The 56,649-nt window shown below is 71.1% G+C and carries 49 protein-coding genes, 1 pseudogene and 1 riboswitch (2 of these 51 cut by a window edge); of the genes and pseudogenes, 26 read left to right on the top strand and 24 right to left on the bottom strand.

All coding sequences use genetic code 11. The features are described 5' to 3' along the window. From ACIGFK_RS07830 to ACIGFK_RS07845, 4 genes and pseudogenes are all read left to right on the top strand, one after another. Window positions 1-641: the 3' portion of a M24 family metallopeptidase gene (locus tag ACIGFK_RS07830; protein WP_376656188.1), read on the top strand. The gene continues 217 nt to the left of window position 1, outside the view; the window shows 641 of its 858 coding nt (coding positions 218-858); its start codon lies off the left edge, out of view; the stop codon is at window positions 639-641. Continuing rightward, window positions 638-2,446, top strand: a complete 1,809-nt coding sequence (locus tag ACIGFK_RS07835) for an SDR family oxidoreductase (RefSeq protein ID WP_376656187.1) — start codon at window positions 638-640, stop codon at window positions 2,444-2,446. The genes ACIGFK_RS07830 and ACIGFK_RS07835 overlap by 4 nt, the downstream gene beginning before the upstream one ends. 29 nt (window positions 2,447-2,475) lie before the next feature. Continuing rightward, window positions 2,476-2,625: pseudogene (locus tag ACIGFK_RS07840) on the top strand (metal-dependent hydrolase); the annotation flags it as partial. Between the two features lie 10 nt (window positions 2,626-2,635). Continuing rightward, entirely contained in the window at window positions 2,636-3,562 is a 927-nt protein-coding gene (locus tag ACIGFK_RS07845; protein WP_376656186.1) for a MerR family transcriptional regulator, read from the top strand. A 271-nt stretch (window positions 3,563-3,833) separates the two neighbouring features. Here ACIGFK_RS07845 and ACIGFK_RS07850 read toward each other — a convergent pair whose 3' ends face one another. Continuing rightward, complete coding sequence (locus ACIGFK_RS07850) at window positions 3,834-4,595, bottom strand: aquaporin (RefSeq protein ID WP_386467306.1); 762 nt, start codon at window positions 4,593-4,595, stop codon at window positions 3,834-3,836. 133 nt (window positions 4,596-4,728) lie between these two features. Between ACIGFK_RS07850 and ACIGFK_RS07855 the strand changes: the two genes are divergently transcribed. From ACIGFK_RS07855 to ACIGFK_RS07865, 3 genes are all read left to right on the top strand, one after another. Next, a complete protein-coding gene (locus tag ACIGFK_RS07855; protein WP_376656184.1) occupies window positions 4,729-5,268 on the top strand; it encodes an RNA 2'-phosphotransferase in 540 nt (179 codons plus the stop codon). A gap of 138 nt (window positions 5,269-5,406) precedes the next feature. Continuing rightward, on the top strand, window positions 5,407-7,290 hold the full coding sequence (locus ACIGFK_RS07860) for an HSP90 family protein (RefSeq protein ID WP_400050949.1): 1,884 nt from the start codon (window positions 5,407-5,409) through the stop codon (window positions 7,288-7,290). Beyond that, window positions 7,287-10,364 (top strand): tetratricopeptide repeat protein, encoded by a 3,078-nt coding sequence (locus ACIGFK_RS07865; RefSeq protein WP_400050951.1) that lies wholly within the window; start codon window positions 7,287-7,289, stop codon window positions 10,362-10,364. Before ACIGFK_RS07860 ends, ACIGFK_RS07865 begins: the two co-directional genes overlap by 4 nt. A gap of 55 nt (window positions 10,365-10,419) precedes the next feature. On the opposite strand, the gene ACIGFK_RS07870 is transcribed toward ACIGFK_RS07865, so the two are convergent. Beyond that, on the bottom strand, window positions 10,420-11,325 hold the full coding sequence (locus ACIGFK_RS07870) for an LLM class flavin-dependent oxidoreductase (protein WP_376656181.1): 906 nt from the start codon (window positions 11,323-11,325) through the stop codon (window positions 10,420-10,422). Between the two features lie 135 nt (window positions 11,326-11,460). On the opposite strand from ACIGFK_RS07870, the gene ACIGFK_RS07875 reads away from it, so the two are divergent. After that, entirely contained in the window at window positions 11,461-12,357 is an 897-nt protein-coding gene (locus tag ACIGFK_RS07875) for a Cof-type HAD-IIB family hydrolase (protein ID WP_376656180.1), read from the top strand. A 52-nt stretch (window positions 12,358-12,409) separates the two neighbouring features. Here ACIGFK_RS07875 and ACIGFK_RS07880 read toward each other — a convergent pair whose 3' ends face one another. The 4 genes from ACIGFK_RS07880 to ACIGFK_RS07895 all read right to left on the bottom strand — a co-directional run bounded on the left by ACIGFK_RS07880 (window position 12,410) and on the right by ACIGFK_RS07895 (window position 20,344). Beyond that, on the bottom strand, window positions 12,410-14,089 hold the full coding sequence (locus ACIGFK_RS07880; protein ID WP_400051040.1) for a GAF domain-containing sensor histidine kinase: 1,680 nt from the start codon (window positions 14,087-14,089) through the stop codon (window positions 12,410-12,412). 108 nt (window positions 14,090-14,197) lie between these two features. Further along, on the bottom strand, window positions 14,198-17,773 hold the full coding sequence (gene cydD, locus ACIGFK_RS07885) for a thiol reductant ABC exporter subunit CydD (protein ID WP_400050953.1): 3,576 nt from the start codon (window positions 17,771-17,773) through the stop codon (window positions 14,198-14,200). A gap of 45 nt (window positions 17,774-17,818) precedes the next feature. Beyond that, the gene (gene cydB / locus ACIGFK_RS07890; RefSeq protein ID WP_386467301.1) at window positions 17,819-18,820 is read right to left on the bottom strand and encodes a cytochrome d ubiquinol oxidase subunit II; all 1,002 of its coding nucleotides are present in this window, start codon (window positions 18,818-18,820) and stop codon (window positions 17,819-17,821) included. Between the two features lie 18 nt (window positions 18,821-18,838). Continuing rightward, window positions 18,839-20,344, bottom strand: a complete 1,506-nt coding sequence (locus ACIGFK_RS07895; RefSeq protein ID WP_400050955.1) for a cytochrome ubiquinol oxidase subunit I — start codon at window positions 20,342-20,344, stop codon at window positions 18,839-18,841. Window positions 20,345-20,531: 187 nt separating this feature from the next. On the opposite strand from ACIGFK_RS07895, the gene ACIGFK_RS07900 reads away from it, so the two are divergent. Further along, window positions 20,532-20,900 (top strand): cyclophilin-like fold protein, encoded by a 369-nt coding sequence (locus tag ACIGFK_RS07900; RefSeq protein ID WP_267033806.1) that lies wholly within the window; start codon window positions 20,532-20,534, stop codon window positions 20,898-20,900. 12 nt (window positions 20,901-20,912) lie between these two features. On the opposite strand, the gene hisC is transcribed toward ACIGFK_RS07900, so the two are convergent. After that, the gene (gene hisC / locus ACIGFK_RS07905) at window positions 20,913-21,992 is read right to left on the bottom strand and encodes a histidinol-phosphate transaminase (protein ID WP_376656176.1); all 1,080 of its coding nucleotides are present in this window, start codon (window positions 21,990-21,992) and stop codon (window positions 20,913-20,915) included. A gap of 361 nt (window positions 21,993-22,353) precedes the next feature. Here hisC and ACIGFK_RS07910 point away from each other — a divergent pair, with 361 nt between their 5' ends. From ACIGFK_RS07910 to ACIGFK_RS07920, 3 genes are all read left to right on the top strand, one after another. Further along, entirely contained in the window at window positions 22,354-23,469 is a 1,116-nt protein-coding gene (locus ACIGFK_RS07910; RefSeq protein ID WP_376656175.1) for a LacI family DNA-binding transcriptional regulator, read from the top strand. Window positions 23,470-23,666: 197 nt separating this feature from the next. Further along, window positions 23,667-24,887, top strand: coding sequence for a metallophosphoesterase (locus ACIGFK_RS07915; RefSeq protein ID WP_376656195.1), 1,221 nt, complete (start codon window positions 23,667-23,669; stop codon window positions 24,885-24,887). Between the two features lie 146 nt (window positions 24,888-25,033). Continuing rightward, window positions 25,034-25,849 (top strand): hypothetical protein, encoded by an 816-nt coding sequence (locus tag ACIGFK_RS07920; protein WP_400050958.1) that lies wholly within the window; start codon window positions 25,034-25,036, stop codon window positions 25,847-25,849. Window positions 25,850-25,925: 76 nt separating this feature from the next. Here the strand turns inward: ACIGFK_RS07920 and ACIGFK_RS07925 are convergent, their stop codons facing one another. Together ACIGFK_RS07925 and ACIGFK_RS07930 are read right to left on the bottom strand one after the other, a co-directional pair. Continuing rightward, the gene (locus ACIGFK_RS07925) at window positions 25,926-26,867 is read right to left on the bottom strand and encodes a hypothetical protein (RefSeq protein ID WP_400050960.1); all 942 of its coding nucleotides are present in this window, start codon (window positions 26,865-26,867) and stop codon (window positions 25,926-25,928) included. Between the two features lie 333 nt (window positions 26,868-27,200). After that, window positions 27,201-28,370: a hypothetical protein gene (locus tag ACIGFK_RS07930; RefSeq protein ID WP_400050961.1), complete on the bottom strand. Its 1,170-nt coding sequence runs from the start codon at window positions 28,368-28,370 to the stop codon at window positions 27,201-27,203. A 261-nt stretch (window positions 28,371-28,631) separates the two neighbouring features. On the opposite strand from ACIGFK_RS07930, the gene ACIGFK_RS07935 reads away from it, so the two are divergent. Then, complete coding sequence (locus ACIGFK_RS07935) at window positions 28,632-29,744, top strand: glycosyltransferase (protein WP_376656170.1); 1,113 nt, start codon at window positions 28,632-28,634, stop codon at window positions 29,742-29,744. 87 nt (window positions 29,745-29,831) lie between these two features. Here the strand turns inward: ACIGFK_RS07935 and thiC are convergent, their stop codons facing one another. Further along, window positions 29,832-31,622, bottom strand: a complete 1,791-nt coding sequence (gene thiC / locus ACIGFK_RS07940; protein ID WP_376656169.1) for a phosphomethylpyrimidine synthase ThiC — start codon at window positions 31,620-31,622, stop codon at window positions 29,832-29,834. After that, window positions 31,617-31,762, bottom strand: a riboswitch (TPP riboswitch). Its footprint overlaps the gene before it by 6 nt. A gap of 72 nt (window positions 31,763-31,834) precedes the next feature. Here thiC and ACIGFK_RS07945 point away from each other — a divergent pair. Further along, window positions 31,835-33,271 carry a YibE/F family protein gene (locus ACIGFK_RS07945; protein ID WP_400050963.1) on the top strand — a complete coding sequence of 479 codons (1,437 nt, stop codon included), beginning with the start codon at window positions 31,835-31,837 and terminating at the stop codon, window positions 33,269-33,271. A 304-nt stretch (window positions 33,272-33,575) separates the two neighbouring features. Here ACIGFK_RS07945 and ACIGFK_RS07950 read toward each other — a convergent pair whose 3' ends face one another. The 4 genes from ACIGFK_RS07950 to ACIGFK_RS07965 all read right to left on the bottom strand — a co-directional run bounded on the left by ACIGFK_RS07950 (window position 33,576) and on the right by ACIGFK_RS07965 (window position 35,864). After that, complete coding sequence (locus ACIGFK_RS07950) at window positions 33,576-34,025, bottom strand: SsgA family sporulation/cell division regulator (protein ID WP_376656167.1); 450 nt, start codon at window positions 34,023-34,025, stop codon at window positions 33,576-33,578. Between the two features lie 97 nt (window positions 34,026-34,122). Next, window positions 34,123-34,869 carry an IclR family transcriptional regulator gene (locus ACIGFK_RS07955; protein ID WP_376656166.1) on the bottom strand — a complete coding sequence of 249 codons (747 nt, stop codon included), beginning with the start codon at window positions 34,867-34,869 and terminating at the stop codon, window positions 34,123-34,125. A gap of 283 nt (window positions 34,870-35,152) precedes the next feature. Continuing rightward, a complete protein-coding gene (locus ACIGFK_RS07960) occupies window positions 35,153-35,380 on the bottom strand; it encodes a DUF5326 family protein (protein ID WP_376656165.1) in 228 nt (75 codons plus the stop codon). A 166-nt stretch (window positions 35,381-35,546) separates the two neighbouring features. Beyond that, window positions 35,547-35,864 (bottom strand): cupin domain-containing protein, encoded by a 318-nt coding sequence (locus tag ACIGFK_RS07965; protein WP_376656164.1) that lies wholly within the window; start codon window positions 35,862-35,864, stop codon window positions 35,547-35,549. An 89-nt stretch (window positions 35,865-35,953) separates the two neighbouring features. Between ACIGFK_RS07965 and ACIGFK_RS07970 the strand changes: the two genes are divergently transcribed. From ACIGFK_RS07970 to ACIGFK_RS07990, 5 genes are all read left to right on the top strand, one after another. Continuing rightward, window positions 35,954-36,334 (top strand): phage holin family protein, encoded by a 381-nt coding sequence (locus ACIGFK_RS07970; RefSeq protein WP_376656163.1) that lies wholly within the window; start codon window positions 35,954-35,956, stop codon window positions 36,332-36,334. An 11-nt stretch (window positions 36,335-36,345) separates the two neighbouring features. Beyond that, window positions 36,346-36,837: a low molecular weight protein-tyrosine-phosphatase gene (locus ACIGFK_RS07975; RefSeq protein ID WP_376656162.1), complete on the top strand. Its 492-nt coding sequence runs from the start codon at window positions 36,346-36,348 to the stop codon at window positions 36,835-36,837. Continuing rightward, window positions 36,834-38,009 (top strand): cystathionine gamma-lyase, encoded by a 1,176-nt coding sequence (locus ACIGFK_RS07980; protein ID WP_400050965.1) that lies wholly within the window; start codon window positions 36,834-36,836, stop codon window positions 38,007-38,009. The genes ACIGFK_RS07975 and ACIGFK_RS07980 overlap by 4 nt, the downstream gene beginning before the upstream one ends. Before the next feature lie 192 nt (window positions 38,010-38,201). Then, window positions 38,202-39,095 (top strand): LysR family transcriptional regulator, encoded by an 894-nt coding sequence (locus ACIGFK_RS07985; RefSeq protein WP_400050967.1) that lies wholly within the window; start codon window positions 38,202-38,204, stop codon window positions 39,093-39,095. A 59-nt stretch (window positions 39,096-39,154) separates the two neighbouring features. After that, window positions 39,155-39,634: an NUDIX domain-containing protein gene (locus ACIGFK_RS07990; protein ID WP_376656159.1), complete on the top strand. Its 480-nt coding sequence runs from the start codon at window positions 39,155-39,157 to the stop codon at window positions 39,632-39,634. Between the two features lie 72 nt (window positions 39,635-39,706). Here ACIGFK_RS07990 and ACIGFK_RS07995 read toward each other — a convergent pair whose 3' ends face one another. Further along, window positions 39,707-40,894 (bottom strand): globin domain-containing protein, encoded by a 1,188-nt coding sequence (locus ACIGFK_RS07995; protein WP_376656158.1) that lies wholly within the window; start codon window positions 40,892-40,894, stop codon window positions 39,707-39,709. Between the two features lie 142 nt (window positions 40,895-41,036). Next, a complete protein-coding gene (locus ACIGFK_RS08000; protein WP_376656157.1) occupies window positions 41,037-41,687 on the bottom strand; it encodes an HAD family hydrolase in 651 nt (216 codons plus the stop codon). A gap of 164 nt (window positions 41,688-41,851) precedes the next feature. Here ACIGFK_RS08000 and ACIGFK_RS08005 point away from each other — a divergent pair, with 164 nt between their 5' ends. From ACIGFK_RS08005 to ACIGFK_RS08015, 3 genes are read left to right on the top strand one after another with little or no spacing between them, the layout of a single operon-like run. Continuing rightward, on the top strand, window positions 41,852-42,745 hold the full coding sequence (locus ACIGFK_RS08005; protein WP_376656156.1) for a GNAT family N-acetyltransferase: 894 nt from the start codon (window positions 41,852-41,854) through the stop codon (window positions 42,743-42,745). A 14-nt stretch (window positions 42,746-42,759) separates the two neighbouring features. Continuing rightward, a complete protein-coding gene (locus ACIGFK_RS08010) occupies window positions 42,760-43,269 on the top strand; it encodes a GNAT family N-acetyltransferase (RefSeq protein WP_376656155.1) in 510 nt (169 codons plus the stop codon). Between the two features lie 56 nt (window positions 43,270-43,325). Next, window positions 43,326-44,501, top strand: coding sequence for a winged helix DNA-binding domain-containing protein (locus tag ACIGFK_RS08015; RefSeq protein ID WP_376656154.1), 1,176 nt, complete (start codon window positions 43,326-43,328; stop codon window positions 44,499-44,501). A gap of 39 nt (window positions 44,502-44,540) precedes the next feature. Here the strand turns inward: ACIGFK_RS08015 and ACIGFK_RS08020 are convergent, their stop codons facing one another. Further along, the gene (locus ACIGFK_RS08020; protein ID WP_400050970.1) at window positions 44,541-45,926 is read right to left on the bottom strand and encodes a serine hydrolase domain-containing protein; all 1,386 of its coding nucleotides are present in this window, start codon (window positions 45,924-45,926) and stop codon (window positions 44,541-44,543) included. A 9-nt stretch (window positions 45,927-45,935) separates the two neighbouring features. Continuing rightward, the gene (gene dnaB, locus ACIGFK_RS08025) at window positions 45,936-47,408 is read right to left on the bottom strand and encodes a replicative DNA helicase (RefSeq protein ID WP_376656194.1); all 1,473 of its coding nucleotides are present in this window, start codon (window positions 47,406-47,408) and stop codon (window positions 45,936-45,938) included. A gap of 452 nt (window positions 47,409-47,860) precedes the next feature. On the opposite strand from dnaB, the gene ACIGFK_RS08030 reads away from it, so the two are divergent. Then, the gene (locus ACIGFK_RS08030; protein WP_376656152.1) at window positions 47,861-49,198 is read left to right on the top strand and encodes an MATE family efflux transporter; all 1,338 of its coding nucleotides are present in this window, start codon (window positions 47,861-47,863) and stop codon (window positions 49,196-49,198) included. Window positions 49,199-49,266: 68 nt separating this feature from the next. Here the strand turns inward: ACIGFK_RS08030 and rplI are convergent, their stop codons facing one another. From rplI to rpsF, 4 genes are all read right to left on the bottom strand, one after another. Beyond that, a complete protein-coding gene (gene rplI / locus ACIGFK_RS08035) occupies window positions 49,267-49,713 on the bottom strand; it encodes a 50S ribosomal protein L9 (protein WP_376656151.1) in 447 nt (148 codons plus the stop codon). 18 nt (window positions 49,714-49,731) lie between these two features. Then, window positions 49,732-49,968 (bottom strand): 30S ribosomal protein S18, encoded by a 237-nt coding sequence (gene rpsR, locus ACIGFK_RS08040; RefSeq protein WP_005315025.1) that lies wholly within the window; start codon window positions 49,966-49,968, stop codon window positions 49,732-49,734. Between the two features lie 43 nt (window positions 49,969-50,011). Beyond that, complete coding sequence (locus tag ACIGFK_RS08045; protein ID WP_376656150.1) at window positions 50,012-50,605, bottom strand: single-stranded DNA-binding protein; 594 nt, start codon at window positions 50,603-50,605, stop codon at window positions 50,012-50,014. A gap of 72 nt (window positions 50,606-50,677) precedes the next feature. Beyond that, the gene (gene rpsF, locus ACIGFK_RS08050; protein WP_015034882.1) at window positions 50,678-50,968 is read right to left on the bottom strand and encodes a 30S ribosomal protein S6; all 291 of its coding nucleotides are present in this window, start codon (window positions 50,966-50,968) and stop codon (window positions 50,678-50,680) included. Window positions 50,969-51,217: 249 nt separating this feature from the next. On the opposite strand from rpsF, the gene ACIGFK_RS08055 reads away from it, so the two are divergent. From ACIGFK_RS08055 to ACIGFK_RS08065, 3 genes are all read left to right on the top strand, one after another. Continuing rightward, a complete protein-coding gene (locus ACIGFK_RS08055) occupies window positions 51,218-51,532 on the top strand; it encodes a hypothetical protein (RefSeq protein ID WP_386467281.1) in 315 nt (104 codons plus the stop codon). Between the two features lie 140 nt (window positions 51,533-51,672). Continuing rightward, window positions 51,673-52,791, top strand: coding sequence for a lipid II:glycine glycyltransferase FemX (locus ACIGFK_RS08060; RefSeq protein ID WP_376656148.1), 1,119 nt, complete (start codon window positions 51,673-51,675; stop codon window positions 52,789-52,791). 37 nt (window positions 52,792-52,828) lie between these two features. Then, complete coding sequence (locus tag ACIGFK_RS08065) at window positions 52,829-53,860, top strand: alanine racemase (RefSeq protein ID WP_376656147.1); 1,032 nt, start codon at window positions 52,829-52,831, stop codon at window positions 53,858-53,860. A gap of 36 nt (window positions 53,861-53,896) precedes the next feature. Here the strand turns inward: ACIGFK_RS08065 and ACIGFK_RS08070 are convergent, their stop codons facing one another. Continuing rightward, window positions 53,897-55,366, bottom strand: coding sequence for a glycosyltransferase family 87 protein (locus ACIGFK_RS08070; RefSeq protein ID WP_376656146.1), 1,470 nt, complete (start codon window positions 55,364-55,366; stop codon window positions 53,897-53,899). 115 nt (window positions 55,367-55,481) lie between these two features. After that, on the bottom strand, window positions 55,482-56,649 hold the 3' end of the coding sequence (locus ACIGFK_RS08075) for a transglycosylase domain-containing protein (protein ID WP_376662278.1). Its footprint extends 1,397 nt past the window's final position; 1,168 of the gene's 2,565 nt are visible here — the last part of the coding sequence; its start codon lies off the right edge, out of view; it ends in the stop codon at window positions 55,482-55,484.

Here is a 56,649-nt window from a genome sequence, read left to right on the forward strand (position 1 = left end):
GCACGGCGTTCGTGAACTTCAAGATCCCGCTCCAGTTCTTCCCCACCAACCGGAAGCTGGAGCCGGGGATGCCGTTCATCCTCGACATGGCTCCGGTCTACAAGGGGTACGCGGCCGACATCGGGTACTCGGGCAGCCTCGGACTCAATCCGGTGCAGGACCGGCTCATGTCCGACCTGCGCGAACACCGGGTGCTGATCCTGGAGCAGGTGCGCGAGCGGCGGTCGCTGCGCGAGATCTACGAGAACGTCGAACGGCTGATGACCCGGCAGGGGTACGCCAACCGGCACCGTGCGTACCCCTTCGGCGTCATCGCCCACAAGATCGACCGGGTCAAGGAGCGGCGCTGGTCGCCGACCGCGTTCGGTTTCGGCGCGCAGTCCCTCAAGGGGCTGGCCAGTGACGCCCTGCACGGCCACCGTGAGGGCTGGTCCCCGCTGTGGAGCCCGTACCACTTCTCCGATCACGCGCCGCAGCCCGGCCTGTGGGCGGTGGAGCCCCACCTGGGCTTCCGGGGCACGGGGGCGAAGTTCGAGGAGATCCTGGTCGTCACCGACTCCCGGGATCCCGAGGAGAGCGCGTTCTGGCTGGACGACGATCTGCCGCACGTGCGGCGCTGGGCCGAGGAGAAGGCAGCATGAGCGGCATGAACGGGATGAACGGCACCGGCGGAGCGGACGCGGCGGGACTGGCCGGCGCACGCGAGCGCCGGGTGGGCACCGGCGGCATCGAGTTGTGCGTGGTCGAGCTCGGCGAGACGGGCCGGCCGACCGTGGTGCTCGTGCACGGCTACCCGGACAGCAAGGAGGTCTGGTCGGAGGTCGCCGAGCGGCTCGCGGAGCGCTTCCACGTGGTGCTGTACGACGTGCGCGGCCACGGGCGCTCCAGCGCGCCGCAGCCGCTGCGCGGCGGTTTCACCCTGGAGAAGCTGACCGACGACTTCCTGGCCGTGGCGGACGCCGTCAGCCCGGGCCGGCCGGTGCACCTGGTCGGCCACGACTGGGGCTCGGTACAGGGCTGGGAGTTCGCGACGGCCGCCCGCACCGAGGGGCGCATCGCCTCCTTCACGTCGGTGTCGGGGCCCTCCCTCGACCACTTCGGGCACTGGATCAAGAAGCGGATGTCGCGGCCCACCCCGCGCCGGGCGGCGCAGCTGCTCGGCCAGGGTGCCAAGTCCTGGTACGTGTACATGCTGCACACGCCCGTGCTGCCGGAGCTCGCCTGGCGCGGGCCGCTCGGCAAGAGGTGGCCGAAGTTGCTGGAGCGCGTCGAGAAGGTCCCGTCCGGGTCCTACCCGACGGCCTCGCTGCCCTCGGACGCGGCGCACGGCGCGTGGCTCTACCGGGACAACGTCCGGCCCCGCCTGCGCCGCCCCCGCGCGGACGCCTTCGCGCACGCCCCGGTGCAGCTGATCACCCCGACCGGTGACGCCTTCCTCTCGGAGCGGCTCTACGACGACCTGGAGCGGTGGGCCCCGGACCTGCTGCGCCGGACGCTGCCCGCCAAGCACTGGGTGCCGCGGACCCGCCCCGACCAGCTGGCCGCCTGGGTCACCGACTTCGTCACGGCCCGGGAGGAGCCGGCGACCCGCGCGCCTGAGCTGAAGGCCCCCGGCAAGTACGCCGACCGCTTCGCCGGCCAGCTGGTGCTCGTGACCGGCGCGGCCAGCGGCATCGGCCGGGCCACCGCCTTCGCCTTCGCCGAGGCCGGGGCCCGGGTGGTGGCCGTGGACCGGGACGGAGAGGGCGCTGCGCGCACGGCCGACATGGCCCGCCTCGTCGGCGCTCCGGAGGCCTGGGGCGAGTGCGTGGACGTCAGCGACGAGCAGGCGATGGAGAAGCTCGCCGCGAAGGTAGCCGCCGAGTACGGGATCGTGGACGTCCTGGTCAACAACGCCGGGATCGGCCTGTCCGGGGCCTTCCTCGACACCAGCGCCGAGGACTGGAAGAAGGTCCTCGACGTCAATCTGTGGGGCGTCATCCACGGCTGCCGGATATTCGGGAAGCAGATGGCCGAGCGCGGCCAGGGCGGGCACATCGTCAACACCGCCTCCGCCGCCGCCTACCTCCCGTCCAGGACCCTGCCCGCCTACAGCACCTCGAAGGCCGCGGTCCTGATGCTGTCGGAGTGCCTGCGCGCGGAGCTGGCCTCGAAGTCGATCGGTGTCTCGGCGATCTGCCCCGGCATCGTCAACACCAACATCACCGCCACCTCGCGCTTCGCCGGGGTGGACGCCGCCGAGGAGAAGCGCCGCCAGGAACGCTCCTCGCGGCTGTACGGGCTGCGCAACTTCCCGCCGGAGAAGGTCGCCGACGCGATCCTGCGGGCCGTGGTGCGCAACGAGGCCGTGGTGCCGGTGACTCCCGAATCCAAGGGCGCCCTGTGGATGTCCCGCTTCGCGCCGCGCACCCTGCGGCGGATCGCGAGGCTGGAGCCCCGGCTGTGAGAGACGGCCGGTGGCTGTTTCCCTGACGGAGAGAGCCCGGCATGGCCATACCCCGCTCCATCCGGCGGTCGTACCATCCCTCGCAGGAGGGCTCGCTGCGCAGGGCGGTCGAGTACCTTGCGGCTTCACCTGCCGCCCGGGCCCCGGCGGGCGCGGGCGGCCGAGCCGCGATGTCGTAGGGAGCCGGGATTGTCCGATCAGGCGGTAGCCGAGTACCGGATCGAGGATCTGGCGCACCACAGCGGGGCGACGGTGCGCACGATCCGTGCGTACCAGGACCGCGGTCTGCTGCCGAAGCCGGAGCGGCGGGGCCGCTCCAACGTCTACCGGGACACGCATCTGGCGCGGCTGCGCCAGATCGCGGACCTGCTGGACCGCGGCTACACCCTGGCCTCCATCAAGGAACTGCTGGAGGCCTGGGACGCCGGGCGCGGGCTGGGCGGCGTACTGGGGCTGGTCGCGGAGGTGCACGGGCCGTGGACCGACGAGGAGGCCGCCCGGATCACCCGGGAAGAGCTGAACGAACGGTTCGGCGGCATGCCCGACGACGACGCCGTGGGCGAGGCGTGCGAGCTGGGGGTGCTGGAGCGGATCCCGGGGCGCCCGGACCAGTTCCTGGTGCCCTCCCCGCAGGAGCTGGCCGTAGCCGCCGAGCTGTACGCGGCCGGGGTGCCGCTGTCGGCGATCACCGGGCACCTGCGGGAACTGCGCGGGCAGGTCGAGCACATCGCCTCGCGGTTCCTCGAGTTCACCACCGAGCACGTCTTCGCGCGCTACCTCGGGCAGGTCCCGCCGACCGATGCGGACGCGGCGGAGGCGGCGACGATGGTGCGGCGGCTGCGGCCACTGGCCCAGCAGACGGTGGACGCGGAGCTGGCGCGGGCGATGAGGCTGTTCGCCACGCGGCACCTGCAGCGGCATCTGGGGGCGGCCGGCACGGCCCAGCCGTCGGGTCCCTCGCCGGTGGTGCTGCCGGCCGGGACGGTCCGGGCGGTACAGGAGCTGGTCGGCGCGGAGCACGTCGCCGAGTTCGTCCGGGCTGCGACCGAGCGGGAGCTCCAGGCCCGGACGATGAACGATCTGGCGCGCAGGGGCGAGCGCCAGGACCTGCGGTAGGACGTACGGAAGGCCGCGCATCCGGAAGGCTGCCCGCGCGGCAGGCCGTGCGCCGGGAAGACGGTGCGCCCGGCACGCGGTGCGCCCGGCACGCGGTGCGCCCGGAAGCCCGTGCTCCCCGGACCGCTGTTCGGGCGTATGACTGTTCACGCGGAAGGCTGTGCGTCCGCCCGTTCAGTAGTCCACAGGGCGGATCACGCGTTTGCCGTCAAAACCTGCCCAATCGGCTGTGGACAAGTCCACCTGGCCTGTGGGCAACGGGGCCGGCGTCTCAACCGATGGTCTCGAACTCGTCCTTGGCCGGCGCGGTCCCGGCCGGCACGATCTCGGCCGGCACCGCCCTGGAGGCGCGAGCGCTCCCGTAGAGGACGCCCGCGAGACCGAGGCCCAGGACCCCGCCGATCAGCTGTGCGGCCACGAACCCGGGCAGCGACTCGGGGGCGATGCCCGTGAAGGAGTCGCTGAAGGAGCGCCCGATGGTGCCGGCCGGGTTGGCGAAGGACCCGGAGGAGGTGAACCAGATCGCGGCGGCGATGTACGCGGCGACCGCGGCCGGGACCAGCCTCGGGCGCCCGATGCGCCCCAGACCCTGGATGACCAGCACGAGCCCGGCGGTGGCGATCACCTCGCCGAGGAGCAGGTTCCCGCCGTCGCGGACCTGGGTGGCGAAGGCGCCCGGGGTCCGGCCGAACATGACTTCCGCGAGGACGGCGCCGCCTATGGCACCCGCGGTCTGGGCTGCGGTGTAGACGAGGGCGTCCCGTCCGCTGAGCCCCTCGCCGCCGGTGCGCCGGGCCCACCAGCTGGTCAGGGTGACCACCGGGTTGAGGTGCGCGCCCGACAGCGGACCGAAGAGGGTGATGATCAGCCCGAGCCCGATGGCCGACGCGAGGGAGTTGGCAACCAGGGCTACGCCCGGGTCGGCGCTGAGCTCGGCGGCCTTGATTCCGGAGCCGATCACAACCATGAGGAGGGCGGCGGTTCCGACGGTCTCGGCGGCTGCTCGGCGTGGCAGAGAGGTACGGGCTGTCATGATTTCTCCCCCTGGGCAGAAGTGGCAGCGGAAAAGGTATTCCGTATCTTGGAAAAACGATAGCGGTGTCCGGCGCTGTCCGACACCACGAAAATCCCTTTTCGGAAGGTCCTCCACCCGGCACGCTGGGCTTATGGATGAAAGACGCACCGTGAAGGTGTCCAAATACGTCTCGAAACACCTGCGGCATCAGCCGGAACGGATCGGACTGGTGCTCGACCCGCAGGGCTGGGTGGAGATCGACGATCTTCTGCGCGCCGCCTCCGCGCACGGCTTCCATTTCACCCGCGCCGATCTCGACCACGTCGTCGCCACCAACGACAAGCAGCGGTTCGCCGTCGAGGGCACCCGGATCCGCGCCAGCCAGGGGCACACCGTGCCCGTGGACCTCGGTCTTCCGGAAGCCGAGCCGCCCGCCTTCCTCTACCACGGCACCGTCGCCTCCGCCCTGGACGCGATCCGCGCCGAGGGCCTGCGCCCGATGGCCCGCCACCACGTGCACCTGTCCCCCGATCGGGAGACCGCCACCCGGGTCGGCGCCCGGCGCGGCCGGCCGGTCGTGCTCAGCGTGGACGCCGCGGCGATGCGCGAGGCCGGGCACGTCTTCCGGATCAGCGCGAACGGAGTGTGGCTGGTCGACGCCGTGCCACCACGGTTCCTGCGCTTCCGGTAACGGGCGCGCGGCCACGGGAATTCACGCTGAGATTGTCGGACCATCCCCCTAATGTGTGTCCCACTCCGGGATCCGTGAGGGGGGGCACCTCGCGATCACCGAACCAACCATGCACAGACGCACGCGAGGTGACGCACCATGACGTCCGATTCCGAATCCGAATCCCACAGCTTTCAGGTAGATCTGCGCGGCCTGGTCGACCTCCTCTCCCACCACCTCTACTCCAGCCCGCGCGTCTACGTACGCGAACTCCTGCAGAACGCCGTGGACGCGGTCACCGCCCGCCACGCCCTCGACCCCGGCGCGCAGGTCCGCATCCGGCTGTCGGCCTCCGGCGGCCGGGTGACCATCGAGGACAGCGGCATCGGCCTGACGGCCGCCGAGGCCCACTCGCTGCTCGCCACCATCGGCCGCAGCTCCAAGCGCGGCGGCGACCACGGACTGGAAGCCGCCCGCCGTGAATTCCTGGGCCAGTTCGGCATCGGACTGCTCGCGTGCTTCGTCGTGGCCCGCCAGATCCGCGTCGTCACCCGCTCCGCCCGCGACCCCGAGGCCGCTCCCGTCGAATGGCTCGCCACGGACGACGGCTCGTACACGGTCCGCGAACTGCCCCACGAGGCACGACCGGAGCCCGGCACCACCGTGGTTCTGGAAGCCCGCCCCGGCGCCGCGGAGTGGACCGTCCCGGCCAAGGTCGAACAACTGGCCCGCGACTACGGCTCCCTGCTCCCCTACGACATCACGTTCGACGACGGCGAGGGCGGCGAGCCGCGCCCGGTCACCGCCCTGCCCGCCGTCTGGGACCGGCCCTTCCCCACCCCCGCCGCCCGCCGCGTCGCACTCGCCGGACACTGCTCCCGGCTCTTCGGATTCACCCCGCTCGACAGCATCGACCTCGACCTGCCCCTCGCCGGGGTGCGCGGCGTGGCGTACGTGCTCCCCGAGCCGACCAGCCCCGCCCACCGGGCCGGACACCGCGTCCACCTCAAGGGCATGCTGCTCACCGACCGGGCCGACAACCTGCTCCCGGACTGGGCGTTCTTCGTGCGCGTCGTCCTCGACACGGACACCCTGCGCCCCACCGCCTCCCGCGAGAACCTGTACGACGACGAGACCCTCTCGGCCGTGCGCGAGGCCCTCGGCTCGCGCGTGCGCGGCTGGCTCGCCGAGCTCGCGGCGAGCGACCCGGAACGCCTGGCCGCCTTCCTCGGCGTCCACCACCTCGGTGTGAAGTCCATGGCCCGGCACGACGCCGAACTGCTCGGGCTGATGCTGCCCTGGCTTCCGTTCGAGACCAGCGACGGCTCGATGAGCCTCCAGGAGTTCGCGGCCGCCCACACGGACATCCACTTCACGCGCACCGTCGAGGAGTTCCGCCAGATCGCCCCGATCGCCGCGGCCCACGGCCTCGGCGTCATCAACGCCGGTTACACCTACGACGCCGACCTGCTGGCCCTGCTGCCCGCCGTCCGGCCCGAGTTGAAGGTCACCGAGCTCGACGCCGGGGCGGTCACCGAGCGGCTCGACCCGGTGCCGACCGCCGCCGAACTGGCACTCGCCCCCTTCCTCGCCACCGCACGCACCCGCCTGGAACCCCAGGGATGCGACGTGGTGCTGCGCGCCTTCCAGCCCGTCGCCGTCCCCGCGCTCTACCTCGACGACCGCCAGGCCCGCCAGGAGCGCGACCGGACCGCCGCTCTGGAGAGCGCCGACTCCCTGTGGAGCGGCATCCTCGGAGCGCTGCGCGGCTCCGCTCCCCGCGCCCGCCTCGTCCTCAACCACAACAACCCGCTGATCCGCCGGATCTCCGCCCTCCCCGACGAGGCGCTGACCGGCACCGCCGTCGAATCGCTGTACGGACAGGCCCTGCTGATGTCCCAGCGGCCCCTGCGGCCGGCCGACTCGACCCTGCTCAACCGGGCCTTCCTCGGGCTCCTGGAGTGGGCGACCCACCCGACGGGCCGCTCCGCCGATGCCGCCGACGCCCGCGACGCCCGCGACACCCAGGGGGACCAGAAGTGACCACCATGACGCGCGAGGAGATCGTGCGGGGTCTGGCCGAGAACCGCGAGGCGCCGAACGGCACCGCGCGCAACACGCATGCCGAGGCACTGGCCGGGGCGGCGGAGGCGAGCGGCGACCGGGCCCTGTTCCGCGACGCCCTGGACAACCTGATCAACGCCTACCTCTACAGCTCCGAGTCCTCGAAGATGCTGGTGCCCTTCGCCCGGCTGCTCCAGGAGTACGACAAGGACCCGGGCGCCTTCTCCGAATGGGACGCGCACTCGCTGTTCTGGCAGTTCAAGTGGGTCGCCACGGCCATCTCGGACTCCCCCGGGATCCCCCTCGAGTCGGCCACCGGGTGGCTGGAGGAGATGGAGCGCCGGTACCGGAGCGCCGGCTACAGCGAGCGGCCCGTCCGCGAGGCCGAACTGTGGCTCGCCCATGCGACCGGCCAGGACGAGCGGGCCGAGCAGGCCTTCGCCCGCTGGCAGGCCGCGGACCGCGACGACATGAGCGACTGCCGTGCCTGCGAGCTCAACGGCCAGGGGCAGTACGCCGTCCTGCACGGGGACGACGCCGAGGCCCTCGACATCTGGAAGCCGGTCCTCGAAGGCGATCTGACCTGCGCCGAGGAACCCCACCGGGTGCTCGCCACCTCGCTGCTGCCGCTGCTGCGGCTCGGCCGGACCGACGAGGCCCGCTCGCACCACCTGCGCGGCTACCGCCTGGCCCGGGGCAACGACAGCCTGCTGCCCTCGGTCGGCCGGCACATCGAGTTCTGCGCGCTCACCGGCAACGAGTCGCGCGGCCTGGAGATCCTGGCCGAGCACGGCCCCCACGTGGCCCCCCTCGCCAACGTCGACGACCAGCTGGCCTTCCACGGGGGCATCCTCGTCCTGCTGCGCCGTCTGCAGGAACTGGGCCACGGCCTGCTCCCCGCCGTCCCCTACGAAGGGATCCCCCGGACCGTCTCCGAGCTGTACGAGGTCCTGTACGCGGGCTGCCTCGACATCGCCCGGCAGTTCGACGCGCGCAACGGCACGACCCGGGTGTCGGACCGCTTCCTGGAGCGCGTCGCGCGGCAGCCGCTGGCCGGCGTGCTCCCGCTGGGCGTGCGGGGCACCACCCTGCCGCAGGCCGGTCCCGGCGCGGCCGCCGCCCCGGGTGCACCCTCCGTGCCCGCTCCGGCCGGAGCGACCGCGCAGATCACCCCGACCGCGTCGGCAGCCGGCTTCGACTTCGGCGGGTTGGTGGAGCGCGCCAGGAATGCCCGTGACCTGGGACATCCGGGTGCGGAGGCACTGTGGGCCGAGGTCGCCGCACGGGTGGATGCGCAGCCGGAGGCCGACCCGCTGGTGCGTGCCGACCTCGCGGACCAGCGGGCCCTGGCCGCCGCGCGGAGCGGTGCCGAGGGGGCGGCCGAGCTGCTGACGGCGGTAAGGGACGAGTACCTGGCCCTGGGCCGCACTGAGCGGGCGGCCCTGGCCGAGCTGCGGCTGGCCAGCCTGGCCGCCCAGTCCGGGGCGGCTCCCGCACGGATCCGGGAGCTGATGGCGACGGCCGTGCGGGCCGCCGAGGCCCTGGACCCGGCCGAACCGCTCCGTGCCCGCCGGATCGCGCTCGCGGAACTGTCCGCGATCCGCGTGGAGTCGTACCTGCGCTCGGTCGAGGCGTCCGCAGCGGGGGAGGACGGCCGGGAGCACGGGCACGGCGAGCTCGCCGCCGAGCTGACCGCCTTCGTCGCGGCCTACCGGGACACGCCGCTGGCGGACCTGGTCGCGGAGGCCGAGGAGATGCTCGGCCGGGTGGCCCTGTCCCAGGGTGATCCGGAGCGGGCCGTGGACCTGCTGGCCGATGCCGCCGCGCGGGCGGTCGCGGCGGGCGGGCCGTGGCAGGCGGTGGACCCGCTGGTGCTGCGGGCGGGGGTGCTGATGTCGCTGGACCGTCCCGAGGAAGCGGAGCGGGCGGCGCGTGCCGGTCTGGAGCACGCGACCGATGTGACCGACGCCGAGACGCAGGGCGTCGTACGGCTGACCCTCGCGGACATCCTGCTCCGGCGGGGCGCCGCGGCGGCCGAGACCGCCGAGCACGCTCTCGCGGCCTCCCACTGGTTCGACCAGGCCGGTCTCACCGGAGACGGCGGGGCACAGGCCCGGCTGCTGCTGGCCCGGGCGTACGCGCAGGACGGCCGGGCGGCCGAGGCCGCGGAGGTCCTGCAGTCGACGCTGCCCGATCTGCTGGAGCACGGCGACCGGCAGGCGGTGTTCGTACGGGAGTTCCTGGGCGATCTGCTGCGCCGGCTGAACGAGCTCCGGCCGGCGGCGGAGCAGTACCTCCTCGCCGCGGAAACGGCCAAGGACTGGGAGGACCCCCGCCCGCAGGCGAGCCTCGCGCAGTCCGCCGCCGACGCCCTCTCCGACGCGGGGCTGGCCGAGGAGGCGGTCGCCGCCTTCGAGCGCTCGCTCGTCCTGCACCGGCTGGCGGGCGGAGCCCCGGTCGCCGAGGTGCGGATCCTGCGCTCCCTGGCCTGGCTGGGGCTGCGCGAGGAGGTCACGGGGGAGTCCGTGGAGCGGGCCCGGGGCCGGATGGCGGAAGCCGCCTCGGTGCTGGAAGCCGCCCTGGCGGCGGATCCCGGCGCCCCCGAGCTGCGCTCCGAACTCGCCCAGACCTGGCACCAGCTGGCACAGGTGCTCGACCGGCACGTCAGCGCCAACGGGCAGTCCCACGACGGGGATGGGGACGACGACGAGGACGAGGACACTGACGTCGTCGAGGGCTTCGAGGGGTTCGAGGGCGACGACCGCTCCGGGCCGTCGCTCGGCGCCGCCGAGGCCGACGGACTGCGCGTGGAGGAGATCGAGCTGTGGGACCGGGCCGCCCGGGCCTATGCGGACCTCGGCCCGGACCATCTGCGCGACCGGTTCCAGTGCGTGACCAACGCCGCGTGGACCGAGCACGAGCGGGATGACGCGCAAGCGGGTGCCACCCGCGTCTCCGCCCTCATCGACGAGCTGCGTCTTGTGCCCGAGGGCGAGCTGCCGGACTGGCTGCTCCCCTCCGCGGAGCGCGTGCTCGATCAGCTGCGGAGCTGAGCTGCTCGCCGCCGCTTCCCCTGCCCGGGCACGGGAAGCGGCGGCGGACGGCCGGTCAGCGGTCCAGCTGGGCCAGGCCCTCGGTGGCGATCTTCTCGAAGACGCTCTCGTCCGCGGCGAAGTCGGAGTCCGGGATCGGCGCGTGGATCACCAGCTCCGTGAAGCCGAGATCGCGGTGTCGGCCGGCGAAGTCGACGAACGCGTCCACGGAGTCCAGCACCCGGTTGGCCTCGGGCGTGAAGCCGGTCAGCAGGATCTTCTCCATCGGCTCGGACTCCCGCCCGATCTCCGCCAGCGCCTTGTGGAGGCGTTCGAGCTGCCCGCGCAGGGCCTCCCTCGACTGCTCTGGCGTGCCCTCCTCGAAGAGCTTCGGGTCGCCCGTGGTCACCCAGGCCTGGCCGTGGCGGGCGGCGAGGCGCAGGCCGCGCGGTCCGGTCGCGGCGACGGCGAACGGCAGCCTCGGCCGCTGCACACAGCCGGGGATGTTGCGGGCCTCCTCGGCGGAGTAGAAGGTCCCCTCGTCGCTCACCGCGTCCTCGGTCAGCAACCGGTCCAGCAGCGGCACGAACTCGGCGAAGCGGTCGGCCCGCTCACGCGGGCTCCAGGCCTCCTGGCCCAGCGCGGTCGCGTCGAAGCCGTTGCCGCCCGCTCCGATGCCGAGGGTGATCCGGCCGCCGGAGATGTCGTCGAGGGAGATGAGCTCCTTGGCCAGGGTCACCGGGTGCCGGAAGTTCGGCGAGGTCACCAGCGTGCCCAGGCGCAGCCGCTCGGTGGCGGTGGCCGCCGCCGTCAGCGTGGGCAGCGCACCGAACCACGGCCCGTCGCGGAAGGACCGCCACGAGAGGTGGTCGTAGGTGTAGGCGGTGTGGAAGCCGAGCTGCTCGGCCCTGACCCACTGGTCGCGGCCTCCCTCGTGCCATCGCCGTACCGGAAGGATCACCGTGCTCAGACGCAGACTCATGCGTCGAGCCTACGGCGAGGGGATGTTTCACGTGAAACATCGGCTCGCCGCGACAGCCGGCTCCGGCAGCGGCCCCGCCGTGTACCGCCCGTGGGGACCGCCTGTTGCCCGGCCGTGGTCGGGCCGTTCGAGGCCATGGGCGAAGATGGGGCGGTGACCTCGGCTTCCCAGCGCCCGGACGGGACGATCCCCGTGCCCCGGCTCATCGCCACCGACCTCGACGGAACTCTGCTGCGCGACGACAAGTCCGTATCGGAGCGCACCGTCGCCGCGCTCGCAGCTGCCGAGGAGGCGGGCATCGAGGTCTTCTTCGTGACCGGCCGACCGGCCCGCTGGATGGACGTGGTCGCCGACCACGTCCACGGACACGGCCTCGCGATCTGCGCCAACGGGGCAGCGGTCGTCGACCTCCACGCAGGGCGCGAGTTCGTACTGGTCAGGGCCCTTCCCCGGGCCGCGGCCCTCTCCGTCGTCGAGGCCCTGCGCGCGGCGGCTCCCGGCACCTCCTTCGCCGTCGAGATGACGACCGGCATCAACTACGAGCCGGCCTACCCGCCCTTCTTCAAGGACCCGGGCGCGATCCTCGCCACCGCCGAAAAGCTGCTGCAGCAGGACACGGACGACAGCGCCGCCCCCGTGCTCAAGCTGCTCGCCCACCACAACGAGCTCGCCCCCGACGCATTCCTGGAGCTGGCCCGCTCCGCCGCGGGCGCCTACGCGTCGATCACCCGGTCCAGCCCGACCGCCCTCCTGGAGATCAGCGGGCACGGGGTCTCCAAGGCGAGCACCCTCGCGCTGTGCTGCGCAGAGCGGGGCATCTCCCCTGACGAGGTGGTCGCCTTCGGGGACATGCCGAACGACATCGAGATGCTCGGCTGGGCCGGTACCTCGTACGCGATGGGCAACGCCCACCCGGACGTGATCGCGGCCGCGTCCGGCCGTACGACCGCCAATGACGAGGACGGGGTCGCCGTCGTCATCGAACGCATCGTGGCCGAACGCATCGCCCAGCGGCAGCAGGGCCACGTCTAGAGCGGAGCCTCCGGAGCCAAGCCTCCGGAGCCAAGCCTCTGGAGCGGAGCCTCTAGAGCGGGGCCTCCCACACCAGGGTGGTGCCGCCGCCGTCCTCGCGTAGGCCCGGGCCGTACCAGCTCGCCCCGCCCAGCGACTCGGCCCGCCGGCGCAGGTTCCGCAGACCGCTGCGCCGACCGCCCTCGGGGATGCCCACCCCGTCGTCGGCGACCTCCAGCCGGACCCCGGGCCGCCCGTCTGCGAGGGTGACGGTGGAGTCCAGGACCACCTCGATCCGGGAGGCGTCCGCGTGCCGGAAGGCGTTGGACAGGGCCTCGCGCAGTGCGGCGATCAAGTTCTTGCCCACGAGCTCGCCGACGACCGCGTCGATCGGGCCGAGGAACCGGTGCGCGGGTTTGAAGCCCAGCGGCACGGCGGCCATGTTGATCTCGCGCAGCACCCGGGTGCGAAGCCCGGAGGGGGCCTCCGCCGGGCCCTGCTGGAGGGCGAAGATCGCGGTGCGGATCTCCTGGATCGTCACGTCCAGCTCGTCCACGGCCTTGCCCACGCCATCGCGCACCTCGGGGACGATGGAGCGGCGCTGGGCGCCCTCCAGCATCATCCCGGTGGCGAACAGCCGCTGGATGACCAGGTCGTGCAGGTCGCGGGCGATCCGGTCGCGGTCCTCGAAGACGGCGAGCCGCTCCCGGTCCCGCTGGGCCTCGGCCATCATCAGGGCGAGGGCCGCCTGGGAGGCGAACTGGGTGGCCAGGGTCCGCTCGGCTTCGCTGAAGGGCCGTCCGCCGCGGGCCCGGGGGGTGACCAGGGCGCCCAGCACGCGTCCGCCGCTGTGCAGCGGCAGCATCATGCAGGGGCCGTACTGGCTGGTCAGCTTGCTGATCATGCGGGGATCGGAGGCGGCGTCCGCCACGAAGACCGGCTCGCCCTGGAGCAGCTTGTCCACCACGGGGCTCTCGGCCGGGATCACCACGCCCAGCGAGGTGGCAGGGTTCTCCGCGGAGACGGCGACGATCTCCATCCCGCCCTCCTCGGCGGGGAGCATCACGATCCCGGCAGCGGAATCGGCCAGGTGGCGGGCCTGCTCGGCGACCACGGCGAGGGCGTCGTCGGCGTCCCCGCCGGACAGCAGGGCGGTGGTGACGGCCACCGAGCCGTCGATCCAGCGCTCCCGCTGGGTGGCGGCCTCGTACAGGCGGGCGTTGCCGATGGCGATGCCCGCCTCGGTGGCCAGCACCCGGACCATGTGGACGTCGTAGTCGTTGAACTCGACGCCGCCGTTCTTCTCGGCGAGGTAGAGGTTGCCGAAGATCTCTCCCTGCACCCGGATCGGGACCCCGAGGAAGGTCTTCATCTCGGGGTGGTGCGGCGGAAAGCCCGCCGCCCGCGGGTCCTCGGTCAGGTCGGCGAGCCGCACCGTTTCGGGGTGCGAGATCAGCGCCCCGAGCAGGCCCCGCTTCCCGTCCGGGCGGTGCCCGATCTTCCGGGCCTGCTCGGGGCTGATCCCGTACGTGACGAAGTCCGAGAGCCCCCGGCCTTCCGTGTCGACGACGCCGATCGCCGCGTAGCGGGCGCCGGCGAGCTCGGCGGCGGTCTCGCAGATGCGGTCGAGCGTGGAGTGCAGCTCGAGTCCCGTACCGACCGACCGCATGGCCTCCAGCAGCTGCGGCACCCGGGCCGTGAGCTCGGTGGACAGGCCGTGCAGACTCCTGGTGGCCTGGGTGGCGGCCTCCATCGGGTCCGGCGTTCGGGGGGTTCCCTGCGCTGCCCGGGTTCCGGGTGCCGGCTCGGGGGATTCCTGCGACTCCTGCACTGACATGCCCTTGAGACTAGTTAGTGCCGATTAGCGGGGAAAGTCGGCCAAAGTCCCGTCTGCTGCCCGTTCTCGCTCCAGCAGCCTGCGCAGGGGGCCCTCGGCGTCGGCCAGCTCGGCGTACGCGCCGCGCTGCACGACGTCCCCGCGGTCCAGTACGAGCACCTCGTCGACCGCCTCCAGACCGGCCAGCCGGTGAGTGATCAGCACGGTGGTACGGCCTTCCGTCGCGGCCAGCAGGTCCGCCGTCAGGGCGTCCGCGGTGGCCAGGTCCAGGTGTTCGGCCGGTTCGTCGAGGACGAGTACGGGGAAGTCCGCGAGCAGCGCCCGGGCCAGGGCGAGGCGCTGCCGCTGGCCGCCGGAGATCCGTTCGCCGTGTTCGCCGACCAGTGTGTCCAGCCCGTCCGGCAAGCCGTCCGCCCACTCCAGGAGCCGGGCAGCGGCCAGCGCCCCGCGCAGTTCCTCGTCGCTCGCGCCGGTCCGGGCGAGGCGCAGGTTCTCGCGGACGGAGCTGTCGAAGATGTGCGCGTCCTGGGCGCACAGGCCGACGAGCGTGCGGACGTCGTCGCCGTCGAGGGTGCGGACGTCGCTCCCACCGAGGGTGTACGTGCCTTCGCGCAGGTCCAGGAACCGGAGCAGGACCTGGGCCAGGGTGGTCTTGCCCGAGCCCGAGGGGCCGACGACGGCGATGCGCCGGCCGGCCTCCAGGGTCAGGTCGAGCCCGCTCAGCGCGTCCCGTTCCTGGCCCGGGTGGTGGGCGCCGAGCCCGGTGAGCCGCAGCGGGAACGGCGAGGCGGGGGCCTGGGCGGGCCGCTCCGGCTCGGCGACCGGGGCCGGAGCGTCGATGACCTCGTAGAGCCGCTCGGCGCTGCGGCGCACCCGCTGCCGGTACTGGACGGCGAGCGGCAGTCCGCTCACCGCCTCGAACGCGGCGAGCGGCGTCAGTACCGCGACGGCCATGGCCACGCCGGAGAGCCGCCCTGCGTGCACCGCGTTCGCGGCGAGCGCCGCGGAGGCCACCACGGTGAGCCCGCACACCAGGGCGGACAGTCCGCCACCGAGCCCGCTCGCGGCGGCGCCCCGGGCGGCGATCCGGGTCAGCAGGCCGTCGCTCTCGCGCGTGCGGCCCTTGCGGTCCTCCAGGGCGCCGGCCACGGTCAGCTCCGCGGTGCCGGTGAGCAGATCGGCCACCCGGGTGGCGAGTTCGCCGCGGGCGGGCGCGAGCCTGCGCTCCGCGCGGCGGGCGGTCGCCCCGCTGACCAGCGGAACGCCGATCCCCGCGGCGAGCAGCCCGGCGGCGAGCACCGCTCCCGCCTCGGGCAGCAGCCAGGCGGTGAAGGCGACCGAACCCGTGCCGACGATCAGGGCGGTGCCGACCGGCAGCAGCCAGCGCAGCCAGTAGTCCTGCAGCGCGTCGGCGTCGGCGACGAGGCGGGCCAGCAGGTCCCCGCGCCGGTGCTCGCGCAGTCCGGCGGGTGCGATGCGCTCCAGCCTCCGGTACACGGAGACGCGCAGGTCGGCGAGCATCCGCAGGACGGCGTCGTGCGAGACGAGCCGCTCTGCGTAGCGGAAGACGGCCCGGCCCATGCCGAAGGCCCGTGTGGCGGTGACGGCCACCATCAGATAGAGCACGGGCGGTTGTTCCGAGGCCCGCGAGATCAGCCAGCCGGACACGGCCATCAGGCCGACGCTGCACCCGACGGCCAGCGCGCCCAGCAGCAGCCCGAGCCGGAACCGCCCCTGCCAGGCCTTGGCGGCGGCCCGCACCCGGCCGAGCGGATTCGCGCCGGGCACCCGCGCCGGCACGGGCCCGGCGGGCAGGACGTCATCCGCGTCCGGCACCCCTGCCCGCTGCGGGTCCCGGGGGCGGAGCGCGAAGCCGTCCGCGGACGCCGCGGCCGGGACAGCGGAAGTGGCGGCGGAAGTGACAGTGGCAGCGACGGTGGAAGCGACGGGGGAGAGCCCCTCGGGGCGCACCTCCACGACCCGGTCGGCGAGCGCGAGCAGCGCCGGGCGGTGCACGACCAGCAGTACGGTCCGCCCCACGGCGAGCCGGCGCACGGCCTCCACGATCCCGGCCTCGGTTTCCCCGTCCAGGGCTGCGGTGGGCTCGTCCAGCAGGAGCACCGGACGGTCCGCGAGGAACGCCCGCGCCAGGGCGAGGCGCTGCCGCTGGCCGGCGGACAGGCCCGCACCGCCCTCGCCGAGCGGGGTCTGCGTCCCCTGCGGCAGTGCGGAGACGAACGGCCACGCCCCGGCTTCCTCCAGAGCGGCGGTCACCTCGGCGTCCGAGGCCCCGGGCCGGGCCAGCTTCACGTTCTCGGCGATGGTTCCGGCGAACAGGTGCGGCCGCTGCGGCACCCACGCGATCCGCGAGCGCCACTGCTCCGGCGCCAGCTCGGCCAGGTCCACCCCCGCCACCCGGACCCGCCCCGCCGTCGGGGCCGTGAACCCGAGCAGCACCTGGAGCAGCGTGGACTTCCCGGCCCCGCTCGGGCCGGTGAGGGCCACGCACTCCCCCGGTCCGACGCTCAGCGAGACGGGGCCGGGAGAGTCCTCGCCCCGGCCCGCGTGGCGGACGGCGACCCCGTCGATCTCGATCCGCAGCGGAGCCCCGGCCGGCAGCTCCGCCCGCCCGGCGGGGCCGGAGAGCGGGGTCTCCAGTACGTCGAAGATCTCCTCCGCGGCGGCCAGTCCCTCAGCGACCGCGTGGTACTGCGCCCCCACCTGCCGCAGCGGCAGGTAGGCCTCGGGCGCCAGGATCAGGATGACCAGCCCGGTGTAGAGGTCGAGGCCGCCGTGGACCAGCCGCATGCCGATGGTCACGGCCACCAGCGCCACCGAAAGGGTGGCCAGCAGCTCCAGTGCGAAGGAGGAGAGGAAGGCGATGCGCAGGGTGCGCATCGTGGCGCGCCGGTAGTCATCGGTGATCCTGCGGATCGACTCGGCCTGCGCCTTGGCCCGCCCGAAGACCTTCAGGGTCGGAAGGCCGGCCACCACGTCGAGGAAGTGCCCCGACAGCCGCGACAGCAGCCGCCACTGGCGGTCCATCCGCGACTGGGTCGCCATGCCGATGAGGATCATGAACAGGGGGATCAGCGGCAGCGTGACCACGATGATGGCGGCCGACACCCAGTCCTCGGTGACGATGCGGGCCAGCACCGCCGCCGGTACGACCACGGCGAGCCCCAGCTGGGGCAGGTAGCGGGAGAAGTAGTCGTCGAGGGCGTCCACCCCGCGGGTGGCCAGCGAGACCAACGAACCGGTCCGCTGCCCGGTCAGCCAGCCGGGCCCCAGGTCCGCGGCCCGCTCCAGGAGCCTGCCCCGCAGCTCCGACTTGACGGCCGCGCCGGCCCGGTGGGCGGCCAGTTCCGTCAGCCAGGCGATCAGTCCGCGCCCCAGCGCCACCGCCGCGAGCAGCAGCAGCGGCGTCCGGAGCGCGGCCCCGTCCAGCCCCTCCTCGAAGGCGCCGACCACGATCTCGGCGATGAGCATCGCCTGACCGACGACCAGCCCCGCGCCGGCAACGCCCAGGGCCACCACCGCCCCCAGGAAGAGGCGGGTGGATCGGGCGTACCGGAGCAGGCGCGGGTCGATCGGTTTCACGTGAAACATCCCTCGAGGCAGGGGGTCGAACGGGAGGGCCGGGCGTCAGTGCGCGTCGGCGATGTGCTGCGTACCGATGCGCTTGCGGAACACCCAGTACGTCCAGCCCTGGTAGAGCAGGACCAGCGGGGTGGCCACGGCCGCCAGCCAGGTCATGATCTTCAGCGTGTACGCGCTCGACGAGGCGTTGGTGACCGTGAGGTTCCACGCGTCGTCCAGCGAGGACGGCATGACGTTCGGGAAGAGCGTCAGGAAGAGCATCGCGACGGCCGCCGCGATGGTGACCCCGGACAGTGCGAACGACCAGCCCTCACGGCCCGCCCGGTTGAAGGCCAGGGCCCCGAGCAGCGCGATCACCGCGACGGCCATGGCGACCAGGCTCTTGGCGTCTCCGCGTGTGAGCTGGGTCCAGGTCAGGAAGGCCAGGGCCAGCACCGCGGTCGCCACACCGAGCCGGGCCGCGAGCCTGCGCGCGCGCTCCCGGATGTCACCCACCGTCTTGAGCGAGGCGAAGACCGCACCGTGGAAGGTGAACAGGGTGAGGGTGACCAGGCCGCCGAGGACCGAGTAGACGTTGAGCAGGTCGAGGAAGGTCCCGACGTACTCCTTGTTCTGGTCGATCTTCACGCCGCGCACGATGTTGGCGAAGGCCACGCCCCACAGGAACGCGGGGATCAGCGAGGTCCAGAAGATCGCGTGTTCCCAGTTGGTCTGCCAGCGCTCCTCGTCCCGCTTGTGCCGGTACTCGAAGGCGACGCCGCGGACGATGAGGCAGACGAGGATGATCAGCAGCGGCAGGTAGAACCCGGAGAAGAGGGTGGCGTACCAGTCGGGAAAGGCGGCGAAGGTCGCGCCGCCCGCGGTGAGCAGCCAGACCTCGTTGCCGTCCCAGACGGGCCCGATCGTGTTGATCAGGACCCGCTTCTCGGTGCGGTCGCGGGCGAGCAGCTTGGTGAGTACGCCGATCCCGAAGTCGAAGCCCTCCAGGAAGAAGTAGCCGATCCACAGAACGGCGATGAGTACGAACCAGACGTCGTGGAGTTGCATGGTGTGGTCTCCCCAGCCTCAGTACGAGAAGGCCATCGGCCGGTCGGCGTTCTTGTCGTCCCCGCCGATCTTGGTGGGCGGGTTGAGGTCGGCCTCGGTGAGCTCGGGCGGGCCGGCCTTGACGTACTTGACGAGGAGCTTGACCTCGATGACGGCGAGCACGGCGTAGAGCAGCGTGAAGCCGATCATGGAGGTGAGGATCTCGCCCTGCGACACGTTCGGCGAGACCGCGTCCCGGGTGCGCAGGACTCCGTAGACCACCCAAGGCTGGCGGCCCATCTCGGTGAAGATCCAGCCCCAGGAGTTGGCGATGAGCGGGAAGCCCATCGTCCAGAGCGCGACGACCCAGTACAGCTGTCCCCACTTCGGGCTCAGCGCCTTCTTGAAGAGGACCAGGTTCGGGACCTCGTCCTCCGAGGTCCGCAGCCCCGGCGGCAGCATGAACTTCTTGCGGGTCAGCCACAGGCCCAGCACGCCGACGCCGAGCGAGGCCATGCCGAAGCCGATCATCCAGCGGAAGCCCCAGTAGGCGACCGGGATGTTGGGCCGGTAGTCGCCGGGCCCGAACTTCTCCTGCTCGGACTTGTTGACGTCGTTGATGCCGGGGACGAAGGAGGTGAAGTCGTCGTTGGCGAGGAAGGACAGCAGGCCCGGGATCTCGATGGCCACCTTGTTGTGGCCCTTCTCGACGTCGCCGTAGGCGAATACGGAGAAGGGGGCCGGCGCCTCGCCGTCCCAGAGCGCCTCGGCGGCAGCCATCTTCATCGGCTGCTGCTTGAACATGACCTTGCCGAGCAGGTCGCCGCTGATTGCGGTGCCCATTCCGGCGATGATCAGGGTGACCAGGCCGAGCCGCAGCGAGGTCCGCATCACGGGGACGTGCTTCTTGCGCGCGAGGTGGAAGGCGGCGATGCCGACCATGAACGCGCCGCCGACCAGGAAGGCGGCCGTGATGGTGTGGAAGAACTGGGTGAGGGCGGTGTTCTGGGTGAGCACGAGCCAGAAGTCGGTGAGCTCGGCCCGGCCCCGCTCCTCGTTGATGCGGTACCCGACGGGGTGCTGCATCCAGGAGTTCGCCGCCAGGATGAAGTAGGCGGACAGGACGGTGCCCATGGACACCATCCAGATGCAGGCCAGGTGGATCTTCTTGGGCAGCTTGTCCCAGCCGAAGATCCAGAGGCCGATGAAGGTCGATTCGAAGAAGAAGGCGATCAGCGCCTCGAAGGCCAGTGGCGCTCCGAAGATGTCACCCACGAATCGCGAGTAGTCGGACCAGTTCATGCCGAACTGGAACTCCTGGACGATGCCGGTGACGACACCCATCGCGATATTGATCAAGAAAAGCTTTCCCCAGAACTTCGTGGCCCTGAGGTACTTCTCCTTCTCCGTGCGCACCCAGGCGGTCTGCAGGCCGGCCGTGAGGGCGGCGAGCGAGATCGTCAGCGGCACGAAGAGGAAGTGATAGACGGTGGTTATGCCGAACTGCCAGCGCGCCAATGTCTCTGGCGCCAAAGCTAGGTCCACGTCGTCTTCTCCTTGTCGTCGCCGTGGTCACAGCCGCAGTCTGCCTGGCGGGTTCCCCCATATCGGGAGAAGCAGGACACGCTTGTGAACGCGTTCACATTCACAAGCATTATTGCGCACGCCCTTCCATCCCTCCACAGCGGGGGTCCCCTAGCCAACCGATTCAACAAATTGTTGAATATGGCTCATGCAGATTCGAATCTCCTGGCCTGCGGGCCTGCTCACCGCAACCCTCGACGAGACCCCGACCAGCAAGGCGCTGGCCGCGGCCCTCCCGATCTCCGCCTCCGCGAACACCTGGGGCGAAGAGGTCTACTTCGACACCGGCGTCTCCGTGGCCCTGGAACACGACGCCCAGCAGGTCGTCGAGCCCGGCACCGTCGCGTTCTGGACCGAGGGCGACGCACTCGCGCTGCCCTACGGCCCCACGCCCATCTCGCGCGGAGGCGAGAGCCGCCTGGCGAGCCCGTGCAACGTGCTCGGCTCGTTCGACGGCGACCCCCGCCTGCTGGCCACCGTCCGCGACGGCGACCCCATCCGCGTGGAACTGGTCTGACGACCAGCCGCTCTACAGCTCCTTGAAGAACGCCTCCGCCGTGTGCAGGAAGAGGTCGTTCGCCTCGGGCTCGCCGATCGTGACCCGCAGGCCCTCGCCCGCGAAGGGCCGGACCACCACACCGGCCTTCTCGCAGGCCGCCGCGAAGTCGGCGGTCCGCTCCCCCAGCCGCATCCACACGAAGTTCGCCTGGGTGTCCGGCACCGTCCAGCCCTGCGCCAGCAGCGTCTCGTGGACCCTCGTCCGCTCGCCCACCAGCGCCCCGACGCGGCCCATCAGCTCGTCCTCGGCGCGCAGCGAAGCCACCGCGGCGTCCTGCGCGAGCTGACTGACGCCGAAGGGCACCGCGGTCTTGCGCAGCGCCGCGGCCACCGGCTCGTGGGCGATCGCGAAGCCGACGCGCAGGCCGGCGAGCCCGTACGCCTTGGAGAAGGTACGCAGCACCGCCACGTTCGGGCGGTCGCGGTACAGCTCGACGCCGTCCGGCACGTCCGTGTCGCGCACGAACTCCTTGTACGCCTCGTCCAGCACCACCAGGACGTCCGACGGCACCCGGTCCAGGAACCGCTCCAGCTCGGCACGGCGCACCGCGGTGCCGGTGGGGTTGTTCGGGTTGCAGACGAAGATCAGCCGGGTCCGCTCGGTGATCGCCTCTGCCATCGCGTCCAGGTCGTGCACGTCGCCGTCGGTCAGCGGCACCTGGACGGAGGTCGCACCGGAGATCTGCGTGATGATCGGGTACGCCTCGAAGGAACGCCAGGCGTACATGACCTCGTCGCCCGGCCCGGCCGTCGACTGGATCAGGGACTGGGCCACACCGACCGAGCCGGTGCCCGTGGCCACGTGCTCGACCGGCACGCCGAACCGCTCCGCGATCTCGTTCACCAGGCCGGTGCACGCCATGTCGGGGTAGCGGTTGAAGCTGCCGGCCGCCGCGACCGCGCTCTCCAGCACCCCGTGGAGCGGCGGGTACGGGTTCTCGTTCGAGGACAGCTTGTACGCGACGGCACCGCCCGCGGCAGCCGGCTTGCCGGGCTTGTATGTCGGAATGCCGTCCAGCTCGGCGCGCAGCTTCGGGCTCTTCTCGCTCACCGCAGGTCCTCCTCGACCATCCCGTACGACGTCGCCGTCGACTCAATACTGCTCACCTTATGAGGATTCCGCTCTTCCGAGAATGGGGGCGCCTGGAATGCGGGGGAGCGCGCGCATATATGCGCGCGCCGGTGGCCTGCGCCGTGGCGCGCATCCCTCGTGCAGGTGAGTTGAGACCGGCCCGAGACCGGACCGGTTTGGCATGCCCGGACCCGCCGACAAGCGGCACCCTCGCCCGCGGCGCCCAAATATCTTCATTTCCAAGGTCATTGGGGGTGGCGAACCATGCAGAATCGTTCCTGTCAACGGGTGCATATGCACCCAGGCCGCCCCCGCTCCGGAGCCCTACTATCGGCTCGCCATGACAGCAGCAGGGAAGCATCAGGTGAGCCGGACCGAGACCACCCGGCGGGCCGCCGGCCGACAGGGCCGGGCAGGCATCAGGGACGTGGCCGCCGCGGCGGGCGTCTCCATCACGACAGTCTCCGACGCGCTCAATGGCAAGGGACGTCTGCCCGACGCCACCCGCCGCCACGTCCGCGAAGTCGCCGACCGCCTCGGCTACCGCCCGTCGGCCGCCGCCCGCACCCTCCGTACCGGCAAGTCGGGCCTCATCGGCCTGACCGTGACGACGTACGGGGATGAACCTTTCACCTTCACCGAATTCGCCTACTTCGCCGAGATGGCGAGGGCCGCCACCTCGGCCGCCCTCGCCCGCGGCTACGCCCTCGTCATCCTCCCCGCCACCTCCCGGCACGACGTGTGGTCCAACGTCGCCCTCGACGGCACCGTCGTCATCGACCCCTCCGACCACGATCCCGTCGTCACCGAACTGGTCCGCCAGGGCCTGCCCGTGGTCTCCGACGGCCGCCCCGCGGGCTCCCTCCCCGTCACCGCCTGGGTCGACAACGACCACGAGGCCGCCGTCCTGGGCCTGCTCGACCACCTCGCCGCCGCCGGCGCCCGCCGGATCGGGCTGCTGACCGGCACGACCACCGACACCTACACCCGGCTCTCCACGACCGCCTACCTCAACTGGTGCGAGCGCGTCGGCCAGGACCCCGTCTACGAGTCCTACCCCGCCCACGACCCCTGCGCGGGCGCCGTCGCCGCCGACCGGCTCCTCGCCCGCCCCGACCGGCCCGACGCCGTCTACGGACTCTTCGACCCCAACGGCACCGACCTGCTCGCCGCCGCCCGGCGCTACGGCCTGCGCGTACCCGAGGACCTGCTGCTCGTCTGCTGCAGCGAGTCCACGGTCTACGCCAACACCGAACCGCCGATCACCACGCTCTCCCTCAAGCCCCGGCGCATCGGCACCGCGGTGGTGCAGCTCCTCATCGACGCCATCGAGGGAGTGGACACCGGACGGCCCCTGGAACAGGTCGTCCCGACCGAGTTGATCATCCGTACCTCGTCACAGCGCAGGCAGCCCCGAACGACCGTCAGCCCGCCCCGATCCCCGGCACAGGACTGACTGCCGAGGAGATCAACAACGCCCATTTCGGGATAAAGCATCAGGAACGACTGGTTCCGCGCAGGATTCACCACCCCTGGTGCGTCACACAGCGCGAGCTGCATTCCTATGATGGGCGCACGACATCACGGACCCTCCTCCCCGGAGGTCAGGAGGGTCCGCAGGTGCACGGCAGCGCGACGGTGGTGGAGGGGTCGATGACTCAGGGGGCCGGTCAGGGACCCGCGATGCGGACGGAGACGCTGCGGGACTTCCGGGTGCCGGTCGACGAACCCGTCACCGCGCCCGCCCCGTACGCCGTGCCCACGGGGATTCCCGGCGAGGCGCCCGTCTACGGCGAGTACCCCGCGTACTACGCCGACGGCGCCGCCGAGCCCCAGGCCGAACCCTTCGCGGAGCACTTCGCCGAGCCCGCCGCCGCCCCCCTCCCGGGACCCATCAGCATGGTCAAGGCCCCCGAGGAGCCCGCGGACGCGGACCCCGAGGGCTACACCCCCACCTACCGCGACCTGCCGGTCATCGGCCGCGGCGCACTCGGCGGCCCCGGCGACACCGTCCAGGTCCAGTACGTCCCCCAGGACGACCCCACCGGCCCCGGACCGCTCTACGTCGTCGGCGACGTCCACGGCTACCTCGACGAGCTCGTCAACGAGCTCCGGGCCCAGAGCCTGATCGACGCGAACGGCAGCTGGTCCGCCGGCAACGCCCGGCTCTGGTTCCTCGGCGACTTCACCGACCGCGGACCCGACGGCATCGGCGTCATCGACCTCGTCATGCGGCTGTCCGCGGAGGCCGCCGCCTCCGGCGGCTACTGCAAGGCCCTCATGGGCAACCACGAACTGCTGCTCATCGGCGCCAAGCGGTTCGGCGACACCCCGATCCAGTCCGGTGCCGGCACCGCGACCTTCCAGGCCGCCTGGCTCCTCAACGGCGGCCAGCGAACCGACATGGAACGCCTCCAGGACGTGCACCTGCAGTGGATGTCCCGCCTCGACGCGGCGGTCCTGGTCGAGGACCACCTGCTGCTGCACTCCGACACCACCGCGTACCTCGACTACGGCGACAACATCGAGGACGTCAACGACACCATCCACGAGCTCCTCAACCGCGGCGACGCCGACATCACCTGGGACCTCTTCCGCAAGTTCACCAAGCGGTTCGCCTTCCGCGACGAGGAGACCGGCCCGCAGGCCGTCCGCGAACTGCTCGGCACGTACGGCGGCAGCCGCGTCGTGCACGGCCACAGCCCCATCCCCTACCTGCTCGGCGAAGTGGGCACCGAAGACGGCGACGAGAACCGCGGCCCGGAGGCCGTGGACGGCCCGCACGTGTACGCGGACGGCCTCGCCATCGCCATGGACGGCGGGGTCACGATGGCGGGCAAACTGCTCGTCCGGCAACTCCCGCTGAACGACTGAGGGTTCCCCGCACGGGGTATTTCCGGAAAGCCCCTGTCAACCTGCGGCACGGGCGCTCTACCATCGCTCTATCCGTAGCAGGCTCTCCTCCGTTTGTGCCGGCGCCCGGGTCTACGCGGGTATCGGCCTCCACGGAGCATCGGGGGATGCACATGACCAGCGCTCCGCACCTGCTGACCGAAGACCGACCGGAGTTCGATCGGCTCCTCGACGAGGCGCTGCGCACCGCGCACGAACGGCCCGAGCTCGCCACGCTCGGCGAACGCCTGAACGCCGAACAGCTGCGCACCATGGCCCTCGGGGCCCGCGCACTGCTCATCGCCGCGGCCGCCGCCGAGTACGACCACTACGTGAAGATCCGCGAGGATTCGCGCGACGAACTGCTGTCCGCCCCCGGCACGACGGGCGAGGACGGCACCGGGCAGGACACCGGCGGTGGCGCGGGCATCAGCGCCGTGGTCGCGGTCCTCGCACCCGTCCTGGCGGGCACCGCCATGCTGATCTTCCTGCTCGTGGGCTACAGCCTGAAGATGATCGAGCCCGAACCCGCCTTCGCCGAAACGATGCTGACGGCCGGCTGGCTCTTCGGCGCGCTCACCGCGGCGGCTCTGCTCGTCGCCGTGATCGGGCTGCTGGTGACGGCCGTCCGCAACAGTTCCACCGAGGTGGCGGCGGACGTGGCCGAGGCGATACCCGACGAGGTCGCGCGGGCCCGGGAGGCCTGGCGCAACGCCCTCCTGGAGCGGGGGATCATGCCGTTCCTGCGGGACGCGCTGGCCGACCCGAGCTCGGGCCCGGGCCTCCCCGGGCCCCGCAGGCGCGGCGGCCGGATGCCCGAACTGGGCTACACGGCGCCTGATTTCACAAGTCCGGGGACCCCCAATGAGGGTCCCCGGCCCGGTTACACGTCGCCGGACTTCACGAGCCCGGACTTCGGCGGCCCGGAGCGCGAGCCGGAGTGATCCCTCCGGCGCCGCTCCGGGCCGCCCTGGTCGGAGCCGGGCCGGTGACGGGGTCACCGACCCGGCTCCCGCCGCCTCAGGGGCGGTTGATGCCCTTCGGGACGTCCAGCTGCGACGCCGAGTGCTGCGGCTTGACCGCGGCACGGCTCAGCGGGACCACTCCGCTCGGGCCGGGGATCCGCTGGACCCAGGGGCCGGCACCGTCGTCCTGCGGGTTCTCGTCGTCCGTGCAGTCGAGCTCGAAGTTGCGCGTGCCCGGCGTGTTGCTGACGTTGGTGACGAAGCAGAGCGTCTCCCAGAGCTCATTGGACTCCGTGAGCACCTGGATCGAGACGTTGTTCGCCTGGTGGGCGATGGAGATCCCGCACGCGTCCGCCGGGTAGTCCGTGTGCGGCGGGTCGATGGTGAGGTTGTGCCAGCTGAACTCGGTCGTGTTGGGGCCGTTGAACGAACCCTGGGTGTCGCGGATGCCGACGAAGGCCGTGCGGTCCGAGGTCAGGGCGGCCTTGACCTCCCAGGCGTTGTTGTCCGCGATGGCGTCGACGTCGATGCACCGCGACGGGCCGGTGGGGCCGGTCGGACCCGTCGGACCCGTCGGACCCGTGTCACCCGTCGCACCCGTCGCGCCGGTCGGACCCGTCGGGCCGGTCGGACCCGTGGGGCCCGTGTCGCCGGTCGCACCAGTCGCACCCGTCGGGCCGGTGGGACCCGTCGGGCCGGTGGGTCCGGTCGGACCCCGCTTGCCCTCGTGGCACTTGTCGTCGCCGCCCTGGGGCCCGCCCCGGAGGTCGGTGCTCTTCGGCTTGTGGTTGGGCTTGTGGTCGGGGCAGTAGTCCCCGCCCGCCGGGGTCGCCGCGCGGGCGCTCCCGGCCGTCTGGACGGACTGGCCGACGGCTACCGCCGGGCCTGCGATTCCCATCAAGACCAGGGCAAGCGATGCGACGGTTCCGCCGGTCACCAGGCTGCCGCGCTTCGGCAGGGGGCCGAGGGGTGACCTGGTCTTGTTCTCGGGACTCATATACGCCGCTCCTTCTCGAAACCGGATCGAACGATGTGGGATGGGGCCGGGGGCCACCACCTCGGCCATCGTGAGGATCCGTGTGTCAGGAGCCGGGGACGCCGCGCAGTCATATCAACGGATCGGAGCAGTGAAGCACCCCCAATGGCGGGCTCCCGCAGCGACGGACGCCGCGCGGCCCGGATGCGTGAGGGGTCCCGGCCGGGTTCATCCATCGCCGGACACCAGGTGCTCAGACGCCGGCGGCCCGGAGCAGGAGCCGGACTGAGTCCGACCGTGCTCCGGGCCGCGTGGGTACTGCGGGTGGGTACTACGTCAGGTCAGGCCCGGTCGTCACATGTGCGACTTACGCACGGGCTGGGCCTTCTTGTTGACCGGGTGTCCCGGAACGGCCTTGTCGGCCTTGTGGAGACCCTTGGCGGTCTGCGGCTTGAGGCTCCGCAGGTCAGGGTGAACCCGGTTCATGGTCGGGGTCGGGCCGGTGTCACCCGGTGCCGGGTGACCCGGGGTCAGGAGAGTCCACACCTCGTTGCAGTTGAGGATCCGGGTGTTGGCAGGGAACCCGTCATTGTTGGGTCCCAGCGTGGCGATTTCACAGGTGGTTTCGTACACCGCACCGTCTTCGGTCAGCACCTGGATCGAGACACCGTCGGCCGATGAGGTCTGCGAGGCGATGGAGATGGCGCATGCGCCGTCGGGGTACGTGTCTCCGGTGTCGGTGAGGTCATACCAGATGAAATCGGTCGGCGACGGCTGAAGGTTGCGGATACCCGCGTAGGCCACGCCGCCGGTCAGTACGGCCTTGACCTCCTCGCTGTTGCTGGGCTTGTAGGCGTCAACATCACTGCACACGGACGGGCCGGTCGCACCCGTGGCGCCGGTCGGACCCTGCGGACCCGTCGGACCCTGCGGACCCGTCGCACCCGTGGCGCCGGTCGGACCCTGCGGACCCGTCGGACCCACCGAGCCCGTACCGCCCGGACCCGTCGGACCCTGCGGACCCGTCGCACCCGTCGCACCCGTCGCACCCTGCGGACCCGTCGGACCCACCGAGCCCGTACCGCCCGGACCCGTCGGACCCTGCGGACCCGTCGCACCCGTCGCACCGGCCGGACCCGTCGCGCCCGTGTCGCCCTTCGGGCCGGTCGGGCCCGTGGGACCCGTCGGGCCCGTGGCACCGGACGGGCACTTGTCGTGGCCGCCCTTGCCGTCCTCCCCGCCCCAGACCTCGTCGTTGTCGCCGCCCAGGAACTTGTCCAGGAGCTGGGCGTGCAGCGGCTTGTCGTGCGGGGGACGACCCTCGTCCCGCTTGCAGTCGTCGCCTCCGCCGGCCGCGGGGGCGGCTGCGGTCACGGCCGGGGCGGCCGGCCGGGTCATGGCGACGACCGGGCTCGCCATGCTCACGAGCACGAGGGAGAGCGAGGCCAGGGCACCGCCCGCCATCCATGCCCGGCTGCGGGGAATGGGGCCAAGGGGCGACCGGGTCCGATGCTCACGACTCATGTGGAGGTCTCCTTCGGAACGGAATGCGACCGGAACGGGTGATGCCCCGACCGCGGGTTCGATCTTCCTTGGGAAGTTACGGGGGCAAACCCCGCCATCTTGAGCATTTCGGGCCACACATCAACAGATCGGCCTATCAGGCCCCCACGAACGGATGCGAAGCCGACCATCCCGTGATATTGCCACCGGCGTGCCGCCACCCGCTCGGCCGCCGGACTCCCTAACGTCGCCCGCGTCCCGGCCGACGAGAGGGTGTTTGCGGTGAAACCGACCATCTGTCTGAACATGATCGTCAAGAACGAGGCGCCGACGATCCGGAAGTGCCTGGAGTCGGTGCGCCCGCTGATCGACACCTGGGTGATCGTGGACACGGGGTCCACGGACGGCACCCAGGACGTCATCCGGGACTGCTTCGCCGACCTGCCCGGCACCCTGTACGAACGCCCGTGGAAGGGTTTCGACGGAAGCCGCACCGAGGCGATCGATCTCGCCCGCTCCAGCGCGGACTACCTGCTGTTCATCGACGGCGACGACGAGATGCAGATCGAGCCCGGGTTCCGCATGCCGGACCTGACGCTCGACGCGTACCAGGTCGCGCTGCGCGACGGTCCGATCATCCACTGGCGGCCTGCACTGGTCTCCAACCGGCTGCCCTGGCGGTACGTGGGCGTGCTCCACGAGTACATCGAATGCGGCACCGACTACACCCGCGACGTGATCGAGGGCTTCAACATCCTCTCCGTCGGCGGCGGGGCGCGTCTGCGGGAGGGCGGCCAGCGGGCGAAGTACCTGCGCGACGCCGAGGTCCTCACCGAAGGGCTGGCGAAGGAACCCGACAACACCCGGTACGCCTTCTACCTGGCCCAGAGCTGGCGCGACGCGGGAGAGCCGGAGAAGTCCCTCGCCGCCTACGACCACCGGGTCGCCATGGGCGGCTGGGTCGAGGAGACCTACTGCGCCCGGCTCTACGCCGCCCGGCTCGCGGCCAACCTCAAGAGGCCGCAGGCCGAGGTGACGGACCGTTTCCTGCGCGCGTACGAGAGCCGCCCCTCGCGCGCCGAGGCCATCGGCGAGCTCGCCCGCCTCTGCCGCCTCGAAGGCCGCTGGCCGCTCGCCTACACGTTCGCCCGGCAGGCGGTGCGGATCCCGCCGCCGGACGACATCCTGTTCGTGGAGTTCGCGTGGCACTCGTGGCGCGCCCTCGACGAACTCGCTGTGGCCTCGTACTGGGTGGGCGAGTACCAGGAATCGCTGGAGTGCTGCCAGCGCCTCCTCGAGGAAGGCAGCCTCCCCCTGGAGGAGCACGACCGGATCCTCGCGAACCTCGAATTCGCCCGGCGCAAGCTGGGCCTGGCCGCCCAGGTCCCCGCCTGACCGCCGCATACGTCCTGGACGGCGGGAAAGGGCCCGCGACTCCCCCCTCGGTGTCGCGGGCCCTTCCGTCGTGCCCCGAAGCGGAGGTCAGTCCGCCAGCGGCAGGTACACGCGGTTGCCCGAGGCCGCGAACTCGGCGGACTTCTCCGCCATGCCCGCCTCGATCTCCTCGGCCTTCAGGTCACCGCCGTGCTCGCGGCGGATGTCCTGCGAGATCTTCATGGAGCAGAACTTCGGGCCGCACATGGAGCAGAAGTGCGCGGTCTTGGCCGGCTCGGCGGGAAGGGTCTCGTCGTGGAACTCGCGGGCCGTGTCCGGGTCGAGGGCCAGGTTGAACTGGTCCTCCCAGCGGAACTCGAACCGCGCGTCCGACAGGGCGTCGTCCCAGTCCTGGGCGCCCGGGTGGCCCTTGGCCAGGTCGGCGGCGTGCGCCGCGATCTTGTACGTGATGACGCCGGTCTTCACGTCGTCGCGGTTGGGCAGGCCCAGGTGCTCCTTGGGCGTGACGTAGCAGAGCATCGCGGTGCCCCACCAGGCGATCATCGCGGCGCCGATGCCAGAGGTGATGTGGTCGTACGCGGGCGCGACGTCCGTGGTCAGCGGGCCGAGCGTGTAGAACGGCGCCTCCTCGCAGATCTCCTGCTGGAGGTCGATGTTCTCCTTGATCTTGTGCATCGGGACGTGGCCCGGGCCCTCGATCATGGTCTGCACGTTGTGGCGCTTGGCGATCGTGTTGAGCTCGCCGAGCGTCTTCAGCTCCGCGAACTGCGCCGCGTCGTTGGCGTCCGCGATCGAACCGGGGCGCAGGCCGTCACCGAGCGAGTAGGTGACGTCGTACGTCGCGAGGATCTCGCAGAGCTCCTCGAAGTTCGTGTAGAGGAAGTTCTCCTTGTGGTGCGCGAGGCACCACGCGGCCATGATCGAGCCGCCGCGGGAGACGATGCCGGTCTTGCGGCGGGCGGTCAGCGGGACGTACGGGAGCAGCACGCCGGCGTGCACCGTCATGTAGTCGACGCCCTGCTCGGCCTGCTCGATGACCGTGTCCTTGTAGATCTCCCAGGTCAGGTCCTCGGCACGGCCGTCGACCTTCTCGAGGGCCTGGTAGAGCGGCACGGTGCCGATCGGCACGGGGGAGTTGCGCAGGACCCACTCGCGGGTGGTGTGGATGTTGCGGCCCGTGGAGAGGTCCATGACCGTGTCCGCGCCCCAGCGGGTGGCCCAGGTCATCTTCTCCACCTCCTCCTCGATGGAGGAGGTGACGGCGGAGTTGCCGATGTTGGCGTTGACCTTCACCAGGAACCGCTTGCCGATGATCATCGGCTCGATCTCCGGGTGGTTCACGTTCGCCGGAAGCACCGCGCGGCCTGCGGCGATCTCCTCGCGGACGACCTCGGGGGAGACGTTCTCGCGGATCGCGACGTACTCCATCTCCGGGGTGATCTCGCCCCGGCGGGCGTACGCGAGCTGCGTGACGGCGGCGCCGCCGCGGCCCCGGCGGGGCTGGCGGGGGCGGCCCGGGAAGACCGCGTCGAGGTTCTTGAGCCCGCCGCGCGGCGAGGTGTGCTTGATGCCGTCGTCCTCGGGGCGCACGGGGCGGCCCGCGTACTCCTCGGTGTCGCCGCGACCGATGATCCAGTTCTCGCGCAGCGGGGGCAGGCCCCGGCGGACGTCGGTCTCGATCTGGGGGTCGGTGTACGGACCGGACGTGTCGTAGAGCGTCACGTCCTTGCCGTTGGTGAGGTGGACCTGGCGGACCGGCACCCGGATGTCGGGGCGGGAGCCCGCCAGGTATCCCTTGTGCCAGCCGGGCTGGCGCTCGGTCTGGCCGTCGTCGTCCTGGCTGACGGCAGGCGTGCGTGCGTCGTCCTGAATGGTCATGAGACCTGATCTCCCTACGCCGGCATTACCCGGTAACAGGTTCGGCGGTCGACGCAGCCTCCTCCCGTACACATCTGTGATGTGCGTACGGTGATCAGCGCCCTCTCAGCCCGGTGCTCCGAGCTCCCGCGTTGTGCAAAGTAGCCCCCACGCTAGCGCCATCCATGGCGTGCTGAACAGTGGGCCCCCTCATCTCTTGCGATGATCTGCCGGTGACGTCTTCGCCGCATCCCCCCACGAAGCCCAGCGAGCCCCACGACCACACCGGCCACGAGCGCCGGGGTCCGGGGCGCGCCTCCGGGCGTCCACCCGGCCCCGACCACGACGGACACGGGCACGCACAGGGCCACGGACACGGACATGGACACGGCCATGGCCACGGTCCGGCGGCCCCCGGCTCGAAGCACCTGCGCAAGGTCATCGCGGCCGTACTGATCCCCTTCGCCGCCGCCGTCTTCGTCGGCATGGCCGTGCTCTGGCCGGGCGGAGCACCCGCCCACGAGCGCACGGGGGTCGGTTTCGACCGGCAGACCCAACAGGGCGCGGTCGTGTCACTGGAGCATGTCGACTGCAAATCCGTGAACGCCTCGCAGGTACCTCCGACGGGCGACACCTCCACCCCCGAGGGGCGCGAGGCGCAGGCCGCCCAGACCGGCGAGTGCAAGAAGGCCACTGTCGAGGTCCGCACGGGCGGGGACAAGGGACGGACCTTCGTCGAGGTCGTCCAGCCGGGTGCGCCGCGGCAGTTGGAGAAGGGGCAGGAGGTGGTCGTGGCCTACGCGCCCGACGCCCCGCACGACCTCCAGTACTCGGTGATCGACGTGAACCGCAAGTTCCCGCTGGCCCTGCTCGCCGGCATCTTCGCCCTCGCGGTCGTGCTCGTCGGGCGGATGCGCGGGGTGTTCGCCCTGATCGCGCTGGCCGTCAGCTTCGGCGTGCTGACCCTGTTCATCCTCCCGGCCATCCTCCAGGGTTCGAATCCGCTGCTCGTCGCGGTCATCGGCGCGAGCGCCATCATGCTGATCGCCCTGTACATGTGCCACGGGCTGACGGCGCGCACCTCGGTCGCCGTCCTCGGCACGCTGGTCTCGCTGCTGCTGATCGGGCTGCTGGGCTCGGTGTTCATCGACTGGGCGTTCCTCAGCGGCAACACCGATGACAACACCGGGCTGATCCACGGGCTCTACCCGCAGATCGACATGAGCGGTTTGCTGCTCGCGGGCGTGATCATCGGATCCCTGGGCGTGCTCGACGACGTGACGGTCACCCAGACCTCGGCAGTCTGGGAACTCCACCAGGCCGACCCGTCGATGGGCCCGCGCGGGCTCTACCGGGCGGCCATCCGGATCGGCCGCGACCACATCGCGTCGGTGGTCAACACGCTCGTCCTGGCCTATGCGGGCGCCGCCCTGCCCTTGCTTCTCCTGTTCTCGATCGCGAACAGCAGCATGGGGTCCGTGGCCAACAGCGAGCTGGTCGCGGAGGAGATCGTACGGACCCTCGTGGGCTCGATCGGGCTCGTGGCCTCGGTCCCGGTGACCACGGCACTGGCCGCGCTGGTCGTTTCGGCCGACCGGCCGGGGTCCCCGACCGCCTCGCCGGCCTCGGGGCCGGTCCGCGGCGGCCGGGGCCGGCGGCGCAAGCGCTGAATGACGGTTCTCGCCGAACGGGGTTCTCGCCGAACGGGGCGAAGGGCATCTGCATCGTTGGACGCGACGGGTCGGATCGCGTGCGGTGCTGCCCGGGAAAGCCGGTGGGCCGTGGCGCTCGGCGCATCGACCCGCTGAGCCGGTCCTGGTGATTGGTGATCGGCCGGATTCGTCCGTCGGTCAGCGGACGTCGGCATTCCCTGTGTTTCAGGTGTGGCCGGTGTTGCAGCAGGTGTTGAAGGTGTAGCCCGTATTGCATGTGCCGTTGTTCTGCAGTGGTGCGTCAGCTGTTCTGCAGTGTGCGTCAGCCCGCGTTCTGCTCGTTCTGCTTCGACTCGGCGAGGATCTTGATGAGCGCCTCGTCGAGGCTCTCCTCGAAATCGCCCAGGTTCCGCTCCTGACCGAGCGGCACCAGCCGGTCGGTCCGGTCGAGGAACGCGACGAGCGGAGCCGCACTCGCGCGGAACAGCGCCCGGTCGCCGCCCACCTGGAGCCGGATGTGGACGTCGGACAGTTCCTCGGGATCGGTGGGGGCGATGTGCACATCCCCGTCACCACACGGCTTGTTGATGCCGTCGAGGAGGAGTTCCCGGCCGAACGCCCAGGTCACGGGCGCGTCTCCGGGAAGGTGGAAGGTCAGGCGGACTGCGTAGGGGTCACGAGCGTCGTACCGGAGTTCCACCGGAATCCGGAACGAGAGCTCCTCGGAAACGAGGAAGCTCATCATGACCTCTGCCTGTACGGACTCGCGCATTGCCTACCCCGCTGTAGTGGAAGTGGCCAGGAATGATCCCCCAGGGCCCTCTTGACAAGGGTGGTGGAAGCGCTAGCAGATCACAAGGAGTGAGTTTTCAGATACTGATAGAGAACGAGAGGGTGCTCAACAGCGCGCCTACTTCACTCCGTAGCCGATCGACCACATACGGCAATCGATGTTCTTGGTGCAGCGGTAGAGAAATCGCCATGGTTGCAGCGGTATCGCCCGCAGTGATGGGAATCGCCGCACAGACCGTGCCGAGGGCATATTCCTGGCGTTCGGTTACTGGCTGCATTCGCCCGAGGGCCCCGATCCGGTTCTCGAGGGAACGCAGATCCCTCACGGTATAAGGGGTGATGGCCTCGACCGGGTGGCGGTCGTAATGGTCCTGGCGGGCCTCTTCGTCGAGCTGGCCGAGCAGGCACTGCCCGATGGCGTGCGCGTGACCGGTCGCGCGGAAGTCGGCCCACTCCTCGCAGGCCGGGTTGGCCGGGGTGTCCGAGACGCCCACGACCTCGATCTCGCCCTCGCGGTAGACCGCGAAGTAGACGGGGGCCCCGACCGCGTCGCGGAAGTGCGCGAGCGAATCGAGGATCATGCTGCGACGTTTCTGCTGAAGTCCGCCACCGGCGAGCCGCCCGGCGGCGTCGCCCAGTACGAACACTCCGTTCTCCCGGCGCAGATAGCCCTCGTGAGTGAGGGTGCGCAGCAGGTGGTACGCGGTGGGAAGCGGGAGCCCGGCTTCGCGTGCCAGCTGTTTCGCCGGGGCTCCCTCGCTATGGGATCCCACTGCTTCGAGCAGCCTCAACGCCCTCTGCACCGAACCGATCAGCGTCGGCACACCGGCATTGTGAACCGAAGACAAAGCTCACCCCCAGGCGTGGCGGCGGGCCTTCGGGGAGGCCCGCCCTGCGGGGGCCGCCCCCGCCACGTGCCATCGGTCCTGGGGGTCGTACTCAGCGGCTACTTGACAGAACCGCAGGTCAGAGCGGAGTTGCCGACTTTCGGTGCCCAGGGAACGGCACAGATTGCCACTCTATCCGCCGATTCCGGGCCTGTGAGCGGTTTACCGCCTCATGTTCCCTCACCTGGCGCAATCGCGGAACCACGCCGTCCGCATACTTCTACCACTCGCTGGAGGAGGACTTCGATCCGCCTCGCCCGACCTTCTTCACGATGAAGACCAGGCCGCCGACCAGGGCCGCGAAGAGGAGCAGCTTGAAGACGAACCCGACCAGGAAGCTCAGGAAGCTGGTGATCACACCGCCGAAGACGAACAGCACCAGCAGCGGAACAGCGACCCACTTGACCCACCAGGGCATCCCCGCGAACGTCTCTCGGATCCCGTTCATGTCTCCTCGACCTCTTCCTCGTTCTCGTCCACATCCGTGACTTCCTGCTCTCGATGCTAGGAGTCCGCAGATGCCCGCGGGGGCCCGCGAGCCCCCGGAGTCCCCTGATCCGCCCCCTAGGGGCCGGACGCCGGAACGGGCCCGCGACCCTGACACGACGAGCAGCTCAGCCCTCCGGCGGGGAGAACACCACCATCACCCTCAAGTCCTCGCTGATGTGGTGGAACTTGTGCGGGACCCCCGCCGGGACGTAGACCACGCTGCCGCGCGCCACCGTCGTCGTCTCCTCCCCGACCGTGATGGAGGCCCGCCCGCTCACCACGAAGTACACCTCGTCCTGGCCGTGCGGCTGCTGCGGATCGCTCTGCCCCGCGTCGAGTGCGTACAGCCCGACCGACATGTTCCGCTCACGCAGGAACTGCAGATAGGCGCCGTCGTTGGCAGCCCGCTCCGCTTCGAGCTCGTCCAGCCGGAACGCTTTCATCGTCCTTGTGCCCCTTGTGATCAGTCGTCCCCGGGTCTCCGCTGATCTGCGGATGTCCCCCCAGGATCTTCTCTGCCACGATCAGACACATGACAAATTTCGTAGTCAAGACGATCGCCAACGCGGCGGCCCTCGCCGTTGCCATCTGGCTGCTCGCCGGCATCACCCTCGACGACGGCAGCAGCCTGGGCCGCCGGACCCTGACACTGCTGCTGGTCGCGCTGGTCTTCGGCCTGGTCAACGTCATCGTCAAGCCCGTGGTGAAGCTGCTCTCGCTGCCGCTGTTCGTCATCACCCTGGGCCTGTTCACCCTCGTCGTGAACGCCCTGATGCTGATGCTGACTTCCTGGCTGGCCAAGCAGCTCGACCTCAGCTTCCACGTCGACGGCTTCTGGACCGCCCTCCTCGGCGGCCTGATCATCTCCATCGTCAGCTGGGCCGTGAACATGGTCCTGCCCGACAAGAACTGAACAGGCCCCCCATGTACCGCGTGTGCTTCGTCTGCACGGGCAACATCTGCCGCTCGCCCATGGCCGAGTCCGTCTTCCGCGCCCACGTCGCCGAAGCCGGACTCGGCGCGCTGGTCGAGGTCGACAGCGCCGGGACCGGCGGCTGGCACGAGGGCCACCCGGCCGACCCCCGCACCGTCTCCGTCCTGGAGGGCGCCGGGTACGAGCAGCACCACCGCGCCCGGCAGTTCCGGTCCTCGTGGTTCGCCGGCCTCGACCTCGTCATCGCCCTCGACGCCGGTCACCTGCGGGACCTCCGGAGGCTCGCACCCACCCCGGAGGACGCCGCCAAGGTCAGGCTGCTGCGGTCCTTCGACCCCGCGGCCGCGGACGGCGACGTACCCGACCCCTACTACGGGCCGTTCGACGGGTTCGAGGAATGCCTGGAGCTGGTCGAGGCGGCGAGCCCCGGCCTGCTGGAGGCCGTACGCGACGCCCTGGCCCTGAAGGAGCACACCCTGTGAACGAACACCCCGACTCCGGCACTGGTTCCGGCACCGGCGCGGCTGCCCGGCTCGGCGACGGCACCCTCGCCGTCCGCGCCGGACTGCCCGCCCCCGTCAAGAACGAACCGACCCTGCCCGGCCCCGCCTTCGCCGCCCACTTCCACCTGCCCGGCGACGTGGAGGGCCCGTACACCTACGGCCGCGACACCAACCCCACCTGGACCCTGCTGGAACGGGCCATCGGGGAACTCGAGGCCCCCGGCCAGGACGTCCACACCGTCGTCTTCGCCTCCGGGATGGCCGCGGTGTCCGCCGTGCTCCTCTCCCAGGCGCGCAGCGGCGACACCGTCGTCCTGCCCGACGACGGCTACCAGGCACTGCCGCTGCTGCGCGAGCAGATGGAGGCGTACGGGATCGACGTGCGCACCGCCCCGACCGCCGGCGAAGCCCAGCTCACCGTCCTCGACGGGGCCCGGCTGCTGTGGATCGAGACCCCCTCCAACCCGGGGCTCGACGTCTGCGACGTCCGCCGTCTCGTGGAGGCCGCACACGCCGGCGGGACCCTGGTCGCCGTCGACAACACCCTGGCCACACCGCTCGGACAGCGGCCGCTGGAGCTCGGAGCGGACTTCTCCGTCGCCAGCGGCACCAAGGGCCTCACCGGCCACGGCGACCTGCTCCTCGGCTACGTGGTCTGCCGGGACGCCGGACTCGCCGCCCTCGTCCGCCGCTGGCGCAAGATCGTCGGTGCCATCCCCGGCCCGATGGAGGCCTGGCTCGCCCACCGCTCGCTCGCCACCATCCAGTTGCGCGCACAGCGCCAGTGGGCCAATGCGCTGGCCGTCGCGGAGGCCCTGACCGGCCGTGCCGAGGTGACCGGCGTGCGCTACCCGGGACTTGCCACGGACCCCTCGCACAAGACGGCCGCCCGCCAGATGCGCGCCTTCGGCTCGGTCGTCTCCTTCACAGTGCCCGACCGCGCACACGCGGAACGCTTCATGGACGCTCTGCACCTGGTCGAGGACGCCACGAGTTTCGGCTCCGTACGGTCCACCGCCGAGCGGCGCGGACGATGGGGCGGGGACGCCGTGCCGGAGGGCTTCATCCGTTTCTCCGCCGGGGCCGAGGACACCGAGGACCTGGTCTCGGACGTCCTGCGAGCACTCGATTCGGCCACCGCAGACAGCTGAACGGGCCCTGGGAAGCGGTCCGAGCCTCCCCCCTCATGGCTCGGACCGCCCGGTTCCATCGCGGGGAAGACACCGCCGAGAACCACGCGACAAGGCTAATTGACTCTGCGTCAGAGTCCAATCACGGTAGCGACAGGGTCCTATCCGCATATTTATAGTTGAAGGCCCCCACCGAAAGGTCGAGGTGCCGCGATGGACCTGGCTCTGCTGCGCACCTTCGTCGCCGTCCACCGGGCCGGCTCCTTCACCCGCGCCGCCGCCCTCCTGGGCCTGTCCCAGCCGGCCGTCACCTCGCAGATCCGCACCCTCGAACGCCAGCTGGGGCGCCCCCTCTTCCACCGCCGCGCCCGCGGCGTCACCCCCACCGCCGTCGGTGACGAACTCGCCCACAAGGCCGCCCCGCACCTCGACGCCCTGCTGCGGATCACCGAGACCGAGCGCGAGGTCGCCGGTGCCCTGCGCACCCTGCACGTCGCGGGACCCCCGGAATTCCTGGGCCTGCGGGTACTGCCCGCCCTCGCACCGCTGGTCGGCCGGGGCCACACCCTGCGCGCGACCCTGCAGACCGGAGCCGAGGAGGCCCTCGACGGCCTCGCCGCCGGGCACCACGACCTCGTCGTCACCACCGCGCGCCCGCGCGGGCTCTTCACCGCCACCGCCCTGTGCGACGAGGAGCACGTCCTGGTCTCCGCGCCCTACTGGGCCGCCCTCGTCGGCCGGGACCGGCTGCGCGAGGAGGGACCCGCCGCGCTCGACGGCATCCCGCTCGTCGAGGTCCACGAGAGCCTGCCCCTCGTCACCCGCTACTGGGCCACCGTCTTCGAGGCCCCGCCCGACGCCGCCGCCACCGTGGTCGCGCCCGATCTGCGCGCCGTACTGGAATGCGTGCAGTCCGGCGCCGGGCTCGCCGTGATCCCCCGCTACCTGTGCCAGGACGCCCTCGACAGCGGCCGGATCGTGGCCCTGGCCGAGCCCCCGGTACCGCCGCTGCGCACGTGGTTCCTCGTCACCCGGGCCGGCGGCCTCGCACTCGCCCACCTCGCACGGGCCCACGAGCTGCTGCTGCACGCCGCCGCGCACTGGTGAGTTCCCGTTCGAGACCCTTGGCGCGTTTCAGAAGCGGAGTGCTGGGCCACTCTTCTCCCATGACCGAACGTCCCGTGGTCAAACGCACCGCCCGCGCGATCCTGCTCGACGGTGACGACCTGATCCTCATCAAGCGCACCAAGCCCGGCGTCGATCCGTACTGGGTGACCCCCGGCGGGGGAGTGGAGTCTTCGGACGCCACCGTCATCGACGCCCTCCACCGCGAGGTCCACGAGGAACTCGGCGCGAAGATCACCGATGTGGTGCCCTGCTTCGTCGACACCGTCGAGCACATCGCCGACGGCGGAGTGACCGGAGTGAAGGTGCAGCACTTCTTCGTCTGCCACCTCGAATCCATGAACCCCAGCCAACGGCACGGCCCCGAGATCGACGAGCCGGAGGGCGAGTACGAGATCGTCCGCGTCCCCTTCAGCCGGGTCGGCATCGCCGCCGTCCACCTCGTCCCGCTGTCCCTGCGGCACTACCTCGACGGCAACATCGAGGGGGTCCGCGCCATGCACGCTTCCGACCTCGGCTGACACCGTGCCCTGAGAACCGAGAGCGGCCCCGGAGAGCGGCTCCCCGAGGCCGGCGGGACGTCACCGCCGGCCTCAGCCCGCCACGCCCGCGAGCTCCTCCACCGCGTCGTGCCGGATCCGCTCGCCGGGGATCCCGATCCGCTTGAGCTCGTCCACCCCGTTGCGGATCATCGCGGGCGGCCCCGAGATGAACGCGTCGTACGAACTCCACGGCCCGTGCTCGCCCACCGCCTGCGGCAGCTGCCCGGCCAGTGCCTCGCCGACCACCGGGCGCACCGACAGCCACGGGTGCGTGCGCTGCAGCCCCAGCAGGGTGTCCTTGTCGTAGAGGTCGTGGTCGCTGCGCGCCCCGTAGAACACCTCCACGGGCCGCCGCTCCCCGTGCTCGGCCACGTCCTCGATCAATGCCTTGATCGGCGCGATGCCGGTGCCGCCGCCCAGGCACAGCATTCCGTTGTCCGTGGTGTGGTCCACGACCATCGACCCGGCCGGCGGCCCCAGGCGCAGCACGTCTCCCGGACGGGCGTGGCGCACCAGCGCGTTGGAGACCCACCCCGCGGGCACGGCCTTGACGTGGAAGGACAGCAGCCCGTCAGCACGCGGCGCCGAGGCGAACGAGTAGTGCCGCCACACCCTCGGCCACCACGGGGTCTCCAGACTCGTGTACTGGCCGGCCAGGAAGGCGTACGGCTGGTCGGGGCGGACCGTCAGCACCGCGATGTCCGGCGTGCGCAGATCGTGGGAGACCACCTCCGCGTGCCACCACGCGGGGGCCTTCGTCTCGTCCTCCGCCGCCGCGTCGATCATGATCTGGGAGATCGCGGTGTACGCCCGCACCCACGCGGCCTCCGTCTCCGGCCCCCAGGTCTCGTGCGCGTACCGGGCCAGCGCCCCGATCAGCGCCTCGCCCACCACGGGGTAATGCCCGGCCATGGTGCCGTACTTGCGGTGCCCCGTGCCCAGCCGGCGCAGGTAGGGGGCGAGCACATCCGGATTGTCGATGTGCTCGGCGGCGGTGAGCAGCGCCTTCAGCAACCGGTCCCGCTGTACGTCCATGGCCGCGGGGAACATGCCCCGGACCTCCGGATGTCCCGTGAACACCAATGCGTAGAAGTACGAGGTCACCCTGTCGGCGACCGGTGCGATCTCTGCGAGGGTCCGGCGGATCAGCACGGCGTCGGGCGAGGCCTCTGGCACCTCGCCCTCACCGGGTATCCGGGCCGTTCCCCGTCTGGCCGATCTGGTGGGCGGAGCGTCCATGCGGTGCCTCGCTTCGAGCATCTCGGTCGGTTTGCACACGCCACGGCCTGTGAATCCGTGGATCCGGGCTTCACAGCGTGCCAGCCGACTCAGATGCCGGGGGGGAATTGCGGAAAATCCGCGTTTCGAACCCACTTTCCCCTTAAGATGCTGCAACTCCCGGGCGCGCCGCCCCTACGAGCTGATATGCCTCTCTCAGGTCCCTGCCCTCGTACACATGGGTCGCGCGCTCCGCCAGATAAGGCCGCGCATTGACCGCCACGGAGACCGAAACGGCCTCGAACAGCACGGCGTCGGTCCTCGAATCCCCGTACGCGACACAGTCGCCCCGGCCCACCCCGAACTGCTCGCACAGCCGGTCCGCCACCGTGACCTTGCCCTCGGGCGTCAGGATCCCTGCCGCCTCCACGGGCCGGGTGAACGGCACCTCGGGGAAGACCGACCCGTGCGCGGCGTGCGCACCCCACTCCAGCAGCAGTTCCACGAAGAACGACGGCGACAGGGAAATCACCGCGCAGTAGTCCCCGCGCTCCCGGATCTCCCGCCACACGTCCTGGATGCCCGCGAGCCAGGGCGCGCCCTCGAAGGCCGCCCGGACATGGGCCGGCGTCAGGTCCGCCCAGAGTTCGCGTGCCGCCACCGAGAACTGGTGCGGCCCGATCTCCCCGGCGCCGAAGGACCGCTCCAGAGCGGCGATCTCGGCACCCACGCCGAGCTGACGGGAGATCTCGACCGGCGCCGCAGAGCCGTACATCAGCGTGCCGTCGAGGTCGAAGAGGTGCAGTTGGGTCATAGCGGTCGAGGCTATCCGGTGCCTTCCTGGCGGGACACCCTGTTTCACGGCCGGTGTTTCACGTGAAACATCGGCCGAATTCCCCGGTCGAGCCAAATGTTTCACGTGAAACATTGGCCCAAATCCCCTGGACTGGCCCCTATCGATGATCCAGTCTGGGGCGGGTGACACCACCACACATCACCGACCTGCCGATCCGGGCGCTGAGCGTGGACGATCTCCACCACTGCGCCGACCTGTCAGAGGACCGTGGCTGGCCACGCGAGGACCACAAATGGGGACTCCTCCTCGCCGCCGGAAACGGCTACGGCGTGGACGCCCCCGACGGGCGAGGACTTGCAGCCGCTTGCGTCGTCACCCAGTACGGCACCACCCACACCGGACCGGAGCTCGCCGCCATCGGGATGGTCCTCGTCGCCGAGCGCTACGCCCGCCAGGGCCTGGGGCGCCGCCTCATGGGGCACGTCTGTGACGACGTACTCGAGGGCGTCCCCCTCACCCTGCACGCCACTCCCTACGGCCGCCCCCTCTACGAGGAACTCGGCTTCGACACCACCGCCCGCGCCGAGATGCTCATGGGCACCTTCCGCCCCGAGGGCACTCCCGGCCGGTACGGCACCCCCCGGGTCCGGCCCGCCAACGCCGAAGACCTCCAGCGCATCCTGCGCCTGGATGCCGAGGTCTTCGGCACCGACCGCACCCACCTGATCATCCGGCTGCCCGCCTTCGCCGATCAGCTGATCGTCGCCGAGGACCCCACCGGCGACGGCACCCTCACGGGATACGCCGCGGCCTGGCCCAACATGGACACCCATGTCATCGGCCCGCTGGTCGCCCGCGACACCGGAACCGCCCAGTCGCTGATCACCGCACTCGCGAAGGGCACCGACCGGCCGCTGCGCACCGATGTCGACGTCCGCCACGAGGAGCTCCTCGGCTGGCTCAAGGACCGCGGCCTCGAATCGATCGCCTTCAACGCCGTGATGACGCGCGGCATCCCCGGACTGCCCGGTGACTGGACCCGCCGCTGGGCGCCCCTCACCGTGGCAGCGGGCTGAGAAAGGAAACCCTCTTGAACACCCCGAACGACACCCCGAACGGCAACCCGAACCAGGCCGGCCTCTCCGACCTCTCCGGCCTGTCCATCCGCCCGGCCACCGAGGCCGACCTGCCCGCCATCGTCGCCATGCTGGCCGACGACCCGCTCGGCGCCACCCGCGAATCCCCGGACGACCTCACCCCGTACCGCACGGCCCTCAAGCGCCTCGTCGACGACCCCCATCAGCACCTGGTCGTCGCCGTCCGCGCAGAGCGGGTCGTCGGCACCCTCCAGCTGACGATCGTCCCGGGCCTCTCCCGCAAGGGATCCACCCGCTCCATCATCGAAGGCGTCCGCGTGCATGCCGACGAGCGCGGCAGCGGCCTGGGCACCCGGTTCATCGAATGGGCCATCGAGAAGTCCCGCGCCGAGAACTGCGACCTCGTGCAGCTGACCTCCGACGCGACCCGGACCGACGCCCACCGCTTCTACGAGCGGCTCGGCTTCGCCGCCTCCCACGTCGGGTTCAAAATGCAGCTCTGACCGGCCGGACGGCAGGCCGGGCCGCCCTGTCCGCGGCCCGGCCTACGATCGGGAGGATGAGCCCCAGCCTCCCCCTCGTCACCACTGCCGAGCGTCGCGACCGGCTCGGCCGGCGCCACCGCCTGGCCCCCTCGGCCCGCGCCGCCACGGTGCCCCAGGCGGCCGATGCCGTCGTCGCCCTGCACGCCACCGACGCCGCGACCGTCTTCCTCTCCGCCCGCGCCCGGCTGGCCGAGGGCGGTCCCGAGGCGGTCGAGCGGGCCCTCTACGAGGACGTCAGCCTCGTGCGGCTGCTCAGCATGCGCAACACGCTCTTCGCCGTCTCCGCCGAACTGGCCCCGTACGTCGACTCCTCCACCTCCCGCGCAATCGCCCTCAAGGAACGCCGCACCCTGCTCAAACACCTCGACGAGGACGGACAGGGCCTCGATGCCGAATGGCTGGCCCTGGCGGAAGCCTCCGCCCTCGATGCGCTCGACGCCCGCGGCCCCTCCACCGGCAGCCAGCTGTCCGCCGCCGTGCCCGCCCTGCGCCAGAAGATCACCATTGGCCGTGGGAAGAAGTACGAGACCGAGACGGGCGTCGCCACCCGGGTGATCCGCCTCCTCGCCGCCGACGGCAGGATCCGCCGCGACCGCCCGCGCGGTTCCTGGACCTCCAGCCAGTACCGCTGGGTCCACACCGAGCCGTGGCCCCCCGTATCCGCACCCGAGGCACGCGCCGAGATCGCCCGGCGCTGGCTCCAGGCCTACGGTCCCGCCTCCGAGGCCGACCTCAAGTGGTGGACCGGCTGGACCCTCACCGACGTCCGCAAGGCCCTCGCCGCCGTCGGCCCCGAGCAGGTCCGCCTCGACGACGGCACCACCGCGCTCGTCTGCCCCGGCGACACGGCGCCCGAGCCCGCCACCGAGCCCTGGGCCGCCCTCCTGCCCGGCCTCGACCCCACCGCCATGGGCTGGGCCGACCGCGGCTTCCACCTCGACCCCGAGCACAGGAGCGCGCTCTTCGACTACGCCGGCAACATCGGCCCCACCGTCTGGTGGAACGGCGAGATCGTCGGCGGCTGGGCCCAGCGGGCCGACGGCGAGATCGTCTGGCGACTGCTGGGCAGCCCCGGCCGGGACGCCGAGGAGGCGGTCACCGCCGAGGCCGACCGGCTCGCCGGATGGCTCGGGGAAGCCCGCATCACCCCCCGCTTCCGCACGCCGCTCGAGCGCGAACTCGTCGCCTGAGGCAGAGCCGGGACGTCGGCCGGGACGTCAGCCGGGACCTCAGCCGATGCCCCGCCAGCCCTGCGGGTCCACGCCGCCGGGCACCGGGGCCCCGGCGTCGTACGGCTCCCGCGTGAACACGAAGGACGCCAGGTCGAGGTGGCTCACCGAGCCGTCCTCCCGGCGCACCGCCCGCAACGTCTCCCCGGCGTAGTAGCCGGACAGCCCCGTCCAGCTGTCGTCCGCCTCGGCCCGGAACCGCGCCGACCGCCCCGACCCGCCCAGCGGTGCCAGCTCCAGCGACCCGTCCGCCTTCAGCCGCACCCCGTACGCCGAAGTCCCCCAGTACCAGGGGCCGCACAGCTCCAGCGGCACCCGGTCCGACTCCCGGAACGGCCGCCAGGGCGCCGGAAACCGCGGCTCGGCATCCGCCACGATGCCGACCAGGTCCGCTGCCACCGTCGCCGCCGGCAGCCCCGAGGTGCAGTTCGCCAGCACCACCGCCGCCACGTCGTCCGCCTCGCTCAGCCACAGGCCCGCGACGAAGCCGGGCAGTGATCCGCTGTGTCCCGCCAGCCGGCGCTCGCCCTGGGCCATCAGCTGCATGCCCAGTCCGTAGCCGAGTTCGGCGAAGCCCGGCTCCGGCGGCGCCACCGCGGTGCGCATCTCCCGTACGGACTGCGCACTCAGCACCCGCTCGTCCCCGCGCATCAGGAAGTCCGCGAACCGGGCCAAGTCCCTTGTCGTCGACCACAGCTGACCGGCCGGAGCCATCAGGCCCAGGTCCTCCAGCGGCTCCGGCATCATGACGTCCGCCCACGGGTGCACCGCCCAACCACCCGCGTGCGGGGCCTGCGGCGCCCCGCTCGTACGGCTCAGCCCCAGCGGCTCCAGCACCTCGGCCCGCAGCACCTCCTCCCACGGCCTCCCGCGCAGCGCCTCCACGAGCGAACCCAGCAGTGTGTAACCGGGGTTGGAGTAGTGGTGCCGGTGCCCGGGCGCGTGCTTGAACGGCTCCGCGCCCAGTACGTCGGCCAGCTCGGGCCGCAGCTCGCCCGGTGTGCGCTCCCACCACGGGCCGGGCGTCTCCGCCGCAAGTCCGGCGGTGTGGGCCAGCAGTTGGGCGACGGTCACCTCACCGGCCCCGGTGCCGGGCAGGTGCCGCTCCAGCGGATCTGCGAGCGACAGCAGCCCCTCGTCCCGCAGCCGCAGCACCAGAACAGCCGTGAAGGTCTTGCTGATCGACCCGATCCGGTACTGGACGTCCCCGTCCGGGCCGTGCCCCTCCACGGAGGTCCGGGAGCCCTCCCAGACCACCTCCCCGCCCCGCACGACGGCCGCCACCACCGACGGCGCCCGCCCCGCGCTCTGCGCCACGGCGATCCGGTGTCTCAGCGAACGCCGGGTGGAAGGGAGAAGTTCCAGGTCCTCAGCAAGCTCATCCATGATCGGATGCTACGTGTTGGCCATGTCCACGAACCGCGAATAGTGGCCCTGGAAGGCCACGGTGATGGTGGCCGTGGGGCCGTTGCGGTGCTTCGCCACGATCAGGTCCGCCTCACCTGCGCGCGGGGACTCCTTCTCGTACGCGTCCTCGCGGTGCAGCAGGATCACCATGTCGGCGTCCTGCTCGATGGAGCCCGACTCACGCAGGTCGGAGACCATCGGCTTCTTGTCGGTGCGCTGCTCGGGACCACGGTTCAGCTGGGAGAGCGCGATCACGGGGACCTCGAGCTCCTTGGCCAGCAGCTTGAGGTTTCGGGACATGTCCGAAACCTCCTGCTGACGGCTCTCGGGACGGCGCGAACCACCCGACTGCATCAGCTGGAGGTAGTCGATGACCACGAGCGAGAGGTCGTTGCGCTGCTTGAGCCGGCGGCACTTGGCGCGGATCTCCATCATCGACAGGTTGGGCGAATCATCGATGTACAGCGGGGCGGCGGAGACGTCCGGCATCCGGCGGGCCAGCCTGGTCCAGTCGTCGTCCGTCATCGTTCCCGAGCGCATGTGGTGCAGGGCCACGCGGGCCTCCGCCGACAGCAGGCGCATCGCGATCTCGTTGCGTCCCATTTCGAGGGAGAAGATCACGCTGGGCAGGTTGGCCTTGATGGAGCAGGCCCGGGCGAAGTCCAGCGCCAGGGTCGACTTGCCCATGGCGGGACGGGCGGCGATGACGATCATCTGGCCGGGATGCAGGCCGTTGGTGAGCGAGTCGAGGTCCGTGAAGCCGGTCGGGACACCCGACATCTGGCCGCTGCGGGAGCCGATCGCCTCGATCTCGTCGAGCGCGCCCTCCATGATGTCGCCCAGCGGCAGGTAGTCCTCGGAGGTCCGCTGCTCGGTGACGGCGTAGATCTCGGCCTGGGCGCTGTTGACGATCTCGTCGACGTCGCCGTCGGCCGCGTATCCCATCTGCGTGATCTTCGTGCCGGCCGCGACCAGCCGGCGCAGCACCGCCCGCTCGTGGACGATCTCCGCGTAGTACTCGGCGTTCGCCGCCGTCGGCACGGACTGCACCAGCGTGTGCAGGTACGACGCCCCGCCGACCTTGCTGATCTCGCCGCGCCGGGTCAGCTCGGCGCCGACCGTGATCGGGTCGGCCGGCTCGCCCTTGGCGTACAGGTCGAGGATGGCCTGGTAGATCGTCTCGTGCGAGGGCCTGTAGAAGTCGTGGCCCTTGATCACCTCGACGACGTCGGCGATGGCGTCCTTCGACAGCAGCATGCCGCCGAGCACCGACTGCTCGGCGTCGAGGTCCTGCGGAGGGACGCGCTCGAAGCCGCCGCCACCGCTGCCGCCGCCGTCCCAGGAGCCGCCCTCGCGGCCCCGGTCGTGCTGTTCGTCCCCGCGGCCGCGGCCCTCGCTGTTGCGGCGCGGACGGGCGGGCAGACGGTCACCAGGACCGCTGTCGGCCCAGGGGTCGTCCATGGGCTCGGGCATGCTCACCGGGCCGCCTCCTCCCGTCCGCAAAGCGGACCTTGCCGTGCCACTCTTTCTACGACACGGCTCTGACATTTGGGGCACCCGAATCGGCTGTCGGCGAGTCGGGCAACGCACCACGGTAGGGCCGCGAGCGGCGTCAGCCAATCTTGTTATCCACAGGCTGTGTGGATGACATGTGGACGACGGCGCCAATGCTGTGGGTAACTCCCCGGAAGCTGTGCACGGACCGGGGGACGACGCTGTGGACAAAATCACCTGCCCTACCCACACACCACACCTGACCTGCAGATTCTTCGGTCATCGACCCTGTGCGGGAAAAATCTTGGCCACTGTCTCAAGATCGCCACCAATGAGGCTGCGAGAACGCCTTGATCGGCGTCACCGTAAGGATCTAAAGGGTCTTGCGTCTATTACCTGTGGAAGATTAGATTGAGCGCATGACACAGGCCCCCACAGCGCCGAAGGCTGCGCCGAGACGGCACGACCGGGAGATCTTCGCCCTCGCCGTCCCCGCCTTCGGCGCACTCGTCGCCGAACCCCTCTTCGTGCTGGCCGACAGCGCCATCGTGGGGCACCTCGGCACGTCCCAGCTGGCCGGCCTCGGCATCGCCGCCGCACTGCTCACCACCGCCGTGAGCGTCTTCGTCTTCCTCGCCTACGCCACCACCTCGGCGGTCGCCCGCCGGGTCGGCGCGGGCGACCTCCAGGGGGCGATCCGGCAGGGCATGGACGGCGTCTGGCTCGCCCTCCTGCTCGGCGCCGCCGTCATCGCCGTGGTCCTGCCCACGGCCCCCTCGCTCGTCTCCCTCTTCGGGGCCTCCGACACCGTCGCCCCGTACGCGGTCACCTATCTGCGGATCTCCGCCCTCGGCATCCCGGCCATGCTCATGGTCCTCGCCGCCACGGGCGTCCTCCGCGGCCTCCAGGACACCCGTACGCCGCTCTACGTCGCCGTCGGCGGCTTCGCCCTCAACGGCGCCCTGAACGCCGCCCTCGTCTACGGTGCCGGGCTCGGCATCGCCGGCTCCGCCTGGGGCACGGTCATCGCCCAGTGCGCCATGGCCGCCGCCTACCTCGTCGTGGTCGTGCGCGGCGCCCGCCGGCACGGCGCCTCCCTGCGCCCGGACGCGGCGGGGATCCGGGCCTGTGCACAAGCAGGTGCGCCGCTGCTCGTCCGCACGCTGTCCCTGCGCGCCATCCTGCTCATCGCGACCGCCGTGGCCGCCCGGCTCGGCGACGCGGACATCGCCGCCCACCAGGTCCTGCTCTCCCTGTGGAGCCTGCTCGCCTTCGCCCTGGACGCCATCGCCATCGCCGGACAGGCGATCATCGGCCGCTACCTGGGCGCCGGCGACACCGAGGGCGCCAAGGCCGTCTGCAGGCGCATGGTCCAGTGGGGCATCGGCTCGGGCATCGTGCTCGGCCTGCTGGTCGTCGTGGCCCGCCCGCTCCTGATCCCGCTGTTCACCAGCGATCCGGCGGTCGAACACGCCATCCTGCCCGCCCTGCTGGTCGTGGCCGTCTCCCAGCCCGTCGGCGGCGTGGTCTTCGTCCTCGACGGCGTCCTCATGGGCGCGGGCGACGGACCCTACCTGGCCCGGGCCATGCTGCTGACCCTCGCGGTCTTCACCCCGGCCGCCCTGCTCGTCCCCGTCCTGGGCGGCGGCGTGACGGCCCTGTGGTGCGCCATGACGCTGATGATGCTGGTCCGCATGGCCACCCTCCAGCTGCGCGCCCGCTCGGGCCGCTGGCTGGTCGCAGGAGCCACTCGCTGAGTGATGTTTCACGTGAAACATGACGAAGGGCCGCACCCCGTGGGGTGCGGCCCTTCGTTTCGCGGCCCTTAGGCGGCGACGACCTCGATGCCCACGTTCGCGGCCACGTCGGCGTGCAGACGCACGGAGACCTGGTACGAACCGAGGGTCTTGATCGGGGAGCCCAGCTCGACGCGGCGCTTGTCGACCTTCGGGCCACCCGAAGCCTCGATCGCCGTGGCGATGTCGGCCGGGGTCACGGAACCGAAGAGACGACCGGCGTCACCCGCGCGGGTGGCCAGACGGACCTTCACGCCCTCGAGCTTGGCCTTGACCTCGTTGGCCTGCTCGATGGTCGCGATCTCGTGGATCTTGCGGGCGCGGCGGATCTGCGCCACGTCCTTCTCGCCACCCTTGGTCCAGCGGATCGCGAAACCACGCGGGACCAGGTAGTTGCGAGCGTAACCGTCCTTGACGTCGACGACATCGCCGGCGGTGCCGAGGCCAGAGACCTCGTGGGTCAGGATGATCTTCATTAGTCGGTCACCCTTTCCTTATCGCGCGGTGGACGTGTAGGGCAGCAGCGCCATCTCACGGCTGTTCTTCACGGCCGTGGCGACGTCACGCTGGTGCTGCGTGCAGTTGCCGGTAACGCGGCGGGCACGGATCTTGCCGCGGTCGGAAATGAACTTCCGCAGCATGTTCGTGTCCTTGTAGTCCACGTATGCGGTCTTGTCCTTGCAGAACGCGCAGACCTTCTTCTTAGGCTTGCGCACAGGCGGCTTCGCCATTGTGTCTCTCCTGTGTGATCAAGAAGTGTGGATGCGAGCTGCCCTAGAAGGGCGGCTCGTCCGAGTAGCCACCGCCGGAGCCGCCGGAGTTTCCACCCCAGCCGCCTCCGCCGCCGCCCTGCTGCTGGCCACCGGCCGGCGCGCTGGACGCCCACGGGTCGTCGGAGGGAGCTCCGCCGCCCTGCTGGCCGCCGCCGCTGGGGGCTCCGCCCCAGCCGCCGCCACCACCCTGCTGCTGACCGCCGCCGCCGTATCCACCCTGGCCACCGCGACCCGTGGTCTTGGCGACCTTGGCCGTGGCGTTCTTCAGGCTGGGGCCGACTTCCTCGACGTCCAGCTCGTAGACCGTGCGCTTGACACCCTCACGGTCCTCGTACGACCGCTGCCTCAGCCGGCCCTGCACGATGACGCGCATGCCTCGCTGAAGGGACTCGGCGACGTTCTCAGCCGCCTGCCGCCACACCGAGCAGGTCAGGAACAGGCTCTCGCCGTCCTTCCACTCGTTGGTCTGACGGTCGAAGGTGCGGGGGGTGGACGCGACACGGAACTTCGCGACCGCCGCACCCGAGGGGGTGAAGCGCAGCTCGGGGTCGTCGACGAGATTGCCGACGACCGTGATGACGGTCTCGCCTGCCATGGATGAACCTCTCGGCGGGGATTGCTGCTGGGCTGCTGTGCTACTCGATCCCGATTACCGCTGAACCGGAGTTCAGTGGGTCTCGGGGCGAAGGACCTTGGTCCGGAGAACCGACTCGTTCAGGTTCAGCTGTCGGTCAAGCTCCTTGACGACCGCAGGCTCGGCCTGGAGGTCGATGACCGAGTAGATGCCCTCGGGCTTCTTCTTGATCTCGTAAGCGAGACGACGACGGCCCCAGGTGTCGACCTTCTCGACCTTTCCGTTGCCCTCACGGACGACGGAGAGGAAGTTCTCGATCAGCGGGGAGACAGCGCGCTCCTCGAGATCGGGGTCGAGGATGACCATCACTTCGTAGTGACGCATGTGGAACCCACCTCCTTTGGACTCAGCGGCCACGGTCGTTCCGTGGCAGGAGGGTCGTGATGCGTGCGCACGGTGTCCGAGAGCAGACACCGCGCAGCTGTACAGACTACCTGCTCGACTCCTTCCGGTTGAAATCCGGCGCCGGGGGGACACAATCTGTATCCATCGGGTGTGCTCGGTGCTATGCCCCCGGCCCCGGCCGGAGGCGGGCCCCAGCGCCGCTCTGCTTCAGCCAGGAGGTGCCTTCCGATGGCACAGGCCATGCAACCCCAGTCCCAGCCCCCTCCGATCTCGCTGCTCTCCACCGACGGCAAGCCCCACCCGCTGCAGGACGCCCTGATGGCGGCAACCCTCATCCTCGGAGCCGTGGCGTTCATCACGGCGTTCTTCCACAACCTGCACCTGCTCACCACGTGGGCCGGGCTGATCGGGATCCTCACCGGCGCGTACGGACAGTTCGTCTCCGTCACGACACGCGAGCGCTTCGCACTGATCATCGGCCTTGGCGCGTCTGCCATCGGCTTCTTCCTCGGCATGTTCCACGGCGGCCTCTTCGGGGGCTGACAAGGCCGAGCGGGACACCCCTGCGACGGGGCGCCGGCCGAGCACCGGCCCGGGCCCCGGCACGTCCCCCAGATGGGTGGCGCCCCTGTCGCAGTAGGCTTCGCGCCATAGCCAGCGAAGCCGCCGGAGGAGCACCCCGCATGAGCCTGTCCCTGAGGACCATCAGCCGAGAGCAGCATCTGGCGTACCTCCAGAGCCTGCCGTCGGCTAGCCACTGCCAGGTCCCGGCATGGGCCGACGTCAAGAACGAATGGCGTTCGGAGAACCTCGGCTGGTTCGACAAGTCCGGCGAACTCGTCGGTGCGGCGCTGGTGCTGTACCGGCAGCTGCCCAAGGTGAAGCGGTACCTCGCGTACCTGCCCGAGGGCCCGGTCATCAACTGGTACGCCCCGAACCTGGAGGAGTGGCTCCAGCCGATGCTGGCGCACCTGAAGAACCAGGGCGCCTTCACCGTGAAGATGGGCCCGCCCGTCGTCATCCGCCGCTGGAACGCCACCGCCATCAAGGCCGGCATCCAGGACCCCGAGGTCAAGCGACTGCGCGACGTCGAGGCCTCGCACATCGAGCCCCGCGCCTTCGAGGTGTCCGACAAGCTGCGCCGCATGGGCTGGCAGCAGGCCGAGGACGGCGGCGCCGGCTTCGGCGACGTCCAGCCCCGCTACGTCTTCCAGGTGCCGCTGGCCAACCGCTCGCTGGACGACGTCCTCAAGGGCTTCAACCAGCTGTGGCGCCGCAACATCAAGAAGGCCGAGAAGGCCGGCGTCGAGGTCGTCCAGGGCGGCTACGACGACCTGCCGACCTGGCAGCACCTGTACGAGATCACGGCCGAGCGCGACAAGTTCCGCCCGCGCCCGCTCAGCTACTTCCAGCGCCAGTGGACGGCCCTCAACTCCGAGGACCCCAACCGGATGCGGCTGTACATCGCCAAGCACGAGGGGGAGCCGCTGGCCGCCGCCACGATGCTCACCGTCGGCCAGCACGTCTGGTACTCGTACGGCGCCTCCGCCAACCACAAGCGCGAGGTCCGGCCGTCGAACGCGATGCAGTGGCGGATGCTGCGCGATTCGTACGCACTCGGTGCCAGCGTCTACGACCTGCGCGGCATCTCTGACACGCTGGACGAGAACGACCACCTGTTCGGGCTGATCCAGTTCAAGGTCGGCACGGGCGGCGAGGCCGTCGAGTACGTCGGCGAGTGGGACTTCCCGCTCAACAAGGTGCTCCACAAGGCGCTCGACATCTACATGTCGCGCCGCTGATTCCACCCCCACCCCACACGAGAGGCTCCGGACGGGCATGGCGCTCACGCTCTACGTCGACACCGCGCGCTGGCGTGCGCACCAGAAGCAGGTCCAGGACCAGTTCCCCGGACTGATCCCGGTCTGCAAGGGCAACGGCTACGGCTTCGGCCACGAGCGGCTGTGCGAGGAAGTCACCCGGATGGGTGCCGATGTCCTCGCCGTCGGCACCACGTACGAGGCCGCGAGCATCAAGGACCTGTTCGGCGGCGACCTGCTGGTCCTCACCCCGTTCCGGCGGGGTGAGGAGCCGGTGCCGCTGCCGGACCGGGTCATCCGCTCGGTGGCCTCGCTGGACGGGATCCGCAGTCTGGTCGGCGCCCGCGTGGTCATCGAGTGCATGAGCTCGATGCGCCGCCACGGCATCTCCGAGCAGGACCTGGGGCAGCTGCACTCCGCGATCGAGGACGTCCGGCTGGAGGGCTTCGCCCTGCACCTGCCGCTGGACCGCCCGGACGGCTCCGACGCCGTCGAGGAGGTCATCGGCTGGATGGACCGGCTGCGCGCGGCCCGGCTCCCGCTGCACACCATGTTCGTCAGCCACCTGCGGGCCGAGGAACTGGCGCGGCTGCAGCAGCAGTTCCCGCAGACCCGCTTCCGGGCCCGCATCGGCACCCGGCTGTGGCTGGGCGACCACGAGGCGACCGAGTACCGGGGTGCGGTCCTGGACGTCACGCGCGTCGCCAAGGGCGACCGCTTCGGCTACCGCCAGCAGAAGGCGGCTTCCGACGGCTGGCTGGTCGTGGTCGCCGGCGGTACCTCGCACGGAGTGGGCCTGGAGGCCCCCAAGGCGCTCCACGGCGTGATGCCGCGGGCCAAGGGCGTCGCCCGGGCCGGCCTGGCCACGGTCAACCGGAACCTTTCGCCGTTCGTGTGGGCGGGCAAGCAGCGCTGGTTCGCGGAGCCGCCGCACATGCAGGTGTCGATCCTGTTCGTCCCCTCCGACACGACCGAGCCGAAGGTCGGCGACGAGCTCGTGGCGCACCTGCGCCACACCACCACGCAGTTCGACCGGGTGCTCGACGCCTGAGCCGGGCCCCGGCCCGACGGCCGTGGCCCGTCCGGCTCAGTGCCGGTCCTCGCCGGGCTCCGTGCCCCAGTCGACCCGCTGTCCCTCCGAGGGCGCCGCGTACCGCGGCGCCCTCGCTGCGTCCGACAGCACGAACACGTCCTCGGCGCCGTCCAGAACGCCTCCTGAGGGGTCGTCCGAGCCGTCGCGGCGTACGACGTCGCGCTCGGGCATCAGGATGTCGCGGACCACGACCGCGCACAGGTACAGGGTGGCCAGCAGGTGGGCGGTGATGGCCAGCTGGTAGCCCTCCACCGGAAGGCCCTGGTGCTTGTCGGCGCTGGTCGTGTAGGCGAGGTAGAACCAGATCCCCAGGAAGTAGACGACCTCGCCGGCCTGCCAGATCAGGAAGTCCCGCCAGCGGGGCCGGGCCAGCGCGGCGAGCGGGATGAGCCACAGCACGTACTGCGGCGAGTAGACCTTGTTGGCCAGGATGAACGCGGCGACGACGAGGAAGGCCAGCTGGGCGAAGCGGGGGCGCCGGGGGGCGGTCAGGGTCAGCAGTCCGATGGCCCCGCACATCAGGAGGGTCAGCCCGGTCGCGTAGGTGTTGGCGTCGTGGAGGGGGTTGCCCGAGCGCTGGGAGATCAGCAGCCACACGGAGCCGAAGTCGATCGGACGCTCCTGGCTGAAGGTGTAGAACTTCGACCAGCCGTCCCAGGCGAGCAGCATGACCGGCAGGTTCACCACGAGCCAGGCGGCGGTCGCGCCGAGGGTCGCGGCGCCGAACGCGCGCCACTTCCCGGCGCGCCAGCACAGCACGAAGAGCACCCCGAGGAGCAGGACGGGGTAGAGCTTGGCGGCGGTGGCCAGGCCGATGAAGACGCCGGAGAGGACCGTCCGGCCCCGGGACCACATGAGCATTCCGGCGGCGGTCAGGGCGATGGCCAGCAGGTCCCAGTTGATCGTCGCGGTGAGGGCGAAGGCCGGCGCGAGGGCGAAGAGCAGGGCGTCCCAGGGGCGGCGGCGGTGGGTGCGGGCGACGCACACGGCGATGACCGCGGCACAGGCCATCAGCATGCCCGCGTTGACCATCCAGTACATCTGCTCGCGGTGCTGCATGGAGCCGGTGCCCGGGGTCAGCCAGGAGGCGACTTCCATGAAGAGCCCGGTGAGCACCGGGTACTCCAGGTACTCCATGTCGCCGGGGAGCCGGTCGAAGTAGGGCGTCAGGTTGTCGGCGAAGCCGCGGGCCGCGAACAGGTGCGGGATGTCGGAGTAGCAGGCGTGCGTGTACTGCGAGCCCGCGCCCTGGAACCACGCCCAGTCGTAGCAGGGCAGCTTCTGCACCATGCCGAGGGCGAACATGCCGATGGCGAGCAGGACCACGACGCGGACCGGCCCCAGCCAGTGGCCGCCGAGCCGTGCGTAGCGGCCGAGGGGGCCGCCGATGAACTCGCTTCCGGCTGCGGCGACCTCGTCCTGCTGCGTGGGCAGTACGGGACGGTCCTCGTGCACCTTCGTCATGGGGGTCATCCTGCCGTACGGGGCCGGACATGGGGGAAGGCCGTCGCACCGGGTGCGACGGCCTTCCTGGTTCCACGTGCCGGGACGGGGCGGGCCCGCCGGCGGGGTACTGCTGCTATCCCCCGGTGATGCCTCCCGGCCGGCCGGGTCTGCCGCCGGTGGCGGTCGACGTCGGCGTTCCGCTGGGGCCGCCGTCGGTACCGCCGATGAGCCCGCCGGAGCTGCCGCCGCTGGGCGAGGGGGTCGGGTCGCAGTAGAGCTGCCACGGCTTGCAGGGCTTGCCGCTCCTGGAGGGGGAGGGCTGGCCCGACGGGGTGGCCGACGGCGTCATCGACGGGGTCGGCGACGGGGACGGCGGGGCCGAGGGGGTGGGGGAGGGCGCTCCGGAGGCGTTCGCGACGACGCCGGTGTCCTCGGGCTCGGGGAACTTCGTCTCCGGGGTGCCCTTGACCGCTTCCGTCATGTACTCGGTCCAGATCTCGGCCGGGATGTCACCACCGTGGATGGAGGGGATGTCACCGACGCCCTTCATGGACTGCAGTGCCTTGTCGGCCGAGTTGGGGTCGCTGCGGAAGAGGACCACGGAGGTCGACAGCTCCGGGGTGTAGCCGACGAACCAGGCCGACTTGTTCTCGTCCGTGGTACCGGTCTTGCCCGCGGCGGGCCGGCCCAGCTTCTTGACCTTGGTCGCCGTACCGTTCTGGACGACGTTCTCGAGGACCTTGGTGATGTTGTCCGCGACGGAGTTGTCCATGGCCCGCTGGGCCTTGGTCGGCTCGAAGCCGGGCAGCGGCACGCCGTTCTTCTCGACCTTGGTCACGGAGAACGGCTCGTGGTGCGTGCCGGAGGTGGCGAAGGTGGCGTACGAGTCGGCCATGCGGATGGCGCTGGGGGTCGAGGTGCCGAGCGCGAAGGAGGCGTCGTTGGCCTCGCTCATCGAGTCCGGGAGCAGGCCCGTGGCCTCGGCCACCTTGCGGACCTTGTCGTGGCCGACGTCGAAGACGAGCTGCGCGAAGGGGACGTTGATGGACTTCTCCATCGCCTCGTTGAGGGTCACGTACCCGTAGGCGGTGGGGCTCTCGTTCTTCTGCTTGAACGGGGTGCCGTCCTTGCCGCGCAGCGGCTTGCCCTCCCGGTTGTTGATCACCGTGAGGTCGTTGGCCTGGTACTTGCTGTCGGCGGAGATGCCCTGGCCCTTGGAGTTCTGGGTGCCGTACTGCATCGCCGCCGCGAGCACGTACGGCTTCCAGGTCGAGCCGACCGGGACACCCGTGGTGTTGGCG

Origin of the sequence: Streptomyces sp. NPDC085524 (genome assembly GCF_044541755.1) — a bacterium.
Lineage (GTDB): Bacteria > Actinomycetota > Actinomycetes > Streptomycetales > Streptomycetaceae > Streptomyces.

Bases quoted from the DNA above. Each gene is read 5' to 3' on its own strand.
- ACIGFK_RS07995 (WP_376656158.1), bottom strand. From the start codon at position 40,894: ATGGACGCTCCGCCCACCAGATCGGCCAGACGGGGAACGGCCCGGATA.
- rpsR (WP_005315025.1), bottom strand. From the start codon at position 49,968: ATGGCGAAGCCGCCTGTGCGCAAGCCTAAGAAGAAGGTCTGCGCGTTC.
- cydB (WP_386467301.1), bottom strand. From the start codon at position 18,820: ATGCAACTCCACGACGTCTGGTTCGTACTCATCGCCGTTCTGTGGATC.
- ACIGFK_RS08060 (WP_376656148.1), top strand. From the start codon at position 51,673: ATGAGCCTGTCCCTGAGGACCATCAGCCGAGAGCAGCATCTGGCGTAC.
- ACIGFK_RS08015 (WP_376656154.1), top strand. From the start codon at position 43,326: ATGAGCCCCAGCCTCCCCCTCGTCACCACTGCCGAGCGTCGCGACCGG.
- ACIGFK_RS07900 (WP_267033806.1), top strand. From the start codon at position 20,532: ATGCAGATTCGAATCTCCTGGCCTGCGGGCCTGCTCACCGCAACCCTC.
- ACIGFK_RS07950 (WP_376656167.1), bottom strand. From the start codon at position 34,025: ATGCGCGAGTCCGTACAGGCAGAGGTCATGATGAGCTTCCTCGTTTCC.
- ACIGFK_RS07990 (WP_376656159.1), top strand. From the start codon at position 39,155: ATGACCGAACGTCCCGTGGTCAAACGCACCGCCCGCGCGATCCTGCTC.
- ACIGFK_RS08000 (WP_376656157.1), bottom strand. From the start codon at position 41,687: ATGACCCAACTGCACCTCTTCGACCTCGACGGCACGCTGATGTACGGC.
- ACIGFK_RS07970 (WP_376656163.1), top strand. From the start codon at position 35,954: ATGACAAATTTCGTAGTCAAGACGATCGCCAACGCGGCGGCCCTCGCC.
- ACIGFK_RS07965 (WP_376656164.1), bottom strand. From the start codon at position 35,864: ATGAAAGCGTTCCGGCTGGACGAGCTCGAAGCGGAGCGGGCTGCCAAC.
- ACIGFK_RS07960 (WP_376656165.1), bottom strand. From the start codon at position 35,380: ATGAACGGGATCCGAGAGACGTTCGCGGGGATGCCCTGGTGGGTCAAG.
- ACIGFK_RS07855 (WP_376656184.1), top strand. From the start codon at position 4,729: ATGGATGAAAGACGCACCGTGAAGGTGTCCAAATACGTCTCGAAACAC.
- ACIGFK_RS07880 (WP_400051040.1), bottom strand. From the start codon at position 14,089: ATGGAGGCCGCCACCCAGGCCACCAGGAGTCTGCACGGCCTGTCCACC.
- ACIGFK_RS07835 (WP_376656187.1), top strand. From the start codon at position 638: ATGAGCGGCATGAACGGGATGAACGGCACCGGCGGAGCGGACGCGGCG.
- ACIGFK_RS07870 (WP_376656181.1), bottom strand. From the start codon at position 11,325: ATGAGTCTGCGTCTGAGCACGGTGATCCTTCCGGTACGGCGATGGCAC.
- ACIGFK_RS07930 (WP_400050961.1), bottom strand. From the start codon at position 28,370: ATGAGTCGTGAGCATCGGACCCGGTCGCCCCTTGGCCCCATTCCCCGC.
- ACIGFK_RS07910 (WP_376656175.1), top strand. From the start codon at position 22,354: ATGACAGCAGCAGGGAAGCATCAGGTGAGCCGGACCGAGACCACCCGG.
- ACIGFK_RS07850 (WP_386467306.1), bottom strand. From the start codon at position 4,595: ATGACAGCCCGTACCTCTCTGCCACGCCGAGCAGCCGCCGAGACCGTC.
- ACIGFK_RS08055 (WP_386467281.1), top strand. From the start codon at position 51,218: ATGGCACAGGCCATGCAACCCCAGTCCCAGCCCCCTCCGATCTCGCTG.
- ACIGFK_RS08070 (WP_376656146.1), bottom strand. From the start codon at position 55,366: ATGACGAAGGTGCACGAGGACCGTCCCGTACTGCCCACGCAGCAGGAC.
- ACIGFK_RS07875 (WP_376656180.1), top strand. From the start codon at position 11,461: ATGGGCGAAGATGGGGCGGTGACCTCGGCTTCCCAGCGCCCGGACGGG.
- rplI (WP_376656151.1), bottom strand. From the start codon at position 49,713: ATGAAGATCATCCTGACCCACGAGGTCTCTGGCCTCGGCACCGCCGGC.
- ACIGFK_RS08045 (WP_376656150.1), bottom strand. From the start codon at position 50,605: ATGGCAGGCGAGACCGTCATCACGGTCGTCGGCAATCTCGTCGACGAC.
- thiC (WP_376656169.1), bottom strand. From the start codon at position 31,622: ATGACCATTCAGGACGACGCACGCACGCCTGCCGTCAGCCAGGACGAC.
- ACIGFK_RS07915 (WP_376656195.1), top strand. From the start codon at position 23,667: ATGACTCAGGGGGCCGGTCAGGGACCCGCGATGCGGACGGAGACGCTG.
- ACIGFK_RS07925 (WP_400050960.1), bottom strand. From the start codon at position 26,867: ATGAGTCCCGAGAACAAGACCAGGTCACCCCTCGGCCCCCTGCCGAAG.
- ACIGFK_RS07975 (WP_376656162.1), top strand. From the start codon at position 36,346: ATGTACCGCGTGTGCTTCGTCTGCACGGGCAACATCTGCCGCTCGCCC.
- ACIGFK_RS07860 (WP_400050949.1), top strand. From the start codon at position 5,407: ATGACGTCCGATTCCGAATCCGAATCCCACAGCTTTCAGGTAGATCTG.
- ACIGFK_RS08065 (WP_376656147.1), top strand. From the start codon at position 52,829: ATGGCGCTCACGCTCTACGTCGACACCGCGCGCTGGCGTGCGCACCAG.
- ACIGFK_RS08030 (WP_376656152.1), top strand. From the start codon at position 47,861: ATGACACAGGCCCCCACAGCGCCGAAGGCTGCGCCGAGACGGCACGAC.
- dnaB (WP_376656194.1), bottom strand. From the start codon at position 47,408: ATGGACGACCCCTGGGCCGACAGCGGTCCTGGTGACCGTCTGCCCGCC.
- ACIGFK_RS07985 (WP_400050967.1), top strand. From the start codon at position 38,202: ATGGACCTGGCTCTGCTGCGCACCTTCGTCGCCGTCCACCGGGCCGGC.
- ACIGFK_RS08020 (WP_400050970.1), bottom strand. From the start codon at position 45,926: ATGGATGAGCTTGCTGAGGACCTGGAACTTCTCCCTTCCACCCGGCGT.
- ACIGFK_RS07920 (WP_400050958.1), top strand. From the start codon at position 25,034: ATGCACATGACCAGCGCTCCGCACCTGCTGACCGAAGACCGACCGGAG.
- rpsF (WP_015034882.1), bottom strand. From the start codon at position 50,968: ATGCGTCACTACGAAGTGATGGTCATCCTCGACCCCGATCTCGAGGAG.